The sequence below is a fragment of the Methylobacterium sp. D54C genome, assembly GCF_053345595.1.
The window spans coordinates 1-41315 of the sequence record NZ_JBKFAK010000033.1 but is presented as its reverse complement, the minus strand read 5'-3'; the positions used below and the strand labels follow the sequence as shown (position 1 = coordinate 41315).

Below are 41315 nucleotides of genomic sequence, written 5' to 3'. Positions count from 1 at the left end.
ACACGGGCGCCGCGGCCTCGGCGGCCTTCGGGGGCGGCGCGGCCGGCGCCGGCCGGGTGGCCGGGACCGCGCCCCGGACCGCGTCGCGCAGGAAGTCGCCGGTGCTGGCCTCCCGGGGCGCCGGAGCCGGAGTCGCGGCCGGAGTCGCCCGCTCGGCCGGAGCGGCGCGCGCCGCCGGGGCCGGCCGCGCGAGGCCCGCGTCGCGGGGGGCAGGTGCCTGGGACACTGCCGGCGCCCGCCGGCCCTCGCCCTCGGGCACCGTGATCCTGTAGGTGTAGGTGGCCTCCTCGCCGGTGACGAACGTGACGATCACCGACACCGTGTCGTGGCCGGCGAAGTCGGGTCGGGCCGTGTAGTAGAGCGTCCGCGCGTCCCGCTCGACGTCCTGGCAGCCGTCCCGCGACGGGGTGCCGTCGATGTTCTGGCCGAGGACCAGGAACTCGCGCCGCTGCTCGATGCGGCCGCCGCGCGGGGGCGTGACCAGCTCGATCGCGGCCGCCGGAACGGACGGGCAGCCCGGTCGGATCTCGTGGGTGGCGTAGCCGTCGAGGCGGACCCGCTCCCCGGGCCGCGCGGTCACGCTCGTGGATCCCGCGAGCGCCGGTCCCGCGAGGCAGAGCCCCAGGAGGCCGACGAGGATCCCGGTGCCGCCGGCCCCTCCCGTCGTAACGCGTCGTGCCATGGCATCCTCCTCGGGTTCGCGGGTCGGGCGATTCCGGTCCGCGGCGAGAGCCTCACTTCGCGTCGCCGCGCGTCAGGACCGGCTTGCCGCCGTCGGTGCGGAACCGGACCGCGTAGGTGCTGTTCGCCGACTGGGCATTGCAGGTGATGACCACCGGGCCGCCCATCGGGTTGGGCATCTCGCAGGTGCCCTTGACCTTGAAGGTCGACTGGTCGCGCTCGGCGTACATCAGCTCGTCGACGGGCTGGTGCAGGGTGCCGCCCTCGACGAAGCCCTTGGCCGAGGCCATGAACGCCATGGCCTTGCCGTCGGTGGTGCCGAAGATGAACCCGGCCTTCGGGCTGCCGACGACGGAGGTGTTCACCGCCTCCGGGGCGCAGGTCGCGGTGAGGTCCTCCCCGTCCATCATCAGGGACTCGCAGCGGCCCTTGAAGGACAGCTTCAGGAACGTGCCCGGCGGCGGATCGCGCCCCTCCGCGCCGTCGCGCGGCGGAGGCGGCGCCTGTGACGGCGCCTGTGCCGGTGGCGGCGACGGTGGCGGCGAGGGCGGCGTCTCGGGCGGGGCCGGAGCCCGGGCCTCGACCCGCCGGTCCCAGCCGCCGCGGGGCTGGCCGGGCTGCCAGACGCAGAGACGGGCGCCGTCATTGTCCCAGCAGGGGCCGCTCGGCGACAGGGCGCCGAGGGCCTCGGCGGCGCGCAGGCCCCCGGACGACCCGTTCCAGAAGGCCGTGGCCTTCAGCGGGTTCTGCGGGTCGCGGACGAGCTGCGCCACGACGTCGAGCTTGCCCGCGGCGTAGGAGCGGATCTCGAAGCCGCGGGCGCCGGTCTGCCCGGTCTCCGACCGGAACTGGCAGGCCCCGTCGAGGCGGACATCGCCCGCGACCTCGAGGTAGCAGTCGGCGGCCCGCGGAGCGCCGGCCTCGGGCGCCGCCGCGGGGGCGCCGCCGAAGCCGGGGCGGCCCTCGCCGACCTTCCAGGCGCAGATCCGGCTCCGGGACCCGGTCCAGCAGGCGCCCTCCGCGGTGACGCTGTCGGCGGGGCCGTCCTCGGGCTTGCCGCCCGGCTCTCGGTTCCAGGTCGCCGTGCCCTGGCCGGGCGCCGTCACCGACACGACCACGCCGTCGCGCAGGTAGCCGTTGGTGTAGGTGGCGAGGCGGAACCCGCCCACGCCGTAGCTGCGCGCGTCGGTCAGGAACTCGCAGACCCCGTCGATGACGGTCCTGCCGTCGGCCGCGAAGAAGCAGTCGGCCTTGCGGACCTTGATCTGCGCCTGCGCGGCGGCGGGCAGGAGGAGGCCGGCCAGCAGGCCAGCCATCAGGGCGGCGGTGCGATGGCCGATGCGGCGTCCGGCCCTGGGGGCCGGGAACCGCGCGGGATCCTTGCGGCGGGGACCCATGATGGCCGTCTCCTATGGATTGCCGAGGAGGCGGCGCGCCGCCTGGATGGTCCGGTCGTTGCGCTGGTCGACGACGCGGCCCTGGTAGAGATTCCGGTCGGCGAGGCGCTGCTGGAGGGCGGCCCAGAAGCCGGCGCCCCACTGGTCCTGCTCGAGATTCTGCAGGATCTCGGTGGACTTGAGCTCGAGGGCGCGGATCGTCAGGTCGGCCGCCTTCGCGGGATCCCGCTGCAGGCCGGCGCCGCCGAGGTCGTACAGGAAGGCCGCCGAGGCCGCCGCGGGGGCGAAGGAGCGCTCGACCGCGAGGCGCTCGAGATACCGGGCCGCCAGGGGGCCGTCCGGCGCGGTGACCCGCTGCTCCCGGTTGGCCGGGGACAGGTGCATCGCGGCGTAGAGGTACTGCGCCACCGGGACGCCGCTCTCCGCCAGGCCCCGGAGCTTCGCCGCGTCGGCGGCGTTGGAGACCGCGCTCTTGGACAGCGCGATGAGCTCCTCGACGCTCGGCGTCGCCGCGGGTGGTGCCGGAGGCGGCGGGCCGGCGGGCTTCGCGGCGCCGGGGTTGCCGGCTCCGGGGTTGCCGGCTCCGGTGTTGCCCGCCCCCGCACTGCCAGCTCCCGCGTTGCCCTGCGGGCCGGCACCCCGGCCGGCCAGGGCCTGCACGGCCGCGCGCGTCTGCGGCGTCGCCGTCCCGTCGGCCGGCCCGGTGTAGAAGCCGCGCTTGGCGAGGTCGCGCTGGATCGCCGCCACGAGGTCGGGGGGCTGCCGGCCGAGCTCGTCCGTGAAGGTGGTGACCGCCCGCGGCAGCTTGGCCGCCACCGTGTTCATGTAGAGGTCGGCGGCCTTCTGCGGATCCCGCGGGACGCCGCTCCCGGCATCGGTGTAGCAGCCGGCGATCCAGTAGAGCGTCGACCAGGAATCGAGGTAGTTGTTCCGGACCGCGACCGGGTTCGCCTGGAAGGCCAGCCCGTAGCGGCAGCCCCGCTTGAGATCGTGCTGGCCGCGGGCGGGGTCGAGCAGGAGCTCGGTCATGCCGCGCTGGGCCCCGGGGAAGCCGAGGTCGGCGGGCTTCTGGTAGTAGGTCAGCGCCTTGGCGGCGTCGGGCTTGACCGGGTTCTTGGCGTAGACCGCGGCCCATTCGGGATTGTAGAGGGCGCCCATGAACGAGCGGGCGCTGACGTCGCCGGCCTCGGCGGCCGTCCGCAGCTTCTCGAAGGCGGCCCGGTCGCCGTCCTTGCCGGCCTTGTCGAGCAGGTCGAGATAGAGCTTCTCGTTCTCCTTGCTGTCGGCGGGCTTGCCCCACTCGCCCGCGGGCTTCAGCAGCGCCAGGGCGAGGCCGGCCAGGAGCGCGACCGCGGCCTGGGGCAGGACCAGCCAGGCGAGGCGGTAGCGCGCGTCCGCGTACCAGAGCGTCGCGTGCGCCCGGAGCCGGTCGGTCCCGATCGTGGCGCCGCTCATGACTTGGCTTTCATGTAGGCGCGCAGGGCCGTGATGACCGCGGCATTGCGCTTGTTCTCGACCGGGAGCGTGTAGAAGCCGCGGGCGGTCAGCGCGGCCTGGATCGCGCCCCAGAACCCGTCGCTCCAGTTGCCCGCCTCCGGGAACAGCAGCCAGAAGGTGATCTGGTCGTCCTTGAGGTCGACGCCCCGCAGGGCGAGGGCCGCCGCCTTCCCGGGATCCTTGGCGACGTTGCCGTAGCCGGAATCGTACAGCACCGCCGCCTCGCCGGCCGCCATGCCGTTGCCGGCGGCCGCGGCGCGCTCGTAGGCGGCGACGGCGACCTGCGCGTCCGGCGCGAAGACGTCGCCCTTGTTCATCACCGGGTTGAACAGGCGCGCGTAGGCGGTGAGCGCGTCCGCGTCCCCGGCCTCGGCGCGGCTCTTCAGGTCGGCCATCTTCCGCCGGTCGCCGGTCCGGGCGGCGGCCTGGAGGGCCAGCACCTCCGGATCCGGGCCCTTGGGCGTCACCCGCCGCGGCTCGGGCCGCGGGGTCGCGACCGTGTTGGTGATCCCCGCCTCCACTTGGAGGGCCGTGATGATCCCGGGATTGGGCCGCCCGTCCACCGGGCCGATGTACCGGCGCTGCTCGGCCAGGTGCCGCTGGATGCCCGACACCAGAGCGGGGTTCTGCTGCCCGAGATTGTTGATGAAGGCGTCCATCGTCGGCCGGTGGCGGCGCCACAGCACCGCGGTCACCAGCCCCCCGGCCCGCACCGGGTCCTGCGGCAGGCCGCTCTCGGGCTCGACGTAGCAGGTGGCGAGCTTGACGGTCAGCCGCTCCTCGCCGGTGATCGTGCGCTCGAGCGTCTCGGGGGCGTCGATCCAGGTCTGGGCCAGGCGGCAGCCGCGCCGGAGGTCGCGGTTGGGGTTGGCCGGGTCGAGCAGCACGTCCGCGAGGCGCGTGACCGCCAGGAGATCGCCGATCGCGGCGCCCGGTCCGTAGAGGGCGGCCGCCCGGACGAAATCGTTCGGCGCGGGCTTGTTCGGGAAGTAGGCGGCGGTCAGGGGGTCGTAGAGCGTCCCGAGCTTGGTCGCGGCGTCGATCTGGCCCTGGGTGGCCGCGGCGGTCAGCGCGTCGAACGCCTCGCGGTCGCCGTCCTTGCCGGCCCGGTCGCGCAGGGCGCTCAGCTCGGCGAGCCGCGCCTTCGAGGCGGTGGCCGGCTGACCCCAGACACCCTGCGCGGCCAGCGCCATGCACAGGCCCGCCACCGCGCAGGTCACGGCCTGCGGCAGGGCGAGCCAGGCCAGGCGGTAGCGGCGATCGTCGTACCAGAGGGCCGCGTGCGCGCGCAGCCAGTCCTCGCGGGCGATGCTCATGGCTGCGACGGCTCCCGGGCCGTCACGACAGGGCGGCGGGGCGCGGGGCCCCGCCGCCGAGCGCCCGCTCGACATCCACGAGCTCGAACTGGCCGTAATCGCCCAGGGGATCGCTGGCGAGGCGCATCGCCTGGGCCTCGCGCAGGCGCTCTAGGAGCGTGCGCATCTCGCGGGCATTCGCCCAGTCGTGCCGCTGCGCGCGCTGCTCGACCCACGGGATCAGCAGGGTCTCGAAGCGCGGCGGCAGCCGGAACGATTGCCGCGACGCCATCAGGCGCAGGATCTCGACGAGGTCGTACGGGTCGTAGGCCGGGAATTCCACGGTCTTGGTGAAACGGCCGGCGAGGCCGGGATTCGTGTCGATGAACCGGGCCATGTCGCCGGTGTAGCCGGCGACGATCACGATGATCCGGTCGCGGTTGTCCTCCATGAACTTGAGGAGGGTGTCGATCGCCTCCTTGCCGAAGTCGCTGCCGCCCCCGCCGCCCTCGGCCAGCGTGTAGGCCTCGTCGATGAACAGGATGCCGTCGAGGGCCTCGCGGCAGCGCTCCTGGGTCTTGGCCGCGGTCTGGCCGACATAGCCTGCCACCAGCCCGGCCCGGTCGACCTCGACCACGTGCCCCTTCCGCAGGACGCCGAGCGTCCGGAAGATGTCGCCCATGATGCGCGCCACCTCGGTCTTGCCGACGCCGGGGGGCCCGGTGAACACCATGTGCTGGCTCACCGCGCCGACCTCGATGCCCTCGGCGCGGCGCCGGGCATCGACCAGCACCCGCGCCGCCACGGTCTTCACCTGCTCCTTGACCGGCGCGAGCCCGATCATCGCGTCGAGGCGGGCCATGACCTTCCGGGCCGCGTCCATGTCGACCGCGCCGCCGGCCTGGCGGCCGAGGGCCGCGGCGATGTCGGCGGGTTCGAGCCGGTTGATGTCGCCGCCGGGGCTGGCGGCGAGGCGCAGCGCCTGCGCCTGGCGGGCCTTCTCCAGGACCGTGCGCATCTCGCGGGCGTTGGCCCAGTCCTCGGCCTTCGACCGGGCCCCGACATAGGCGGCGAGGTCCTTCTTGAACCCCTCCGGCATGACGAAGCCCTGGCCCGCGGCCATGCGCTTCAGGATCTCGGCGAGCTCCGGCGGGCTGTAGGGCGGGAACTCGACGGTCTTGGTGAACCGGCTGGCGAGGCCGGGATTCGCGTCGATGAACCGGCGCATGTCGTTGGTGTAGCCGGCGACGATCACGATGATCCGGTCGCGATTGTCCTCCATGAACTTGAGGAGGGTGTCGATCGCCTCCTTGCCGAACTCGCCGCCGCTCCCGCCGCCGGGAGCCAGCGCGTAGGCCTCGTCGATGAACAGGATGCCGTCGAGGGCCTCCTTGCAGCGCTCCAGGGTCTTGATCGCGGTCTGGCCGGCGTAGCCCGCCACCAAGCCGGCCCGGTCGACCTCCACGAGGTGGCCCTTGCGCAGCACCTTGAGCGCCTTGAAGACGCTGCCGAGGACCCGCGCCACCTCGGTCTTGCCGACGCCGGGGGGGCCGGTGAACACCATGTGCTGGCTCATGGCCGCCACCGGCAGGTTCTGGGCGCGGCGCTGCTGCTCCACCTGCATCCGGGCGATGACGCCCTTCACCTCCAGCTTCACGGGGTCGAGCCCGACCATGCCGTCGAGGGTCGCGAGCGCGGTGGCCAGGAGGTCCTTCTTCTCCGCGGCCGCGCCGTCGTCGACGAAGCGGATCGGGCGGATCTTGCGGCTCGCCCGGGCCCGGTCCAGGGCGCGCCGCGTCGCCTCGATCCGCGCCGGGATGTAGCTCGCCGCGAGCAGGCCGCCGACGAGGCCGCCGAGGATCAGGCCGTTGCGCAGCAGCGCCGACGGCGTCGCGGCGAGCGACCCGAGCACGTCCGGCCGCAGGGCGACCAGCAGGCCGGTGGCACCCAGCACGATGACCGCGAAGAGCGCGACCGGATGCTTGTCGAGGCGTTCCATGGACGTGGTGAACCTTGGTGCTGGCCCTGGTGATGGCCTGGGTGCTGGCCTGGGTGCTGGGCGCGCGTGGCCCCTCGGGCCGCCCTCAGGCGTCCTCGCCGGTGGCGCGGAGCAGATCGACGATCTCCAGGCGGCGCAGGTCGCCGCCCTGGAGGGCGACCCGGGCGGCCTGGGCCTCGCGGGCCTTCTCCAGGAGGGTGCGCATCTCGCGGGCGTTCGACCAGTCGTCGGCGCGGGACCGCTGCGCGAGCCAGGGGGTCAGCGCCGCCTCGAACCCCTCGGGGAGCGCGAATTGCTGCCGGGCCGCCATGCGCTTCAGGATCTCGCAGAGATCCTTCGGGCTGTAGGGCGGGAACTCGATAATCTTGGTGAACCGGCCGGCGAGGCCGGGATTCGTGTCGATGAACCGGCGCATGTCGTTGGTGTAGCCGGCGACGATCACGATGATCCGGTCGCGGTTGTCCTCCATGAACTTGAGGAGGGTGTCGATCGCCTCCTTGCCGAAGTCGCCGCCGCCCCCGCCGCCGGCGGCCAGGGTGTAGGCCTCGTCGATGAACAGGATGCCGTCGAGGGCCTCGTGGCACTTCTCGAGGGTCCTGGCCGCGGTCTGGCCGACATAACCGGCCACCAGGGCCGCGCGGTCGACCTCCACGAGATGCCCGCGGCGCAGCACCTCGAGGGACCGGTAGATCTCGCCGATCGCCCGCGCCACCTCGGTCTTGCCGACGCCGGGCGGCCCGGTGAACACCATGTGCTGGCTGATCGCCGCCACCGGCAGGCCCTCGGCGCGCCGCCGCTGCTCCAGCTCCAGCCGCGCGATCAGGGCGTTGACCTCGCGCTTGACCGGCGCGAGCCCGACCATGGCCTCGAGATTCGCGATCACGGCCTCGGGGGACCGGGCCTCCACGACCCGGCGCGGCGCCACGATCAGGCGCGGCAGGGCCAGCAGGCCGCCGGCCGGCTGCCCGAGGCCGGCCTCCGCCTTCCGCGCGGCCGTCGCGGTCGCGGCGAGGCCCAGAGCCGCCAGCAGGGCGACGGCGATCCCGATCGCCGCCTTCCAGCGCAGCTCCGGCCCGGCGGCGTTCCACCAGGCGATCGGGCCGTAATCGGTGCTCAGCAGGAGCGGGGTGAGGACCGCGACCACCAGCCCGGAGACGACGAAGGGGAGGATGGCGGATTTCGACATCCGTCAGCCTCCGCAGGGCTTGCTGGTATTCCAGATCACGGGGATCCGCTGGACGCCGCCGGTCGTGTCGATCTTCAGGCCCGGCGTCAGCTCGACGAAGACGTCCTTGGCGGCGCCCTCGATGGTGATCTCGCCCTTGCCGGTCTCGTAGGGCGCCGGGAACGGGACCGCGATGTTGATCGGGCCGTCGGCGACGTTGAAGGCGGGGGACAGGTAGTTCCCGGCCCGGATGCGCACCACGCCGCCGGCATCGGCCGCCATCTTCGACAGGCGCATCTGGCCCAGGGGGGCTCGGCAGGCCTTGGCCTCCGCGACGATCTTGTCCTTCTCGTCGGAGGGCAGGGTCTCGGCGGCCTTGTCGATCTCGCCCGCCTTGACCAGCGTCAGGGCCGGGCGCGCGGCCGTCCCGGCGGTCTCGCCGCCGCCCGAGAGCAGCACGCCCGCGACGGCGCCCGCCGCCACCAGGCCGCCCACGATCGCGATGAGGCTCGGCGAGAGGCCCGGCTTGGCGGCGGGCGGGGCGCTCGGGGCCGCGCGAGGCTCGGAAAGCCTATCCTGAGCCTGCCGCTCAGCATTCTGGTGTTCGACTTCCGACATCCAGCGGGCCCCCGAACATGGAACGACGTAATTCGTGCGTCGCGTCGGCGCGCACGACATGGCCTGCAGCCTCGCTCTTTTTGGAAAGATTCGAAGAAATTAGCGGGCCGATGCCTGTCACCATGACCGGCCGACTTCTAGGCAGGCGGAAAAAACCGGTCTACTAGTGTATATGACCTATCGTCGCAGCCTTGACACGCCGGGGATTTTCCTCGGCATGGCTCCGCGCCGCGACGTCATGGGGATAGATTCCGATGCTGCGACCGGGAGTGGCATGAACGGCTCCGCGCGAGAGACCCTGATCGTTGCCGACGATCACCCGCTGTTCCGCGAGGGCATGCGGCGCATCGCGGAGCGGCTCTACCCGCAGGCCCTGGTCCGGGAGGCCGCCACCATGGAGCAGGTCCTGGCGATGGCCCGCGCCGGGGCGCCCCCGCGGGCGTTCCTCCTCGACCTCCTGTTCCCCGGCCTCGATCCCCGCCACTCCATCGGCGCGCTGCGCGTCGAGTTCGAGCGGGCCTCGATCATCGTCGTGTCGATGATCGAGGACGAGGGCCTGATCCGGACCGTCATGGCCGAGGGTGCCGACGGCTTCATCGGCAAGGCGCTGCCCGCCGCGGAGATCGCCCAGGCGATCGCGGCGATCCGCGACGGCGAGTTCGTGATCCGGCGCAGCCCGGTCTCGGGTCTCGCCGCACCGCGCGGCCCGCTCCCGCCCCTGACGCAGCGCCAGCGCGACGTGCTGCGCCTCGTCGCCCTGGGACGCACCAACAAGGAGATCGCCCGGGAACTGGAGATCTCCCCCTTCACCGTCCGCATCCACGTCTCGGCGCTGCTGCGCGCCCTCGACGTCACCTCCCGGTCCGCCGCGGCCGCGAAGGCCGCCACGGCCGGCGTCGGGGATTGAGGGGGCGGGCCGTGCGGCGGGGCCGATCGTACACCTGTCCGAATGGCCCGGTGCCGGGCTCCGTGGCAGAGCCCGGCGCATGAGACGGGCGGGACGGGGAGACGGGCGCGCGGCCCGCGGGCGTTTTCCGACGGGCCCGGCCCTGGCGGTGCTGCCGGTGCTGGCGGTCGGACTGGCGGTCGGACTGGCTGCCGGGCTCGCTGCCGCGCCCGCCGCGGCCGATCCCGATCTCGCCATGCTGCCCCACGCCACGGTGCTGGCGGCGATCTGCGGGCGGCCCGCCGACAAGGAGGCCGAGACCTGCCGGATGAAGGACGGCCGCACGGCGGAATTCTGGACCGCCGCGATGTTCTCCACCGAGACCGGGAGCCGGTTCACCGGCTTCGTCACGATGCCGGCCCCGGGCGCGGACGCCGCGGCGCCCGACCGGCTGAGCGTCGCGGCCGCCACCTACGTCCTCAAGGATATGCGCTGGCGCCTCGAAGACGTGCAGGTCCTGTCCGGCCGGATCGGGACCGGGAACCGCAACGGCGGCGCCCCGGAGGTGGACGAGCGGCTCGGCGCCGTGTTCAGGCCGCTGAGCCGGGGCCGCCTCCTGATGGGCCTGCGCCTCACGGTCTACGGGACGGCCGGATCGCAGGGCTTCTCGTTCCTCCTCCTCCAGTTCCGCGACGCGCCGGCGCACTGGACGCTCGCGGGCGAGGTCGCGGCGGGCGCCGACGAGACGGCCGGCTGCGCGGAGGATCCCTGCCGGCTGGGATCGAGCACGGGACGGCTGGAGATCCTGCCGGAGGATCCGCGCGACCCTGCCGCGTGGCCCCCGGTCCGAGTCGCTCTGAGCGGCACCGTTCTGGGCGCGGACGGGGCGCTGCGTCCGGCCACGGACCGGGATGCCCGGGTCTATCGATTCGATCCGGGCGCCGGCACCTACCGCTGACGGCGCCCGCGACCGTGCGTGCGGCCGGTCGACGAGATCAGACCTGCAGTGAAGTAAAAAATAATCTGCCGCATATTTTCCGCAGGAACGTCTCGCTGCAGCACGGGGACCATTGTAGCGGAGACTGAATAAGCGGTTCTAGCACCGAAGACTCGTCCGCGCCGCCACATCGCGGGCTCCCGCCGCGTCTGGTGGCGTCGATCACCTTCAGGTAGACTTGTCAGATCTGTCCGCGATCGGCGACGGCGGCGCGCCGCTGCCCGGATCCCGGGCGGCGACGCGGCAGGGCGACTGCACGATGAAGCGACAGCGGGAGACCGGGGCCGGCACGGCGCGATTCAGGGCGGAAGCCGCGGGGTCCGCTCCGGCGGAGCGGGTGCCTGGCCTCGGTCTCGGTCTCGGCGTCGCTGCCGGCCGGGCCTGAGCCGCCGATGTTCGGGTCGCGGCGCCGGCGGGACGAGGCGTACGACAACGAGAAGGCGCAGGCGCTGATCCGGGCCGTCGTCATCGGCCTCGCCTGCCTGTATCTCCTGCCCCAGATCTACGGCGGGATCGCCCCACCGGAGGCCCGGTTCGTCGCCTATCTGGTGACGTGCCACTGGGTCTTCGCCGTGGCGCTGTACGGCTGGATCAGCCGCAATCCCGGCAGCAACACGCCGCGCCGTGTCGTCACCTTCCTCCTCGACCTCGGCGGGATGACCTACACGATGGCGGTGGGCGGCGCGCCGTTCCTGCCGCTCTACGCGATCGTCATCCGGCTGATCGTCGGCAACGGCCTGCGCTACGGCGTCACCGCCCTGAAGGCGTCCACGGCGGCGGCCCTGGTCTCGATCGCGGTCACCACGTACTTCAACGCGTACTGGCGCGCGAACCCGTTCCTCGTCCTGACGCTGACGGCCATCACCGTCCTCGTGCCGACCTACATCTACAGCCTGCTGGAGCGCCTGCGCGGCGCCTACGAGCGCGAGCAGGAGGCGAGCCTGTCCAAGTCGCGCTTCCTGGCGCAGGCGAGCCACGATCTGCGCCAGCCGATCCACGCCATCAGCCTGTTCACCGCCTGCCTGCGCGGCGCCCGGCTGGGGCCGGAGGAGCTGCAGATGGTCGAGAACATCGACCGGTCGCTGCAGAGCGTCTCGCGCCTGTTCAAGTCGCTCCTGGACATCTCGACCCTCGACAGCGGACGGGTGGAGCCCCGGCCCGAGCCCGTCGCGATCAACGACATCCTCGAGGATGTCCGGCGCCAGAACTCCGAGGCCGCCCAGATCGCCGGGACGGCCCTGCGCAGCCGCGCCTGCGCGGTCGTGGTGCGCACCGACCGGGCCCTGCTCACGACCATGGTCCAGAACATCGTCAACAACGCGATCAAGTACGCGCCCGGCCGGCCGATCCTGATCGCCTGCCGCCGGCGGGGCGACCGGCTCGCCATCCAGGTCTACGATCGCGGCCCCGGGATCCCGGTCGCGCATCAGGAGCGGGTCTTCGACGAGTTCTACCAAGTCCGCCGCCGCGGCGACCGGGACGTCGAGGGGGTGGGCCTCGGCCTGCCGATCGTCCGGCGGCTCGGCGCGCTCCTGGACCTGACGGTGACGCTGCGCTCGGTGCCGGGGCGCGGGACCTGCGTGACGATCGGTGACCTGCCCCTCGCCCGGGCCCTGCAGCCCGCGGCCCTCCCCGCCCGGCTCGACCCGCCGGCGACGATCGGCGGCCTGCGCGTGCTGCTGGTGGAGGACGACGCTGCCGTGCTGCGGGCGACCGCCAGCCTGCTGGAGAAATGGGGCTGCCGCGTCCGGCCCGAGACCGGGATCCCCGACGCCGTGCCGGAGATCGACCTCCTCATCACCGATTTCGAGCTCGGGAACGGCGTCACGGGGACGGACTGCATCGCGGCGGTCCGGAGGCTCGCCGGCCGCCCGCTGCCGGCGGTGGTGATGAGCGGCCACGACGAGGCGCGCGTGCGCGAGGATCTGGGGGCGCCGGACATCCCGATCCTCTCGAAACCGGTCCGGCCGGCCGAGCTGCGCTCCGTGCTCACCGCCGCGAGCCTCCGGCTGCGCCCCCGGCCGGCGCCGGCCGCGTGAGGCGCGGTCGGCGCCCTACCGGGCCGGTTCGTCCGGGGCCCTGCCCGGCTCCCTGCCCGGCTCCTCGCCGGGACGCGCGGTCCCCGTCCGGCCGCCCTGCTGGTCGAGCATCGCCCGGAGCAACGCGTCCCGCGCGAGGCCGTGCTCGGTCGCGATGCGGTCCACGATCCGGAGCGCCTGCGCGGCGGGGGAGCGGTCCGTCACCGGCAATTGCGCGAAGGCTTGGCTGAGCCGCGTTCCCGCGACGTATCCGATGACGATCCCGACGAGGACGCCGCAGGCGCCGGCCAGGATCAGGACGCCGAACTTCATGACTCACCCGCCGGCTGCCGCGAGACTGCCGGCCTTCTGACCATCCCGCGCGGGTGATCTCAAGAGGCGGGCGGCCGGCTCGGCGGCCCCGGTCGCCGCGTCAGCCCTGCTCCGCGCGGTCCGCGCCGTCGCGGGCCTCGGCCTCCCGCCGGGCCGCGCGGGCCTGGGCGATCAGGTCGACGGCCGTCAGCGGGGCGTTCGCCCCCACGCCGCCGGCCAGCAGCAGGCCCGGCGGCACCGTCCGGACCTGGGCACGGCCGCCGCGGACGCCGCGGCGGCCGGCCCTTCGATCGGTCGCGTTCGTCATGACAGCGCGCCGCCCGTCAGCGCGGGCCGGCCTGCGGCCGCGGCCGCGGAACGGCGATGGTGACCAGCTCGCCGGTGATCGGATCCAGGATCGTCATGGGCCCCCCCGTGGTTGTGCCCCATGGCGGACCTGAATTGTGTTTTAACATTGGCCAACCGGGGCCGTGTGCACAGATTTGGCGGTCGATGTCGGCCCCGGCCGCGCTCCGATTGTTGATTATCCGTCCCGATATCCGGATCGAAGTGCGGTATTCCCGGGCCCGGCGCCGGCGGGACGTGCGGCGGGACGTGCGGCGGGCGCGCTAGACGGACATCCAGCGGAGCACGTCGGCCTCGACCATCCCGGCCCGGGGGCCGGCCAGCACCACCTGCCCGCGATCCATCACCGCGTAGGAGTCGCAGAGGTCCCGGGCCCACTCGAAATACTGCTCGACCAGCACGATCCCCATCTCGCCCTTGCCGCGCAGGTAGGTGATCGCCCGGCCGATATCCTTGATGATTGAGGGCTGGATCCCCTCGGTGGGCTCGTCGAGCACGAGGAGCTTCGGCCGCGTCACCAGCGCCCGGCCGATGGCGAGCTGCTGCTGCTGGCCGCCCGAGAGGTCGCCGCCGCGCCGGTGCAGCATGTCCCTGAGCACCGGGAACAGGTCGTAGATCTCCCCCGGGATATGGCGGTCGCGGCGCCTGAGCGGCGCGAAGCCGGTCTCCAGGTTCTCCTTGACGGTGAGCAGCGGGAAGATCTCGCGGCCCTGGGGCACGAAGGCGATCCCGGCGCGCGCCCGGTCGTAGGGCGCGAGGCCCTGGATCGGGCGGCCGTCGAGACGGATCGCGCCGGAGCGCACCGGCTGCTGGCCGACGATCGCCCGCAGCAGCGAGGTCTTGCCGACGCCGTTGCGGCCCAGGACCGTGGTGACCCGCCCGGCCTCGGCCGTCAGCGAGACGCCGCGGAGCGCCTGCGCGGCGCCGTAATAGAGGTCGATGCCGTCGACGGAGAGCATGGTCATCGTCCCAGATACACCTCGACGACCCGCGGGTCGGCCGAGACGGCGTCGATCGAGCCCTCGGCCAGCACCGCGCCCTCGTGCAGGCAGGTGACCCGGCAGCCGAGGTCCCGGACGAAGTGCATGTCGTGCTCGACCACCAGCACGGCGTGCTCGCCGGCGATGCGGCGCAGCAGGCGGGCGGTCTCGGCGGTCTCGGCGTCGGTCATGCCGGCCACCGGCTCGTCGACCAGCAGGAGCTTGGGGTCCTGCGCGAGCAGCATGCCGATCTCCAGCCACTGCTTCTGGCCGTGGCTGAGATCGGCCGCCGGGCGGCCCCGGTGGGCCAGCAGGCCGACGGTCTCCAGCAGGGAATCGATCCGCGCGGCCTCCACCCGGTTGCGCCAGCCGAACAGGGACGCGAAGGCGGCGCGCGGACCTTTGAGGGCGAGCAGGATGTTGTCGGCGACCGTGTGGCTCTCGAACACGGTGGGCTTCTGGAACTTGCGGCCGATGCCGAGGTCGGCGATCGCCGGCTCGTCGCTCCTGAGCAGGTCGTGGGTGCCGTCGAACAGCGCGATGCCGCTGTCCGGCCGCGTCTTGCCGGTAATGCAGTCCATCATGGTGGTCTTGCCGGCGCCGTTCGGGCCGATGATCGCCCGCAACTCGCCGCGGGCCAGCGTCAGCGACAGGCCGCGCAGGGCCTTATAGCCGTCGAAGGTCACCCGCAGGTCGTCGAGGTAGAGGAGCGCGTCCGTCTCGCGCTTCCGGTTGGCAGGGCCGCGGGCAGCGGCATCCGGCGGTTCGAGGAGGTCGGTGCTCACGAGCCCTGCCCTTCTTCGGCGAGTTTCGGGGCGATGGCGGGCTCCGGCGGCAGCTTGGCGGCGGCGCGCCGGGAGCCGAACCGCTCGATCGCGGTGCCGACGAGGCCGCGCGGCAGGAACAGCGTCACGAACACGAACAGGCCGCCGAGCGCGAACAGCCACGCGTCCGGCATCGCGCCGGTGAGCACGGTCTTGGCGTAGTTGACCAGCACGGCGCCGAGCGCCGCGCCGACCAGCGTGCCGCGACCGCCCACCGCCACCCAGATGACCGTCTCGATGGAGTTGGTGGGCGCGAACTCCCCCGGGTTGATGATGCCGACCTGCGGCACGTAGAGGGCGCCGGCGACGCCCGCCATCATGGCCGAGACCGTGAAGGCCAGCGTCTTGAAGTGCTCCGGCCGGTAGCCGAGGAAGCGCGTGCGGCTCTCGGCGTCGCGCACGGCGATCAGGATCTTGCCGTAGGCCGAGACCGTCATGACCCGGGCGATCAGGTAGCCCAAAGCCAGCGCGATTCCGGTGGCCACGAAGATGCCGACGCGGAAATTCTGTGCCTGAACCGAGAGTCCCAGAAAATCCTTGAAGTCGGTCAGCCCGTTGTTGCCGCCCAGCCCCATGTCGTTGCGGAAGAAGGCGAGCATCAGCGCGTAGGTCAGCGCCTGGGTGATGATCGACAGGTAGACGCCGGTCACCCGCGACCGGAAGGCGAGCCAGCCGAACACGAAGGCCAGCAGGCCCGGCACCAGCAGCACCATCAGGGCCGCGAAGGCGAAGTGGTCGAAGCCGTACCAGTACCAGGGCAGCGCCTTGTAGTTCAGGAACACCATGAAGTCGGGCAGGACCGGGTTGCCGTAGACGCCCCGGGCGCCGATCTGGCGCATCAGGTACATGCCCATCGCGTAGCCGCCGAGGGCGAAGAACGCGCCGTGGCCGAGCGAGAGGATGCCGCAATAGCCCCAGACGAGGTCGAGGCTGACCGCGAGCAGCGCGTAGGCGAGGTATTTTCCGAAGAGCGAGACGAGGTAGGTCGGCAGGTGCAGGCCGGAGCCCTCCGGCACCGCGAGATTCAGCACCGGCACGGCGAGGCAGAAGGCGGCCAGGACGGCGAGGAAGATCCAGCCCTTCAGGTCGATGAGGGGGGTGCGAGGCGGCATGGGGCTCACGATTCCACCGCCCGGCCCTTGAGCGCGAACAGGCCGCGCGGGCGCTTCTGGATGAACAGGATGATGAAGATCAGGAGGCCGATCTTGGCCAGCACCGCGCCGATATACGGCTCGGCGAGCTTGTTCACGACGCCGAGCGTCAGCGCCGCCACCAGCGTCCCCCAGAGGTTGCCGACGCCGCCGAACACCACCACGAGGAACGAGTCGATGATGTAGCCCTGGCCGAGATTGGGCGACACGTTGTCGATCTGCGAGAGGGCGACGCCCGCGATCCCCGCGATGCCGGAGCCGAGCCCGAAGGTCAGGGCGTCGACGTAGGGGGTGCGGATGCCCATCGCGGCGGCCATGCGGCGGTTCTGGGTGACCGCCCGGGTCTTCAGGCCGAAGGACGTCTTCCGCAGCACGAACAGGAGGCCCAGGAACACGGCGAACGCGAACACGATGATCCACATCCGGCCCCAGGTGATCGACAGGCCGTAGAAGTCGAAGGCGCCGCTCATGAAGGCGGGGGCGCCGACCTCGCGGTTGGTCGGGCCGAAGATCGAGCGCACGCCCTGCTGCAGCGCGAGGCTGACCCCGAAGGTGGCGAGCAGCGTCTCCAGCGGGCGCCCGTACAGGAAGCGGATGATGAACCGCTCGATCAGCACCCCGACGAGGCCGGCGACCAGGAACGCGCAGGGGATGCTGATCGCCAGCGACCAGCCGAACAGGACGGGCGCCTTGGTGCGGATCAGCTCCTGCACGAGGTAGGTCGTGTAGGCGCCGAGCATCACCATCTCGCCGTGGGCCATGTTGATCACGCCCATCACCCCGAAGGTGATGGCGAGCCCGATGGCGGCGAGCAGCAGGACCGAGCCGAGCGAGATGCCGTACCAGACGTTCTGGAGGGCGCCGATTATCGCGAGCCGCGTCTCGATCGCCGCGATGCCGCGGGCGGCGGCGGCGCGCACGGCCTCACTCGGATCCGCCGCGAGACCGCGCAGGATGCCCATCGCGTCGCCATCGCCCCGGGCCTGGATGGCGGGAATCGCGGCAATCCGGTCGGGTTCCGCGGTGCCGGGCCTCGCGAGCAGCACGGCGGCGCGGGCCTCGGTGAGCGCCTGCCGGACGCCCGGACTGGTCTCGCGGGCGAGCGCCGCGTCGAGGGCCGGCAGCGCGGCCGCGTCCCGCGCCTTGAACACCGCGTCGGCGGCGGCCCGGCGCCGGGCCGGGTCGGGGCTCGCGAGGTCGAGCTGCCCGCGGGCGGCCTCGATCGCCCGGCGGACGCGGTTGTTGGCCCGCACCGGCTTGAGGTCGGGGCTGTCGGCGGCCGGGGCGCCGGTCCTCGCGTCCACGACGGCGCCGCCCTGCCGGATGAGCAGGGTCTTGTCCGGGCCCACCAGCAGGCGGCCGTCCGACAGGGCCGAGAGGATCGCGTCGGCGCGCGAGTCGCCAGAGGCGGCGAGGCCGGAGACGCCGGCCTCGATCTCGGCGTAGCCGTCGCCGGCGAGCTGGCCGTAGGGGTCGGGCGCCTGCGCGAGCGCCGGGGCGGCCAGCATCAGGAACAGGAGGGTCAGGAGACGGAGCATCGGGGCCGTTCTGCGAGCCGGGAGCGGTGCGCCCCACACGGGTGAGGCGCGTGTCCCCTCTCCCCGCTCGCGGGGAGAGGAGGTGCAGGGCTTACGCGCCGCCGCAGGACTTGGTCTTGGTGTTGTAGTTGCCGCACTTGAGCTTGACCCAGTCGGCCTCGAGGTCCTTCGAGCCCTCGAGCTGCTTCGACCACGCCTCGCCGGGGATCAGGCCCTCGGTCTTCCAGACCACGTCGAACTGGCCGTTCGCCTCGATCTCGCCGATGAAGACCGGCTTGGTGATGTGGTGGTTCGGCAGCATCTTCGCGGTGCCGCCGGTGAGGTTCTTCTGCTCGATGCCCGGCAGCGCGTCGATCACCTTGTCGGGATCGGTGGTGCCGGCCTTCTCGACCGCCTTCACCCACATGTTGAAGCCGATATAGTGGGCCTCCATCGGGTCGTTGGTGACGGCCTTGGGGTTCTTCTTGAACGCCTGCCACTGCTTGATGAAGGCCTCGTTCTCCGGCGTCTTGATCGACTCGAAGTAGTTCCAGGCGGCGAGGTGGCCGACCAGCGGCTTGGCGTCGATGCCGGCGAGCTCCTCCTCGCCCACCGAGAAGGCGACGACCGGGATGTCGGTGGCCTTGATGCCCTGGTTGCCGAGCTCCTTGTAGAACGGCACGTTGGCGTCGCCGTTGATGGTCGAGACCACGGCGGTCTTCTTGCCGGCCGAGCCGAATGCCTTGATCTTCGACACCTCCGTCTGCCAGTCCGAGAAGCCGAACGGCGTGTAGTTGATCATGATGTCCTCGTCCTTGACCCCCTTGGACTTGAGGTAGGCTTCGAGGATCTTGTTGGTGGTGCGCGGGTAGACGTAGTCGGTCCCCTCGAGCACCCAGCGCTTGGCGCCGCCGCCATCCTCCGACATCAGGTAGTCGACCGCCGGGATCGCCTGCTGGTTCGGGGCGGCGCCGGTGTAGAACACGTTCCGCTCGCTCTCCTCGCCCTCGTACTGGACGGGGTAGAACAGGATGTTGTCGAGCTCCTTGAAGACCGGCAGCACGGACTTGCGCGACACACTGGTCCAGCAGCCGAACACGGCCGCGACCTTGTCCTTGCTGATCAGCTCGCGGGCCTTCTCGGCGAAGAGCGGCCAGTTCGAGGCCGGATCGACCACCACCGGCTCCAGCTTCTTGCCGAGCACGCCGCCCTTGGCGTTCTGCTCGGCGATGAGCATCAGCATCGCGTCCTTGAGGGTGGTCTCCGAGATCGCCATCGTGCCCGACAGCGAGTGCAGGATCCCGACCTTGATGGTCTCCTGCGCCCGGGCGGCGCCCGCTCCCAGCGTGCCCATCGCCAGCCCGGCGGCCAGCGCGGCGGCCGAGGCCCAAGTTCCAAATGCCTTCATGGCGGTCCCCTGCGTCGTCTTCCTCGCGACGGGGCAGGCTTCGCAAATCGTGTGCCAATTATTTAGGCATGGCGCGCCGGGAGGCTGCACGGGGTGCGCCGGCGCCCAGAAGGACGGCGTTTCGCCCGCCGGAGCGGCAGCGCCGTGCCGCGTCCTGCGGCGTCGGGGGGCGCGTCGGGGGGCGGGCGGACCAAGCGGTGGGCACCGGCGACCGCAATCTCGCCAGCACGTTGAACGGATGCGGATCGATGCCACTTACCTCAGCCCGCGGGGCGGGCGGCGCCCGTCCGCCGGGGCGGGAGGGGGTCCTGGGCTGAAGGCTGTCATGGCAGAGCGCTACTATTTCCGCCTGAGGAGCGACGGCGAGACGATCGAGGACGAGACCGGCGTCCTCGCCGCGTCGGTCGCGCACGCCGAGGCGGAGGCGCTGGTGCTGATCGAGGAGTTCCGGAAGGCCGGCGAGCTGCCGGACGCCGCGGCGGGCTGGCGGATGGAGATCCACGACGCGAACGGCATCGTCCTGCGCACGCTGCCGCTCTCCTGATACGCCGACCCGGCCCCATGCCCCGACGGGCACGACGCGGCGCGACCCCAGCGCGACCCCAGCGCGACCCCAGCGCGACTTGTCGCGACCTTCGCGGCCGATGCCGGGAGGCGGCCCCGGTCCGATCGCGCCGAGAGCCGCATCCGGGCGTGGCGATCATTTGATGCGTTCGCGGAGTAAGGATAAGCCGTCGCGCGTTTACGCAGAGGCAGCTCCGCGCGCGGGGCAGGATGTCCGGGAGATCCCTTGAACCCCTTCCTTCGGAAGCTGGCCCTGCGCGCGAACCTGGACGAGGGCGACGTGGCCGCTCTGGCAGCGGCCACCAGCGATGTCGCGCAGGTCGAGGCGGGCCGCGACCTGGTCTCGGAAGGCGTGCGGCCCGACGCCGCCTACGTGATCCTCGACGGGTTCGCCTGCCGCTACAAGCTGGTGCCCGACGGGGGGCGCTCGATCCTCGCCTACCTCGTGCCCGGCGACGGCTGCGACCTGCACGCGTCCCTGCTCAACCGGGCGATCCACTCCGTGGCGACGCTGACGCCCTGCACCGTCGCCTCGGTCCCCTACCGGACGATCAAGGAACTCGCCGCCCTCCGGCCCAACATCTACCGCGCCCTCTGGTGGTCGATCCTGGTCGACGAGGCCGTCCTGCAGGAATGGCTCGTCGGGGTGGGGCGCCGGTCCGCCGACAGGCAGGTCGCCCACATCATCTGCGAGCTCTTCGCGCGCCTGAACGCCGTCGGCCTCGGCCTGGAGCCCGATTACCGCCTGCCGCTGGCGCAGTCCGAACTGGCCGACACGGCGGGGCTCTCGAACGTCCACCTCTCGCGCGTCCTCTCCGATCTGCGCAGGGCCGGCCTGATCGAGAGCGGGCGCAAGAGCGTGCGCGTGCCGAATCTCGAGCGTCTGCGGGAGTTTTCCGGGTTCACGCCCGACTACCTGCTCCTGCCCGGCCCGAACCCGGCCGTGGAGGCGCTCGGCGCGCTGCCGCAGATGACCGGGCAGGTGCGGGCGGCCTCGAGATCGTGAGCCTCACCGGCCGTCGCCGTCCCAGTCCGTCTCGGGATCCTCGGCCACGCGGCGCCCGATCTGGGCCGTGAGCGGCACGCGGATCGCGCAGCGCAGCCCGTCCGGCTCGTAGCGCAGGTCGACCGCCGCGCCGAGATCGTAGGCCAGCATCTCCGTCAGCACGTCCGTGCCGAAGCCGCGCCGTCCGGAGGCCTGGACACCGCTGCCGCCGGTCTCGGCCCAGTCGAGGCTGAGGACGGGCGGTCCGGCCTCCGCGTCCGTCACCCGCCACGCGGCGCGGATCCGGCCCTGGGGGAGCGCCAGGGATCCGTGCTCCACCGCGTTGCTGGCCAGTTCGTGCAGGGCCAGCGCGACGACCTGGGCGGCCTTGGGGCGGAGGCGCACCCGCGGGCCCGCGAGGCTGGCCTGCTCGCCCTCGCGGGCGAGGTGGAACATCAGCTCGTCCGAGATCAGCGTGTGCAGGTCCGCGTCGCCGAACGCGTCCGTGGCGGCCTGCACGCGCATGATCGCCCCGAACCGGCCGTCGAGATGCGCCACGTAGCTCTCGACATCCGCGGCGCTCTCGGCGGAGCGGTGCATGACGGTGCGCATCATCGCCATCGTGTTGCGCATGCCGTGGCGCAGGCCGTCCGGGAGCCCCGCCGCGTCGAGCAGCCGGCGCAAGCGCGCGTTGTCGGCCTCAAGGGCCGCGAGTCGCTCCGCCGGATCGCGAGGGTCTGTCATGCCGGGCCACTCCGGATGTGTTCAACCTGGCTCAATCACCGCGGGGCGGGCAGGGTTCAGCGCGCGGCGGCGTGGCCGGCCTCGGTGAGATGGAGGTACGCGGTGTCGAAATGCGCGAGCCGGGCGAGCGCGGTCGGATCGTGGATCGTCAGGCGCCGGCTGCGCAGGGTGATCAGCCCCATGCCGCGCAGTTCCTGGAGCGTGCGGTTGATGTGCACGCTGGTCTGCCCCATCGCGTCGCCGAGATCGTTCTGCGTCATCGGCATCGCGCAGGTATTCCCGTCGCTCAGGCCGATGGCCGCCAGGCGCGCGTGCACCTCGCAGAACAGGTGGGCGAGGCGCTCGATCCCGGTGCGGCTGCCGAGGCTGACCGTCCACTCGCGCTGGATCGCCGCGGTGGCCAGGGCCTCGCGATGGAAGGCCATGTCGAGCCGCGGGCTGCGGGCGGTCACGTCCCGCATCGCGGGGCCGGAGATCTGGCCGAGGAGCACGGGCGTGATCGCGCCGATCGCGTGATCCATCTCGTCGAGGAGGAAGATGTGCGGGTCGCACGGGTCGCCCGGGAGCAGGAGCGAGACGATCTGGCGGCGCCCGTTGGCGAACTGCCGGTACCGGCAGGCCCAGCCCTCGAGGATCACGTTGATCGCGCGCGGATCGTCGCCCTCGTGGATGATGTCGGTGCGCGCGGCGACCATGCGGCTCGGGCTCATGGCGTCGGCCAAGCACATCCGGTCGTCTTCGGAGAGCCCGACATAGCAATTTAGCTTGTGCACGAGCGGGTTTGGCATGGCGGCGTCTCCACGACGGCGTGGGGGCGCGAACCTACATTTTGTTTCAAGCCATGAATACTTACGCAGATTAGTTTGTGCTACCGTAAGGTGTCTTTCCGCCCGCCGCACCCGGCCGAATCGCCCGGATCCGGGCCCGTCACCGTCGCGAGGCGGCAAGATATCGGCGGTTCGGGCGGCCCGTCGTCAGGACTAGAGCAGTGATCCCGCGCCGACCTCTCCCTGAGGGAGAATGTTCGCGCGTCGTGTCGAAATTGAAAAGACTGTGCTTTTGACTTCGTGGACCCGGCGGAGCACGATTTGACGGGCGGGAATGTCGGAATATCGGCTCGGGACACGTCGTCGTCCTGTTCCTCGCCTTCTCTCAACGGGTTCCGCCGGTTCGCGCCGCAGCGGACGGCCTATCGTGGACGGATTCCTGCCCATGCAGCCTGCGCTGCGCCTCGTCCGCCCGGCCCGGGACGGGCGAGGCCCCCTCCCCCGGCCCGCCGCCCGCCCGGCGGCAGGCCCCGGCGGCGGCCCGCACCGGGACCGGGCGGACGCGGTCCTGTCGGTCGAGGGGCTGTCCCTCGCCTTCGGCGGCACCGTCGCCTTCGCGGAGATCGACCTCGCGGTCGGGGCCGGCGAGATCCACGCCGTGATCGGGCCGAACGGCGCCGGCAAATCCTCGCTGATCAACGCGATCACCGGCCTCTACGCGCCGCGGGCCGGGCGGGTGCGGCTCGGCGCGGAGAGCTTCGCCCGGGTGCCGGCCGGGCGGCTCGCCGCGCTGGGCGTCGCCCGGACCTTCCAGAACCTCGCCCTGTTCGCGGGCCTGAGCGTGCGCGACAACGTCCTCGCGGGGCTCTCGGCCGCGCGGCGCGCCGGGCCCGCGGCCCAGATCCTGGGCCTGCCCTCCGCCCGGCGGGAGGCGCGCGCGCACCGCGCCGCCGCCGAGGCGGTGATCGGACGCCTCGGCCTCGCGGCGGTGGCCGACCGCCCCGCCGGCAGCCTCCCCTACGGGCTCCAGAAGCGGGTCGAGCTCGGCCGGGCCCTGGTGGCCGGGCCGCGGCTCCTGCTCCTCGACGAGCCGATGGCCGGCATGACGGCGACCGAGAAGGCCGAGATGACCGGCTTCATCCGGGCGGCGCGGGATCGGTCCGGGGCCGCGATCGTCCTGATCGAGCACGATATCGGCGTCGTCATGCGCCTCTCCGACCGGGTGACCGTGCTCGACCACGGCCGCCGCATCGCCACCGGCACGCCCGCGGAGGTGCGGGCGGACCCGGCGGTCATCGCGGCCTATCTGGGGCTCGCGGACGGGGAGGCGGAGGCCGCCGCTGGTCCCGCCGCTGATCCCGCCGCGGATGGAGACGCGGATGGAGACGCGGCCGAAGACGGGGACGCGGCCGCCGCATGAGCCCGGATCTCGCCTTCCTGATCGAGGTCGTCGTCGGCGGCCTCCTGTCGGGCGTCATGTACGCCCTCGTGGCGATCGGCTTCGTGCTGATCTACAAGACCTCGGGCGTGCTCAACTTCGCGCAGGGCGCGATGGTGCTGTTCGCCGCCCTCACCTTCGTGAGCCTGACCGAGCGCGGCCTGCCCGTCCCGGCGGCCCTGGCCGCGACGCTCGCCGCGATGGTGGTGGTCGGTCTCGGCGTGGAGCGCCTGGTGCTGCGGCCGCTCGTCAACCAGCCGCCCATCACCTTGTTCATGGCGACGCTGGGCGTCGCCTACGTGATCGAGGGCGCGGCCCAGCTCGCCTGGGGCACCCAGGTCCACGGGCTCGACCTCGGCATCGACGACACGCCGATCGATCTCGGCGGCGTGCTGGTCAGCCGGTTCGACCTGTTCGCCGCCGCGGTGGCGGGCCTGATGGTGGCGGTCCTCGCCGCCTTCTTCCGCTACACCCGCACCGGCCTCGCCTTCCGGGCGGTGGCGGACGATCCGCTCGCCGCCCTCAACACCGGCCTGCGCCTGCCCCGAATCTGGTCGGCGGTCTGGATCGCCGCCGGGATCGTCGCGCTGGTGGCGGGGCTGCTCTGGGGGGCGCGGCTCGGCGTGCAGTTCTCCCTGTCGCTGGTGGTGCTGAAGGCGCTGCCGGTGCTCGTGCTCGGCGGCTTCGACTCCGTCGCCGGGGCGATCGTGGCCGGGCTGATCGTCGGCGCGGCGGAGAAGCTGTCCGAGGTCTATCTCGGGCCGGTCATCGGCGGCGGCATCGAGGGCTGGATCGCCTACGTGGCGGCCCTGGGCTTCCTGCTGGTCCGGCCGTCGGGCCTGCTCGGCCTGCGCGCCGTCGAGCGGGTCTGAGCCGCCGTGGTGGCCCTCCCCCGCGCCGTGCCGCGCCTGCACCTGCCCGCCGGGACCCTCGGCCTCGGCGCCCTGCTGGTCCTCGCCTACGGGATCGTACCGCTCACCGGAACGAGCTACCTGTTCGAGGCGCTGCTGACGCCGTTCCTGGCCCTGGCGCTGGCCGGCCTCGGGCTCAACCTGCTCACCGGCTATGCCGGGCTGCTCTCCCTGGGCTCGGCCGCCTTCATGGCGGTCGGGGCCTACGCGGCCTTCAACCTGTCGCTGCGCCTGCCCGGCCTGCCGCTCCCGGCAGCGCTCCTGCTCGCCGGCCTCGTGGCGGCACTCGCCGGGCTGGTGGCGGGGCTGCCGGCCCTGCGCCTGCGGGGCTTCTACCTCGCGGTCTCGACGCTCGCCGTGCAGTTCTTCGTGGCCTGGGCGCTGAACCGGATCGGCTGGATCTCCGACGACAGCCCCTCGGGCATCGTCACCGCCCCCCGGCTGGTGGTGGCCGGCCTGTCCTTCGACGACCCGTGCGGCCGCTACCTGGTCACGCTCACGGTGGTCACGCTGCTGACTTTCGTCGCGTGGAGGCTCGTGACCTCGCCCACGGGCCGGAACCTCGTGGCGATCCGCGACAACGAGACCGCCGCCCGCCTCGTGGGCGTGCGGGTCGCCCGGACCAAGCTCCTGGCCTTCGCGGCCTCGTCCTTCGTGATCGGGATCGCCGGGGCGCTGTGGGCCTTCGCGTATCTGCGCACCGTCGAGCCGGCGGGGTTCAACCTCGACCGCTCCTTCCAGATCCTGTTCATCGTCATCATCGGCGGCCTCGGCACCCTGCGCGGCGCCTTCCTGGGCGCGGGCTTCATCGTGGTGCTGCCCCTGCTCCTGTCGCGCCTCGGCGCGGCGCTGCTCGGTGACGGGTTCGATTCCGGCACCCTGGAGATGGTCCAGCGCGTCGTGCTCGGCGCCCTGATCGTCGCCGTGCTGATCCGCGAGCCCGCCGGCCTCGCCGTCCTCCTCGACCGGGCGGGCCGCCGCCTCGGCCGCCGCGCTGCCTGATCCCCTCCCCGCCCGACCAACCCCAGGACGACCATGCCCCTGACGACCCGTCTCCGCGCCGCGCTCCTCGCCGGCACCGTCGCGCTCGCCGGCGCGGCCCCCCGGGCCGCTTGGGCCGACGAGCAGTATTTCCCGCTCCAGAGCTACCGGGTCGGCCCCTACGCGGCCGGTGGGACCGGCTTCTTCGGGGGCTTCATCGACTATCTCAACCTGATCAACGCCCGCGACGGCGGGGTGAACGGCGTCAAGCTCACCTGGAGCGAGGGCGAGACCCAGTACGAGGTCGAGCGCGGCGTCGAGGTCTACGAGCGGCTGAAGTCCCGGCCCGGCATCGCCGCCTGGAACCCGCTCTCGGTGGGCATCGCCTACGCGATGATCGACCGCATCACCGCCGACAAGGTGCCGCTGATCACGATCAACCACGGCCGCACCGACTCCACCGACGGGCGCGTCTTCCCCTACGTGTTCCCGCTGCTGCTCAACCCCTACAGCGAGACGAGCGGCATCATCCAGTATCTCGGCACCCGCGCGGGCGGCCTCGACAAGCTGAAGGGCAAGACCGTCGCGGTGCTCTACCACGGCTCGCCCTACGGCAAGGAGACGATCCCGATCTACGCGCGGCTCGCCGAGCGCTACGGCTTCACCGTCGCGCAGATCGAGGTGCCCCATCCCGGCAACGAGCAGCAGTCGCAGTGGCTCACGATCCGGCGCCTGCGGCCCGACTTCGTGGTGCTGCGCGGCTGGGGCGTGATGAACCCGGTGGCCCTGAAGACCGCCCAGAAGACCGGCTTCCCGGCCGACCGCATCGTCGGCAATGTCTGGTCGAACTCGGAGGAGGACGTGATCCCGGCGGGCGATGCCGCCAAGGGCTACGTCGCCATCACGACCCAGGCCTCGGGCACCGCCTACCCGGTGATCCAGGAGGTCGTCGGCAGGGTCTACGGGGCCGGCAACGGCAACCTCGCCGACCGGAAGCGGATCGGCAGCGTCTACCACAATCTCGGGGTGCTGAACGGCATCCTCAACGTCGAGGCGGTGCGGATCGCGCAAGCGCGGTTCGGCCAGCGGACGCTCACCGGCGACGAGGTGCGCTGGGGCTTCGAGCACCTGCGCCTCGACGAGGCCCGGGTGGCGGCGCTCGGCGCCAAGGGCCTGTTCCACTCGATCAACGTCACCTGCGCCAACCACGAGGGCGAGGGCCGCGTCACCTTCCAGCAATGGGACGGGGCGAAGTGGACCGTGGTGTCCGACTGGATCGCCCCCGACTGGGCGAGCCTGCGCCCGCTCATCGAGGCGTCCGCGACCGCCTACGCCAAGGAGCGCGGCATCACCCCGCGCGACTGCGCGGCGGAGGAGGCCGCGGACGCGGCCGGCAAGCAGGCCGCCGCGGCGGCCCGGTGAGCGCCCGGTGAGCACCGCGCCGCCCCTCCTGCAGGTCGAGGCCCTGGAGGTCGTCTACGGCGGGGCGGTGCACGCCCTGCACGGCGTCGACCTCGCGGTCCGGGCGGGGGAGATCGTCGCCCTGGTCGGCGCCAACGGCGCCGGCAAGACGACCCTGCTGCGGGCGGTGTCGAACCTGCTGCCGGCCCTGCGCGGCCGGGTCACGGCCGGGCGCCTCGCCTATGACGGGCGCGACGTGACGCGGACCCGGACCAACGTCCTCGTCCGCGCCGGGCTCGTGGGCGTGCTGGAGGGGCGCCACTGCTTCCGGAGCCTGAGCGTCCAGGAGAACCTCGTGGCGGGCGGCCTCGGGCGCGGTACGGGCCGCGGCGGCGTGCGCGCCGATCTGGACCGGGTCTACGGCCTGTTCCCGCGGCTCGCCGCGAAGCGGGGCGTAGCCGCCGGCCTGCTCTCGGGCGGCGAGCAGCAGATGGCGGCGATCGGCCGGGCGCTGATGGGGCGGCCCCGGCTGCTCGTCCTCGACGAGCCGTCCATGGGGCTCGCCCCCCGCGTGGTCGAGGAGATCTACCGGGTGCTCGCCGGCCTGAACCGCGCCGAGGGTCTGACCCTGCTGGTGGCCGAGCAGAACGTCCGCCTCGCCCTGCGCCACGCCCACCACGCCGTGGTGCTGGAGAACGGGCGCAGCGCGCTGGCCGGCACCGCCGCGTCCCTGCGGGCGCGGGACGACGTCCGGTCCCTGTATCTCGGGGGCGCCGACGATGCCGGGGCCGCCGCGCTGCCGGAGACGGGCCGCCGCGCATCGGGCTGACGGTGCCGGCCCGCGTCAGGCCTCGCGTCAGGAGTCCCGGTCGGCCCGGCGCAGGGACCAGAGCAGGGTACCGTGGGCGTCGACCAGCCACAGGGCGTTCACCGCGTCGTCCTCGATCGTCAGCGAGCGGCTGTTGGCGAGGCGCACCGCCTCCTTCGCGTCCGCGGCCGTGAGCACCTCGTCGACGCGCGGCGCGCCGATCTCGCCATCCTCGCCACGGACCGCCCCGCGCAGGCGATAATCCGGCATCCGTCGAACCCCCGTCTCCCCGCGGCCGGCGCCCGTCCGGGGCGTGCCGCGGGTGCGAAGATAGGCGCCGGCGCGGCGTGTCGAGGGTCAGCGGGCCACTACGGCCCGTCGCGGCTCGCCAGGATCCGCTGCGGCTCCGCGAGGAACAGGGCCCGCAGCGCGGCGGCCGATTCGCGGGCCGGAAGGTCGAGGGCGCGCCGCGTCGCGGCGATCCGGGCGGCGCAGTCGCCCGAGGGGGCCGCCGCTGCGGCCATCGACCGCGCGGTGCCCGGATCCGCGGCGGGCGCGGCCGCCCCGTCCGGCCGCGCGGCCCGTGTCCGGGCGAGGAGCGGGGCGAGCCCGTGCGACGCGGGCCGCTCGGCCCGCAGCCGCGCGTCGAGCGCCACGAGGTCGCCGGCCGCGAGGAGGCCGCAGGCCGCCGCGTCCCCCGCGCCGGCCCGCTCCAGCGTCGCCAGGATCCGCTGGCCCAGGGCGCGGACGACGGCGTCGTCGGCCGCCCGGAAGCGCCGCTGCAGGTAGCCGGCGGCCATCCGCCTCAACCCGGCGGCGGCCTCCGCCTCCGGCCGGCCGGCGGCGTAGCCGTCCCGGTACCACCGGGCGATCGGGTCGAGCCCCGCTGCCTCGGCCTGGCGCAGGATCGGCAGGTTCCGCAGGATCGCGGCCCGCGCCCCGGCCGCGCTCGGATCCGCGTCCAGGGTGGAATCGGGGAAGCGGTCCGGTCCGACGACCTCGGTTACGATGCCGGCCGCGCGCAGCTCCCCGTCCGTCGGGATCCAGATCCCGGCCGGGGGCACCGCCAGCGCCCGCGTCACGAAGGCCGCCGGCAGGCCGGCGGCCCGGTAGGCCGCCCGCTCCGGCGCGGAATCCACCGGGCGCATCCGGCCCCGCGCCCCGATCTCGTAGGGGGCGTGGAAGCCGAGCCGGCCGCCGGTCGCGAGGTAGCGCGTCCGGCCGCGGACGAAGATCAGCGTGCAGGCCGAGGCGCAGGCGTCGGGGACGTAGGTGGCGAGGCCGCGGGCCGCCACGAGCGCCCCGATCGCCGCCCCCTCCTCCACGAGGCCGCCGTCGCTCGTGAGATGGATCCGGGCGACCCGCGGGTGCGCGGCGAGGATGGCCCGGACCCGCGCGGCGACCCCGGCCGCGAGATCGCCCGCGAGCCTCAGGTCCCGTCCGCCCGGCCCGACCGTGAGCCGGGCCGGGACGTCCGGCACGCCGGCTGCGGCAGCGGCCGCGCCGCGGCCCTTCGGCGGGTGTCCGGCCGCGGCCGGGCCGGCGGCAGCGAGCGCCAGGGCGAGCGCGCAGGCGGCCGTCCCCGTCCGGCGCCTCCACCCGCGGGGGAAGACCGACATGGCAGGTTTCCATCGTTCGTGGTCGGAGAGGCCGGCGCGGCCGGCAGCGACGCGCCTACTGGAGGTAGGCGACGAACATCTCGGACACGGCCCGGGACGCGTAGGCTTCCGGGCTCTCGCCCCAGCGGATCGGGAAGGCCTCGGCCACCGGGCGGCCGGCGAGGATCTGCGCGACCTCGTCGGGCATCAGGCCGTCGTCGAGGGCGCTCGCGAGGGCGGCGCGTTCGTGGGAGGGATGGGAGCGGACGCTCCGGGACAGGGCCCGGCCGAGGGCGGCGGCCGGTTCGGGGCTCAGGTCGGGACGGGTGTTCCGGGTCGTGTCATAGGTCAGCATCGGTGGTCGCCTCGCGTGTCTGATGTCGTGCGCTCTCCTCCTCTTGGACGCGGCAACACGGCAGACACGGCGCAGTCATCCGGGCGAACCGTTCCTTGCTGGTGATCACGGCAAACCTCCGTTGGGCTCCGCATCGACTGTATGTCGACACCGTCAATGTAGACGCTGGGCCCGAGAATGTGCTGCCAAATTGGCGAGGACTTGCAGCGCAGGTTGTTCGTCGAAGCCGCGAGCCGGAGCAGAAGCACGGGGTCGGCGGAGATATGCCCGGATCGCGGCCGCGATCGATCGCCGATGCCGGTCGGCGACGGCCGGCTCCCGGGACTTGCCAAAGCCGGCGCGATGCCTGAATATCATGCTTTAACAATGACTTAGCGAAACAATGCTCCGACAACGCGCTCGTGCGGTCGAAACCTTCTCCGCCGGACCGGGGCATCCGGAAGAGACTTCTCGCCGGCGCCGCCGGCGGCGGAATCGGGCCGCCACCGCGACCGATTCGAGGGAGACGACACCATGGCCTCGGGGACGATGATGCGGGGCGACGCCCCGGCCAATGTGGGCGTGACGGTCCAGGGGCACGACGCCCTGGAGCGCGGCCGGCCCGACCCGTTCCGCCCCCTGCCGTGATTGGCGACGACCGATGCATCACGCTGCCCTGCCCGCCGCGGGCGCCACGATGGCCGTGGTCCAGCCGCCCCTGCGCATCACGAGCCGCAGCACCGCGGAGGCCGAAGTCTGGGCCGCCCTGCGCGCCGAGGCCGAGGCGGCCCTGATCGAGGAGCCCCTCTATGCGGGGATCATCCAGGCGACGATCCTCGACCAGCGCTCGCTGGCCCAGGCCCTCGCCTACCGCCTCGCCCACCGGCTCGGGGACGGCGACCTCGCACGCCTGTCGATGCGCGACCTGTGCCTCTCGGCCTTCGAGGCCGACCCGCAGGCCGGCGCCCACGCGGTGCGCGACCTCGTGGCGATCCGCGAGCGCGACCCGACCTGCCGCCGCTACCTCGACCCGTTCCTGTTCTACAAGGGACTCGCCGCGCTCGAGGCGTACCGGGTCGGCCACTGGCTCTGGCACCGGGGCCGGGCGACCCTGGCGCTGCACGTCCAGAGCCGGATCTCCGAGGTGTTCGGCTGCGACATCCACCCGGCGGCCAGGATCGGCTCGGGGGTGTTCATCGACCACGCCACCGGCGTGGTGATCGGCGAGACCACGGTGATCGCCGACGACGTCTCGATCCTCCAGTCGGTGACGCTCGGGGGCAACGGAAAGGAGAGCGGCGACCGGCATCCCAAGATCGAGCGCGGAGTGCTGCTCAGCGTCGGCGCCAAGGTGCTGGGCAACATCCGCGTCGGGGCGGGCGCCAAGGTCGCGGCCGCCGCGGTGGTGCTGCAGGACGTGCCGCCCCACACGACCGTGGCGGGCGTGCCGGCCCGGGTCGTCTCGCGCCTGCCCGTCGACGAGGAGCCGGCGCTCAGCATGGACCAGTCCTTCGGCTACGGGGACGGCATCTGAGACGCGCGAAAGATTTTTCCTGACAACAAAGTCGTCCGGGCGCCGCCGCCGGGCGCGAATCTGTAGAATTAAGTTCTCTGACCTGCCTGTCTGAGGACGGTCGTGTCCTGTTCGTCGTGCATACCACGGGATCCATTTCTACGAATCGACGAAAAATGGGGACATCATTCCGTTGACCCTTGGGCGAATCAGACTTTATCCAGACATCACCGGAACAACGATGAAGTCGGCCCGGCCGAGCGTTCGACGATGGCTGTCGGACTGCTAGAGAATACATGATTTGATTGACGGTGCGGCCGCTCAAGTCGCGATCGTCGTCGCGTTCTGATCGGAACGACTTGCGTCCGCCCCGCACAGGCTGCGGGGCGCACCGCCGCCGCGCGGATCGGCGCGGCGCGCCTGAAATCCTGGATGGAGTGAGGACGAACGATGAGCGGACCGGGTCTGAGCGTGAGCGCCACGGCGGCACGCAATCTTGCGACGGCGACCGTCACCGCGGTCCAGAACGCGGCCAACACGCCGCGCTGGCTGCTCCGGCTCCTGCCCTTCGTGGACGTGGCGGGCGGGGTCTACCGCGTCAACCGCCGCGCCGTCGTACTGGCCCGCCCCGGCCGGATCGATCTCGTCGCCGAGGACAAGGGGGACGGCAAGGTGATCCGTCCCGCCTCCCTGCGGGCCGTGCCGCTGTTCAGCCGGCTGGGCGATGCCGAGCTGGCGGCGCTGGCGGCCAAGTTCACCGAGAGCCGGCACAAGGCCGGAACGGTGATCCACGAGGAGGGCTCCGCCGGCCGCAGCCTCACGGTGGTGGCCGACGGCACCGTCGAGCTGACCCTGTCGGGCCCCTACAAGGGTCGCCTGCGCCAGGGGCTCGCCACGAAGGGCGACTATTTCGGCGATGCGGGCCTCGCCGGTGAGCGCGCGCCCGCCCCGGCCGTGAAGGCCCTGTCGGCCGTGACCCTCCTGACCCTCGACGCCGCCGCGGTGGAGAGCGAGGAGATCCGCGCCAAGATCGCGCAGTACCGCGAGGAGCGCGACCGCCTCAAAGGTCACACCAACTCCTACGGCGAGCAGGGGATCGAGCTGCTGGCGGTCCATACCGGCGAGCCGCGCCTGCCGACGACCTTCGTGGACTACGAGGTCGATCCGCGCGAGTACCACCTCTCGACCATCCAGACGATCCTCAACACCCATACCCGCGTCACCGATCTCTACTCCAACGAGATCGACCAGCTCCGCGAGCAGATCCGCCTCACGGTCGACGCCGTGAAGGAGCGCGAGGAGTGGGAGCTCCTGAACAACGCGCAGTTCGGCCTTCTCGGCGAGGTCGGCCCGCGCCAGCGCATCCCCACCCGCGGCGGCCCGCCCACCCCGGACGACCTCGACGAGCTGCTGACCCTGGTCTGGAAGAAGCCCGCCTTCTTCGTGGCCCATCCCCGCGCCATCGCGGCCTTCGGCCGGGAGGCGACCCGCCGCGGCGTGCCGCCGGTCGTCGTCCACCTGTTCGGCGCGCCGTTCATCACGTGGCGCGGCGTGCCGCTGGTGCCGAGCGACAAGCTGCCGATCGACCTCGACCCGGTGACCGGGGCCGAGACCACCTCGATCCTGCTGCTGCGCGTCGGCGAGGGCGAGCAGGGCGTGGTCGGCCTGCAGAAATCGGGCGTGACCGGCGAGATCGAGCCCGGCCTGTCGGTGCGCTACATGGGCACCAACGACCACTCGATCGCCTCGCACCTCGTGACCCGCTACTTCTCGGCCGCCGTGCTGGTCGAGGACGCGATTGCCCGCCTCGATAACGTGCTGCTGGGCAACTACCATGACTACGCCTGAGGCTGTCGCCCTCGGGCTGCCCGGGGCGAGCCCGGGCGAGCTGGCCCACGCGGATCTCGTCGGACGCCTCGCCCGGGAGATCTACGGCCAGGGTCAGGCCGCGAGCCGGCCCTTCGCGCCGGCGCTCCCCGCCGGCCCCCAGGTCCCGCAGGCCCTTGAGAGCCTGCCCCAGGGCCCGGGCGGCGCGCCGCTGCCGAGTGCGCCCCTGGGCGTCCCTTCCGCCCCAGCGGGCGGCCAGCCCGCCGGCCTGCCGCCCGACGCCTCCGCGCTGGCGGCGCGCTCCTTCGGGGCGCCGCCGGTCGGCCTGCCGAGCCTCTCCGGCCCGACCGTGCCGAACCTCGCACCCGCGAGCCCGGCCCTCGCCGATGTCGGGGCGATCCCGCCGGTCCACCCGGCGAGCCCGCGCCCCGTGCTGCCCGATTTCTCCTTCGCCAGCGCCCCGGCGCTGGCGGCCGCCCTGCCCGGCGGTCCGGAGCTGCACCGGCAGATCGCCGCGGACCATCCCCGCGCCCACGCCTTCGCCCAAGCGCTCGTCCCGCACCGTGTGCCGGCCGACCCGTCGAAGGCCGGCGGTGACGCGGCGCAGGAGCGCTTCGCGCGGACCGGCCCTCTGTCCCGGGCCCCCGAGGCGACGGCCTCCGACTACTACTTCCTGAACCTCGGACCCGGCCCGGCCCGCAGGGCGTCGGCGAGCCCACGGGTGGAGCCGGCCCGCGATCCCGGCCCGGCGCCGCGCCTGGTCGCGCAGGGCTCGAGCCCGGTGGCGGCGCCCTTCGACGTGGAGCATGTCCGCCGGGATTTCCCGGCCCTGCACCAGAGCGTCAACGGCCACCCGCTGGTCTGGCTCGACAACGCCGCGACGACCCACAAGCCGCAGGCCGTGATCGACGCGACCGCGGACTTCTACGCCCGGCACAACTCGAACATCCACCGGGCCGCCCACACCCTGGCGGCGCGCGCCACGGACCTGTTCGAGGGCGGCCGCGAGGCGGTGCGCCGCTTCCTCAACGCGCCCACGAAGGACGACATCGTCTTCCTGCGGGGCACCACGGAGGCGATCAACCTCGTGGCGAACTCGTACGGCCGGGCCAATGTCGGCCCGGGCGACGAGATCATCGTCTCGACCATCGAGCACCACGCCAACATCGTGCCCTGGCAGCTGCTGGCGCAGCAGACCGGGGCGACGCTCCGGGTGATCCCGGTCAACGATCGGGGCGAGATCATCTTCGAGCAGTACGCGGCGTTGCTCTCCGGCCGGACCAAGATCGTCTCGGTGACGCAGGTGGCCAACGCGCTCGGCACCGTGAACCCGGTGCGGGAGATCATCCAGCTCGCCCACGCCTACGGGGTGCCGGTGCTGGTCGACGCGGCGCAATCCGCGCCGCACATGCCGCTGGACGTGCAGTCCCTCGACGCGGACTTCCTGGTCTTCTCCGGCCACAAGGTGTTCGGGCCGACGGGCATCGGCGCGCTCTACGGCAAGACCCACCTTCTGGAGGCGATGCCGCCCTGGCAGGGCGGCGGCCACATGATCGAGGACGTCACCTTCGCGAGGACCGTCTACAAGGGCGCGCCCGAGAAGTTCGAGGCGGGCACACCCGACATCGCCGGGGCGGTCGGTCTCGGGGCGGCGCTCGACTACCTCGCGGGCATCGGCATGCCGGCGATCGCCGCCTACGAGCACGACCTCCTGGACTACGCGCAGGGCGGGCTCGCCGACGTGAAGGGCCTGCGCCTGATCGGCACGGCCCGGGAGAAGGCGAGCGTGATGTCCTTCGTGATCGAGGGGCAGACGAACGCGGCGGTCGCCCACCACCTCGACGGTCACGGCATCGCGGTGCGCTCGGGCCACCACTGCGCCCTGCCGGCCCTGCGCCGGTTCGGGGTCGACCAGTCGGTGCGGGCCTCGCTGGCCTTCTACAACACCCGCGCGGAGGTCGACGCCTTCCTGAGGGCGCTGCACACCCTGCCGCGACCGTGACCGGCGCGTCGCCGGCCGGCGGACGCGGGGCGTCGTGTCCGCGCTGAACCCTTACCTGCGGGCGTGACGATCCGCGCGTCCAGGATCGCGCGCCGGCCCCCTCTCCTGTGCAGGAGAGGGGGCCGGTCGCGTCCTGCCGCCGACGTCCGGCGCGGCGCGGAACCCCTACGCCGCCGGCCGGAGATGCCGCGTCCGCATTGTGCCGTCGATGGCCCGCAGCGCGCGGAGCACCGCGTCCGCCTCGCCCGGCGGCACGGACGCGTCCACCACGACGTAGCCGAACTCGCCGTCCGTCTGCAGGTACTGCGCGTCGATGTTGAGCGACCGGCCCGAGAAGATCGCGTTGATCTGCCCGAGCACGCCGGGCACGTTCCGGTGCACGTGGAGGAACCGCGCGCCTGACAGGCGCGGCGGCAGCTGCACCTGCGGGAAGTTCACGGCGCCGAGCGTCGAGCCGGTCTGGACGTAGTCGACCAGCTTGCGGGCCACCTCCGCGCCGATGCGGTCCTGGGCCTCCTCGGTCGAGCCGCCGACATGGGGGGTGAGGATCACGTTCGGCAGCCCCTGCAGGGGCGAGACGAAGCGCTCCGCGTTGGAGGTCGGCTCCACCGGGAAGACGTCGATCGCGGCCCCGGCGAGGTGACCGTCGCGCAGAGCCGCCGCCAGGGCGTCCAGGTCCACGACCGTGCCGCGGCTGTTGTTGATCAGGTAGGCGCCCGGCTTCATCGCGCGGATCCGCTCCGCGCCCATCAGCCCGTGGGTCAGCGGCGTCTCCGGGACGTGCAGGCTGACCACGTCGCTCACGGCGAGCAGGGCCTCGAAGCTCTCGGCCGGCTCGGTGTTCCCGTGGCGCAGCTTGTCGGTGAGGTCGTAGAAGATCACGCGCATGCCCATCGCCTCGGCGAGGTTCGAGAGCTGCGCGCCGATATTGCCGTAGCCGACGATGCCGAGCGTCTTGCCGCGCACCTCGAAGGCGCCGGTGGCCGACTTGTCCCAGCCGCCTTCATGGGCCGCGACCGAGCGCGGCACGATGCGCCGGAGCAGCATCACGATCTCGCCGATCGTCAGTTCGGCGACGCTGCGCGTGTTCGAGAACGGCGCGTTGAACACGGGCAGGCCGCGGGCGCGCGCCGTCTCGAGGTCGACCTGGTTGGTCCCGACGCTGAAGCAGCCGATGGCGGCGAGGTCGGGCAGGGCGTCGAGAAGCGCGGCGGTGACCTGCGTGCGCGAGCGGATGCCGAGGACGGTGATGTCGGCCAGTTCGCCGGCGTCCCCGGGGCTGACCGCGCGCGACAGCTGCCGGATGGCGCCGATCCCGGCCTGGGTGAAGATCCTGGACGCTGTCGGCGCTATGCTTTCGGTCAGAACGACGCGCTCGGTCGACACGGTCTGTCCTCCCTCCACGGACGGGCTGCGATCCGCGACCTTGGCGCCGGCGCGGCGCAGCGGCAAGGGCGGCGCGGGAAGGAAGGGGTTGCGGGCGCGCGGCGCGGGCCGCCCTCCCCGCCCCGCGGCGGACGGCCCGGCCCCGTCGTCTCGACGCGGCGCGCGGGGCCTGCCAGTGTCCGCCTCCCGGCGGCCGAGGCCGCGGAGCGACAGGTGCGTCATGACCGGATCGACAGCCCGGGCCGTCATCGTCCAGCCCGGCGGCGGCTTCGACAAGGTGACCTTCGGCGAGCGGCCCGTGCCGGAGCCCGGGCCCGGCGCGATCACCGTCCGCCTGCGGGCGAGCTCCCTCAACTACCACGACTACGCGGTCGTCAGCGGGATGTGGGGCCCGAGCGAGCCGCGCATCCCGATGTCCGACGGGGCCGGAGAGGTCGAGGCCGTGGGGCCGGGCGTGACCGAGTTCGCCGTGGGCGACCGGGTGGTCAGCACGTTCTTCCCGACCTGGCTGGAGGGCGCGCCGCGCGTCGAGGGCTTCGCCACCGTGCCGGGCGACGGGGTCGACGGCTACGCCCGCGGGGGCGTCACCGCGCCCGCCACCGCCTTCACCCGCGCCCCGCGGGGCTGGGACCACGCCGAGGCGGCGACGCTCACCACCGCCGCGCTCACCGCGTGGCGGGCGCTGCACGCCGATGCCGGCCTGAAGAGCGGCGACGTGGTGCTGGTGCAGGGCACCGGCGGCGTGTCGCTGTTCGGCCTGCAATTCGCCAAGGCGGCCGGCGCCACGGTGATCGCCACCTCCTCCAGCGACGCCAAGCTGGAGCGCCTGCGCGGTCTCGGCGCCGACCACGTCATCAACTATTGCACCGACCCGGCCTGGGGCGAGACCGCCCGGCGCCTGACCGACGGGCGCGGCGTCGACCACGTCCTCGACGTCGGCGGCCCGGCGACGCTGGAGCAGTCCATGGCCGCCGCGCGGGTCGCCGGCCACGTCTCGGTGATCGGAATCCTCTCGGGGGTCGCGGGCGAGCTGCCGCTGGTGCCGGCGCTCCTGAAGCAGATCCGGCTGCAGGGCGTGCTGGTCGGCAGCCGGCGCCACCAGATCGAGATGATCCGCGGCATCGACGCCTGCGGGCTGCGGCCGGTCATCGACCGCCGCTTCCCCCTCGACGACCTCGTCGCGGCGTTCCGCCACCAGGAGAGCAACCGCCACTTCGGCAAGATCTGCGTCGAGATCTGAGCGGTCCGGCCGGGCCCGAGGCGGTGCGGCGGGCGGTGCGGCGGGCGTTCAGCGGAAGGCGATCCCGAGCCCGCCGGGTATCATCAGGGCCCGGGGCGTCTCGGCCTGGCTCGGCGGCGGCGGCACGTGCGCGCAGCCGTTCTCGCAGAACGTGCGGAGTGTGCGCCGGTCGAGGCCGATGTCGCTCAGCATCCTGTCGTCGAGGGCCGAGAGAATGCGAAGATTTCGCGCCGCGATGCGGCTCTTCCGGGCAGATTTCAGGAACGAGAGGATCATGATTCAGCCTCCGTTGCGCCGAAAGATCCGTGGTTTGTCCACGATCGGCCGGATCAGCCTCGCTTCAATGCAAAGTATGCGCATCCTCCGTTCGGATTAAGGGTGGCGCGCGGCGCGAATATTTTTGCCGGAGCGCGCTAGGCGTCCGCGATCGGCTGCGGGCAGAGCAGGAGCAGGCGCACCAGCTCGGCCTGGCGGCGCGTCCCCGTCTTCTCGAACAGGTGGCGCAGGTGCACGCGCGCCGTGTTCCGGGTGATCCGGCGGCGCGTCGCGCTCGCCGCGAGGTCGTTCCCGGCCAGGATGTCGACGGCCAGGGCCGCCTCCGCGGGCGTGAAGCCGAACTGGTCCTGGAGAATGCCGGGATCCGGCAGGCGCGGGGTCCCAGGGTCGGTGAGACGCAGGAGAACCGCGCCCTCGCCGATCGGGCCGAGCGTCCCGGGAATCGCCGAGGCGGCGACCAGGAGCGTCCCGCCCGCGCCCTCCAATCGCACCGAGCCGCCGCGATGGCCCGCGGCGCAGCGGGCGATGACCCGGCGCAGCGCCGCGCTGTCCTCGGGCGTCGCGCCGCGCAGGCCGCCGTGCTCCAGGCACAGGAGGCCGCGCGCGACGAAGGCCTGCGCCGCGCGGTTCAGGAAATGGGCCCGCCCGTACCGGTCGGTCACCGCCAGCCCCTGCTCGAGATGCTCAGCCAGGAGATGGAGCGCCGCCTCCACGAGGGTCGGGTCCGGGAAGGCCGGGGTGCCGCCGGCCTGAACCCACCGCTCCTGGGCGGAGCCGATCCCGGATATCGTTTCGGCTCTGCGGGTGTGCAGGTGGGATTGACTGATCACGCTGGGATCCTCGCCGGATCGACATCACGATATCAGTAATAACCCGAAACTGGCGTCCCTTATTCCCGCCTTATCCCGGCGGGCCCCCGGTCCGGGACTGGAACAGGTCGGCGAAGGCGCGCAGGTCGCGCCGGTTGAGGTCCGAGACCGCCCAGTAGGTGAGGTCGCCGAGGTGCCAGCGCTCGATCGTGGACCCGTCGCGCCGCTCCTCGCCGGCGCCGGGGCCGTCGGCGGCGGGGACCACCGTGACGCTGATGACGTGCCTGTCGCGGCGATAGACCAGGGTCGGCACGGGGGTTCCGCCGACGATGTCGACCCGGCCGCCGACCAGCGGGAAGCCCTTGTCGGACAGGTCGGGGGCCTCGGGCGCGAGGGTGGTCCGGCCGTTGAACCAGGGCTTCACCACGTGCCGGTCCGAGGAGGCGACGTCGAACGGCTGGGGCGCCGCGAGGCCGCGGAGATGGCCGGCGAGCACGGCCGCGCCGGTATCCGGGGCGCCGTCGGGGCGGTCGAGATAGACGATCCCGCTGCCGAGCGCGGCCCCGCCGACGAGGCCGACGAGCAGCGTCGCGGCCAGCGCCTGCCGGGATCTGCGCCAGGATTCGAGCCAGGCCTCGACCCAGGTCCCGACCCAGGACCCCAGCCGGGTCCCGAGCGGGCCTCCGAGGCGGCCGCGCGACGGGGGCGGGTCGGTGAAGCCGATCTGCTCGATCACGCGCGCCCGCAGGGATTCCGGGGCGGGCGGCCCCGCGAGGGGCCCGCGCAGGGTGGCCGAGAGGTCGCGGAGGCGTTCCGCCAGGGCCCACGCGTCGGGATCCGCCGCGAGACGGCGCTCCATGGCCAGGACTTCGCCGGGCGACAGCTCGCCGTCCGCGTAGGCGCTGAGGAGCAGGAGGGTCTCGTCGTCGGTCATCGCCCGTCCTTCGCGAGCCGTGCAAGCAGGTGCTGCCGCGCGCGGCCGAGGCGCGACATCACGGTCCCGATCGGGACCCCCGTCACCGTGGCGATCTCCCGGTAGCTGAGGCCGTGGTACTCGCGCAGGACCAGCGCCTCGCGGAAGGCCACCGGCAGGGCCTCGACCGCCCGGGCGAGCTGCCCCGCGTCGTCGCGGGCGATGAGGGTCGCCTCGGGCGTCTCCGGGACCTCGGTCAGGGCGCCCCCGATCTCCAACTCGGCGCGGGCCTCGGGGGCGAGGTCGTCGGCGAAGACCACCGCCCGCGGCCGGTGCCGCTGCAGCCAGGAATAGCCGGTGTTGCGGACGATGGTCAGGAACCACGCCCGGGCATTGCCCTCGGCGAACCCCTCGATCGCCCGGTAGGCGCGCAGACACGCCTCCTGCATCACGTCCTCGGCGTCGGTGGCGTTGCCGGTCAGCCAGTGCGCGAGCCGGTAGCCCTCGTCCAGGCGCGGGAGAACGAGCTGACTGAAGCGCGCGCGCGCCAGGGTCGTCATGTCGGCGGCCGGGCCGGGCCCGCCCCGTCGAGAGCCTGCGAAGCCATGGGGTCCCTGCCCTCGTGCTCCTGCCTGCAGCCTTGTGCCACACAATCGGGAACCGGGCGGCGGCGGGCTTTATTCCCGCGTCCGGGCACGCGAATGTTCGGGGCGCTACTCGGGGCGCTACTCGGGGCGCTACTCGGGAAGCCTCTCGAGCCGGTGGCGCGTCGCGACCGGCCGCCCCGGAGGCGCCCGGCGGTCCGGCGCCGCGGCCTCGCTCCGGCGGGCCTGTCCGGACGGCGATCGCCGGTCGGGTGCCGGTTCCGGGCAGCCGTCCGGACCGAGGCGCTTGCGGGCGACGCGCTCGGCCGCCGCCCGTTCCGCCGCCGAGGGGTTCGCGCCGCCGCTCTGATCCTGGGCCATGGCCATGTCCAACCGGAGCGGGACCGTCCGCGGTCCCGGTCGTGGCATCCCCGGCGCTGCCGGCCCGCATCACCGCCAACGGGAAAGGGGCAGGCCCCGCCTCCTCGGAGACGGGACCTGCCCCTGGATCAACCCGCGGGTCGGGCCACGGTTCGGCGCCGGACCCGCGCGTCGGGACGCGTGCCTGCGCGACCTTAGCGGCAGACGCGCCGCGGTCCCCACGGGGTCGGACGGAAGAAGCAGCGCGGGCCGTAGAAGCGCGGCCGCCGGTACATCGGCCGGCAGCGCCCGTACGGGCCGGGCGCCCAGCCGGGGCCGCAGCCGAACGCCACGGTGCTGACCGCGGCGGGGCCGGTGAGCGTGTCGGCGCCGGCGGGCGCCAGGGGCGCCGCGCCGGCGGAGGCCAGGCCGAGGCCGCCGACGACAGCCGCGGCGGCCGCGATCATCTTCACGTGCATCATCATCAGACCTTCTGTTCGGTTCCGCGCCGGTCGGCCCGGCGCAAGACCCGGACGCCCTTCTGTGTGTCAAGCCGCGATGCGGGTCTGGTTGATCGCCTGCCGCCTCCGGGTAATGAGCGTGAACACCTCACGGGCGATGTAGCGCTTCAGGCAACGGATCGCTTCCAGCTTGGAGTGGCCTTCTGCGATGCGGCGGGCCACATACGTCTTGGTCCGCTCATCGGTTCGCAGTCGCCCGATGGCGATGATGTGCAGCGCGCTGTTGGCCGCGCGATCACCGC

The 41315-nt window shown here is 73.0% G+C and carries 40 protein-coding genes and 1 pseudogene; 14 read left to right on the top strand and 27 right to left on the bottom strand.

Translation table 11 applies throughout. The features are described 5' to 3' along the window. From ACLBYB_RS30015 to ACLBYB_RS29985, 7 genes are all read right to left on the bottom strand, one after another. A partial coding sequence (locus ACLBYB_RS30015) for a hypothetical protein (RefSeq protein WP_447700983.1) occupies window positions 1-682 on the bottom strand: 682 nt, incomplete at its 3' end. A 52-nt stretch (window positions 683-734) separates the two neighbouring features. Beyond that, window positions 735-2078, bottom strand: coding sequence for a hypothetical protein (locus tag ACLBYB_RS30010; RefSeq protein ID WP_447700982.1), 1344 nt, complete (start codon window positions 2076-2078; stop codon window positions 735-737). Window positions 2079-2090: 12 nt separating this feature from the next. Then, on the bottom strand, window positions 2091-3533 hold the full coding sequence (locus tag ACLBYB_RS30005; protein ID WP_447700981.1) for a peptidoglycan-binding protein: 1443 nt from the start codon (window positions 3531-3533) through the stop codon (window positions 2091-2093). After that, the gene (locus ACLBYB_RS30000) at window positions 3530-4891 is read right to left on the bottom strand and encodes a hypothetical protein (protein WP_447700980.1); all 1362 of its coding nucleotides are present in this window, start codon (window positions 4889-4891) and stop codon (window positions 3530-3532) included. The genes ACLBYB_RS30005 and ACLBYB_RS30000 overlap by 4 nt, the downstream gene beginning before the upstream one ends. A gap of 22 nt (window positions 4892-4913) precedes the next feature. Beyond that, entirely contained in the window at window positions 4914-6869 is a 1956-nt protein-coding gene (locus tag ACLBYB_RS29995; protein WP_447700979.1) for an AAA family ATPase, read from the bottom strand. Window positions 6870-6954: 85 nt separating this feature from the next. Continuing rightward, a complete protein-coding gene (locus tag ACLBYB_RS29990) occupies window positions 6955-8055 on the bottom strand; it encodes an AAA family ATPase (protein WP_020095155.1) in 1101 nt (366 codons plus the stop codon). A 3-nt stretch (window positions 8056-8058) separates the two neighbouring features. Further along, window positions 8059-8652 carry a hypothetical protein gene (locus ACLBYB_RS29985; protein ID WP_042671987.1) on the bottom strand — a complete coding sequence of 198 codons (594 nt, stop codon included), beginning with the start codon at window positions 8650-8652 and terminating at the stop codon, window positions 8059-8061. A gap of 274 nt (window positions 8653-8926) precedes the next feature. Between ACLBYB_RS29985 and ACLBYB_RS29980 the strand changes: the two genes are divergently transcribed. From ACLBYB_RS29980 to ACLBYB_RS29970, 3 genes are all read left to right on the top strand, one after another. Continuing rightward, complete coding sequence (locus ACLBYB_RS29980; RefSeq protein ID WP_042671988.1) at window positions 8927-9559, top strand: LuxR C-terminal-related transcriptional regulator; 633 nt, start codon at window positions 8927-8929, stop codon at window positions 9557-9559. A gap of 79 nt (window positions 9560-9638) precedes the next feature. Then, complete coding sequence (locus tag ACLBYB_RS29975) at window positions 9639-10496, top strand: hypothetical protein (RefSeq protein ID WP_447700978.1); 858 nt, start codon at window positions 9639-9641, stop codon at window positions 10494-10496. Between the two features lie 431 nt (window positions 10497-10927). Further along, window positions 10928-12574 carry a hybrid sensor histidine kinase/response regulator gene (locus tag ACLBYB_RS29970; protein WP_447700977.1) on the top strand — a complete coding sequence of 549 codons (1647 nt, stop codon included), beginning with the start codon at window positions 10928-10930 and terminating at the stop codon, window positions 12572-12574. Window positions 12575-12589: 15 nt separating this feature from the next. On the opposite strand, the gene ACLBYB_RS29965 is transcribed toward ACLBYB_RS29970, so the two are convergent. The 7 genes from ACLBYB_RS29965 to urtA all read right to left on the bottom strand — a co-directional run bounded on the left by ACLBYB_RS29965 (window position 12590) and on the right by urtA (window position 19111). After that, window positions 12590-12886 (bottom strand): hypothetical protein, encoded by a 297-nt coding sequence (locus ACLBYB_RS29965; RefSeq protein ID WP_447700976.1) that lies wholly within the window; start codon window positions 12884-12886, stop codon window positions 12590-12592. Between the two features lie 100 nt (window positions 12887-12986). Next, complete coding sequence (locus ACLBYB_RS29960) at window positions 12987-13193, bottom strand: hypothetical protein (RefSeq protein WP_020095148.1); 207 nt, start codon at window positions 13191-13193, stop codon at window positions 12987-12989. Between the two features lie 301 nt (window positions 13194-13494). Beyond that, window positions 13495-14190, bottom strand: coding sequence for an urea ABC transporter ATP-binding subunit UrtE (gene urtE, locus ACLBYB_RS29955; protein ID WP_447700984.1), 696 nt, complete (start codon window positions 14188-14190; stop codon window positions 13495-13497). Window positions 14191-14192: 2 nt separating this feature from the next. Then, window positions 14193-14996 carry an urea ABC transporter ATP-binding protein UrtD gene (gene urtD, locus ACLBYB_RS29950; protein ID WP_020095146.1) on the bottom strand — a complete coding sequence of 268 codons (804 nt, stop codon included), beginning with the start codon at window positions 14994-14996 and terminating at the stop codon, window positions 14193-14195. Then, window positions 14993-16147, bottom strand: coding sequence for an urea ABC transporter permease subunit UrtC (gene urtC, locus ACLBYB_RS29945; RefSeq protein WP_132367901.1), 1155 nt, complete (start codon window positions 16145-16147; stop codon window positions 14993-14995). Before urtC ends, urtD begins: the two co-directional genes overlap by 4 nt. A 5-nt stretch (window positions 16148-16152) precedes the next feature. After that, a complete protein-coding gene (gene urtB, locus ACLBYB_RS29940) occupies window positions 16153-17724 on the bottom strand; it encodes an urea ABC transporter permease subunit UrtB (protein ID WP_447700975.1) in 1572 nt (523 codons plus the stop codon). Between the two features lie 91 nt (window positions 17725-17815). Continuing rightward, the gene (gene urtA, locus ACLBYB_RS29935) at window positions 17816-19111 is read right to left on the bottom strand and encodes an urea ABC transporter substrate-binding protein (RefSeq protein ID WP_447700974.1); all 1296 of its coding nucleotides are present in this window, start codon (window positions 19109-19111) and stop codon (window positions 17816-17818) included. A gap of 325 nt (window positions 19112-19436) precedes the next feature. Here urtA and ACLBYB_RS29930 point away from each other — a divergent pair, with 325 nt between their 5' ends. Both ACLBYB_RS29930 and ACLBYB_RS29925 read left to right on the top strand, forming a co-directional pair. Beyond that, complete coding sequence (locus ACLBYB_RS29930) at window positions 19437-19655, top strand: DUF6894 family protein (RefSeq protein WP_447700973.1); 219 nt, start codon at window positions 19437-19439, stop codon at window positions 19653-19655. A gap of 246 nt (window positions 19656-19901) precedes the next feature. Continuing rightward, window positions 19902-20681, top strand: coding sequence for a Crp/Fnr family transcriptional regulator (locus ACLBYB_RS29925; protein WP_056530746.1), 780 nt, complete (start codon window positions 19902-19904; stop codon window positions 20679-20681). Window positions 20682-20684: 3 nt separating this feature from the next. Here the strand turns inward: ACLBYB_RS29925 and ACLBYB_RS29920 are convergent, their stop codons facing one another. Both ACLBYB_RS29920 and ACLBYB_RS29915 read right to left on the bottom strand, forming a co-directional pair. Beyond that, window positions 20685-21404, bottom strand: coding sequence for an HWE histidine kinase domain-containing protein (locus ACLBYB_RS29920; RefSeq protein WP_042675139.1), 720 nt, complete (start codon window positions 21402-21404; stop codon window positions 20685-20687). Between the two features lie 56 nt (window positions 21405-21460). Further along, entirely contained in the window at window positions 21461-22192 is a 732-nt protein-coding gene (locus tag ACLBYB_RS29915; RefSeq protein WP_100252609.1) for a Crp/Fnr family transcriptional regulator, read from the bottom strand. Between the two features lie 424 nt (window positions 22193-22616). On the opposite strand from ACLBYB_RS29915, the gene ACLBYB_RS29910 reads away from it, so the two are divergent. The 5 genes from ACLBYB_RS29910 to ACLBYB_RS29890 are packed head-to-tail and all read left to right on the top strand — an operon-like array spanning window position 22617 to window position 27731. Continuing rightward, window positions 22617-23591 (top strand): ABC transporter ATP-binding protein, encoded by a 975-nt coding sequence (locus ACLBYB_RS29910; RefSeq protein ID WP_447700972.1) that lies wholly within the window; start codon window positions 22617-22619, stop codon window positions 23589-23591. Continuing rightward, the gene (locus ACLBYB_RS29905) at window positions 23588-24481 is read left to right on the top strand and encodes a branched-chain amino acid ABC transporter permease (protein WP_042675144.1); all 894 of its coding nucleotides are present in this window, start codon (window positions 23588-23590) and stop codon (window positions 24479-24481) included. The genes ACLBYB_RS29910 and ACLBYB_RS29905 overlap by 4 nt, the downstream gene beginning before the upstream one ends. A gap of 27 nt (window positions 24482-24508) precedes the next feature. Further along, a complete protein-coding gene (locus tag ACLBYB_RS29900) occupies window positions 24509-25522 on the top strand; it encodes a branched-chain amino acid ABC transporter permease (RefSeq protein WP_244539875.1) in 1014 nt (337 codons plus the stop codon). 33 nt (window positions 25523-25555) lie between these two features. Next, entirely contained in the window at window positions 25556-26923 is a 1368-nt protein-coding gene (locus tag ACLBYB_RS29895) for an ABC transporter substrate-binding protein (RefSeq protein WP_447700971.1), read from the top strand. 7 nt (window positions 26924-26930) lie between these two features. Further along, window positions 26931-27731 (top strand): ABC transporter ATP-binding protein, encoded by an 801-nt coding sequence (locus ACLBYB_RS29890; RefSeq protein ID WP_447700970.1) that lies wholly within the window; start codon window positions 26931-26933, stop codon window positions 27729-27731. A 27-nt stretch (window positions 27732-27758) separates the two neighbouring features. Here ACLBYB_RS29890 and ACLBYB_RS29885 read toward each other — a convergent pair whose 3' ends face one another. The 3 genes from ACLBYB_RS29885 to ACLBYB_RS29875 all read right to left on the bottom strand — a co-directional run bounded on the left by ACLBYB_RS29885 (window position 27759) and on the right by ACLBYB_RS29875 (window position 29663). Continuing rightward, window positions 27759-27980: a hypothetical protein gene (locus ACLBYB_RS29885; protein WP_091681463.1), complete on the bottom strand. Its 222-nt coding sequence runs from the start codon at window positions 27978-27980 to the stop codon at window positions 27759-27761. Window positions 27981-28078: 98 nt separating this feature from the next. After that, window positions 28079-29329, bottom strand: coding sequence for a hypothetical protein (locus tag ACLBYB_RS29880; protein ID WP_447700969.1), 1251 nt, complete (start codon window positions 29327-29329; stop codon window positions 28079-28081). A 55-nt stretch (window positions 29330-29384) separates the two neighbouring features. Beyond that, window positions 29385-29663 carry a hypothetical protein gene (locus tag ACLBYB_RS29875; RefSeq protein WP_020095131.1) on the bottom strand — a complete coding sequence of 93 codons (279 nt, stop codon included), beginning with the start codon at window positions 29661-29663 and terminating at the stop codon, window positions 29385-29387. A 640-nt stretch (window positions 29664-30303) separates the two neighbouring features. Here ACLBYB_RS29875 and cysE point away from each other — a divergent pair. From cysE to ACLBYB_RS29860, 3 genes are all read left to right on the top strand, one after another. Beyond that, a complete protein-coding gene (gene cysE, locus ACLBYB_RS29870) occupies window positions 30304-31176 on the top strand; it encodes a serine O-acetyltransferase (RefSeq protein ID WP_020095129.1) in 873 nt (290 codons plus the stop codon). 429 nt (window positions 31177-31605) lie between these two features. Continuing rightward, window positions 31606-33003 (top strand): family 2B encapsulin nanocompartment shell protein, encoded by a 1398-nt coding sequence (locus tag ACLBYB_RS29865; RefSeq protein WP_091977424.1) that lies wholly within the window; start codon window positions 31606-31608, stop codon window positions 33001-33003. Next, window positions 32990-34984, top strand: coding sequence for a family 2A encapsulin nanocompartment cargo protein cysteine desulfurase (locus ACLBYB_RS29860; protein WP_447700968.1), 1995 nt, complete (start codon window positions 32990-32992; stop codon window positions 34982-34984). Before ACLBYB_RS29865 ends, ACLBYB_RS29860 begins: the two co-directional genes overlap by 14 nt. 165 nt (window positions 34985-35149) lie before the next feature. Here ACLBYB_RS29860 and serA read toward each other — a convergent pair whose 3' ends face one another. After that, window positions 35150-36370 (bottom strand): phosphoglycerate dehydrogenase, encoded by a 1221-nt coding sequence (serA, locus tag ACLBYB_RS29855; RefSeq protein WP_447700967.1) that lies wholly within the window; start codon window positions 36368-36370, stop codon window positions 35150-35152. 220 nt (window positions 36371-36590) lie between these two features. Between serA and ACLBYB_RS29850 the strand changes: the two genes are divergently transcribed. Then, window positions 36591-37610, top strand: a complete 1020-nt coding sequence (locus ACLBYB_RS29850; RefSeq protein ID WP_447700966.1) for a zinc-dependent alcohol dehydrogenase family protein — start codon at window positions 36591-36593, stop codon at window positions 37608-37610. Between the two features lie 48 nt (window positions 37611-37658). On the opposite strand, the gene ACLBYB_RS29845 is transcribed toward ACLBYB_RS29850, so the two are convergent. The 7 genes and pseudogenes from ACLBYB_RS29845 to ACLBYB_RS29815 all read right to left on the bottom strand — a co-directional run. Beyond that, on the bottom strand, window positions 37659-37886 hold the full coding sequence (locus ACLBYB_RS29845; RefSeq protein WP_447700965.1) for a DUF1127 domain-containing protein: 228 nt from the start codon (window positions 37884-37886) through the stop codon (window positions 37659-37661). 137 nt (window positions 37887-38023) lie between these two features. After that, window positions 38024-38716: a helix-turn-helix transcriptional regulator gene (locus tag ACLBYB_RS29840; protein ID WP_447700964.1), complete on the bottom strand. Its 693-nt coding sequence runs from the start codon at window positions 38714-38716 to the stop codon at window positions 38024-38026. Window positions 38717-38786: 70 nt separating this feature from the next. Next, window positions 38787-39629: an anti-sigma factor family protein gene (locus ACLBYB_RS29835; protein ID WP_020095121.1), complete on the bottom strand. Its 843-nt coding sequence runs from the start codon at window positions 39627-39629 to the stop codon at window positions 38787-38789. Continuing rightward, window positions 39626-40168 (bottom strand): sigma-70 family RNA polymerase sigma factor, encoded by a 543-nt coding sequence (locus tag ACLBYB_RS29830; protein WP_020095120.1) that lies wholly within the window; start codon window positions 40166-40168, stop codon window positions 39626-39628. Before ACLBYB_RS29830 ends, ACLBYB_RS29835 begins: the two co-directional genes overlap by 4 nt. A 177-nt stretch (window positions 40169-40345) precedes the next feature. Beyond that, on the bottom strand, window positions 40346-40573 hold the full coding sequence (locus tag ACLBYB_RS29825; RefSeq protein ID WP_447700963.1) for a hypothetical protein: 228 nt from the start codon (window positions 40571-40573) through the stop codon (window positions 40346-40348). Window positions 40574-40767: 194 nt separating this feature from the next. Continuing rightward, window positions 40768-41034, bottom strand: a complete 267-nt coding sequence (locus ACLBYB_RS29820) for a GCG_CRPN prefix-to-repeats domain-containing protein (protein ID WP_042675167.1) — start codon at window positions 41032-41034, stop codon at window positions 40768-40770. A 66-nt stretch (window positions 41035-41100) separates the two neighbouring features. Next, a pseudogene (locus ACLBYB_RS29815) lies at window positions 41101-41315 on the bottom strand (IS110 family transposase); the annotation flags it as partial.

Bases quoted from the DNA above. Each gene is read 5' to 3' on its own strand.
- ACLBYB_RS29970 (WP_447700977.1), top strand. From the start codon at position 10,928: ATGTTCGGGTCGCGGCGCCGGCGGGACGAGGCGTACGACAACGAGAAG.
- ACLBYB_RS29985 (WP_042671987.1), bottom strand. From the start codon at position 8,652: ATGTCGGAAGTCGAACACCAGAATGCTGAGCGGCAGGCTCAGGATAGG.
- ACLBYB_RS29895 (WP_447700971.1), top strand. From the start codon at position 25,556: ATGCCCCTGACGACCCGTCTCCGCGCCGCGCTCCTCGCCGGCACCGTC.
- ACLBYB_RS29850 (WP_447700966.1), top strand. From the start codon at position 36,591: ATGACCGGATCGACAGCCCGGGCCGTCATCGTCCAGCCCGGCGGCGGC.
- urtB (WP_447700975.1), bottom strand. From the start codon at position 17,724: ATGCTCCGTCTCCTGACCCTCCTGTTCCTGATGCTGGCCGCCCCGGCG.
- ACLBYB_RS29865 (WP_091977424.1), top strand. From the start codon at position 31,606: ATGAGCGGACCGGGTCTGAGCGTGAGCGCCACGGCGGCACGCAATCTT.
- ACLBYB_RS30000 (WP_447700980.1), bottom strand. From the start codon at position 4,891: ATGAGCATCGCCCGCGAGGACTGGCTGCGCGCGCACGCGGCCCTCTGG.
- ACLBYB_RS29820 (WP_042675167.1), bottom strand. From the start codon at position 41,034: ATGATGCACGTGAAGATGATCGCGGCCGCCGCGGCTGTCGTCGGCGGC.
- ACLBYB_RS29980 (WP_042671988.1), top strand. From the start codon at position 8,927: ATGAACGGCTCCGCGCGAGAGACCCTGATCGTTGCCGACGATCACCCG.
- ACLBYB_RS29990 (WP_020095155.1), bottom strand. From the start codon at position 8,055: ATGTCGAAATCCGCCATCCTCCCCTTCGTCGTCTCCGGGCTGGTGGTC.
- ACLBYB_RS29920 (WP_042675139.1), bottom strand. From the start codon at position 21,404: ATGACAGACCCTCGCGATCCGGCGGAGCGACTCGCGGCCCTTGAGGCC.
- ACLBYB_RS29905 (WP_042675144.1), top strand. From the start codon at position 23,588: ATGAGCCCGGATCTCGCCTTCCTGATCGAGGTCGTCGTCGGCGGCCTC.
- ACLBYB_RS29915 (WP_100252609.1), bottom strand. From the start codon at position 22,192: ATGCCAAACCCGCTCGTGCACAAGCTAAATTGCTATGTCGGGCTCTCC.
- cysE (WP_020095129.1), top strand. From the start codon at position 30,304: ATGCATCACGCTGCCCTGCCCGCCGCGGGCGCCACGATGGCCGTGGTC.
- ACLBYB_RS29930 (WP_447700973.1), top strand. From the start codon at position 19,437: ATGGCAGAGCGCTACTATTTCCGCCTGAGGAGCGACGGCGAGACGATC.
- urtA (WP_447700974.1), bottom strand. From the start codon at position 19,111: ATGAAGGCATTTGGAACTTGGGCCTCGGCCGCCGCGCTGGCCGCCGGG.
- ACLBYB_RS29975 (WP_447700978.1), top strand. From the start codon at position 9,639: ATGAGACGGGCGGGACGGGGAGACGGGCGCGCGGCCCGCGGGCGTTTT.
- ACLBYB_RS29835 (WP_020095121.1), bottom strand. From the start codon at position 39,629: ATGACCGACGACGAGACCCTCCTGCTCCTCAGCGCCTACGCGGACGGC.
- ACLBYB_RS29960 (WP_020095148.1), bottom strand. From the start codon at position 13,193: ATGACGAACGCGACCGATCGAAGGGCCGGCCGCCGCGGCGTCCGCGGC.
- ACLBYB_RS29860 (WP_447700968.1), top strand. From the start codon at position 32,990: ATGACTACGCCTGAGGCTGTCGCCCTCGGGCTGCCCGGGGCGAGCCCG.
- ACLBYB_RS29830 (WP_020095120.1), bottom strand. From the start codon at position 40,168: ATGACGACCCTGGCGCGCGCGCGCTTCAGTCAGCTCGTTCTCCCGCGC.
- ACLBYB_RS29910 (WP_447700972.1), top strand. From the start codon at position 22,617: ATGCAGCCTGCGCTGCGCCTCGTCCGCCCGGCCCGGGACGGGCGAGGC.
- ACLBYB_RS30005 (WP_447700981.1), bottom strand. From the start codon at position 3,533: ATGAGCGGCGCCACGATCGGGACCGACCGGCTCCGGGCGCACGCGACG.
- urtC (WP_132367901.1), bottom strand. From the start codon at position 16,147: ATGCCGCCTCGCACCCCCCTCATCGACCTGAAGGGCTGGATCTTCCTC.
- ACLBYB_RS29995 (WP_447700979.1), bottom strand. From the start codon at position 6,869: ATGGAACGCCTCGACAAGCATCCGGTCGCGCTCTTCGCGGTCATCGTG.
- urtE (WP_447700984.1), bottom strand. From the start codon at position 14,190: ATGCTCTCCGTCGACGGCATCGACCTCTATTACGGCGCCGCGCAGGCG.
- ACLBYB_RS29885 (WP_091681463.1), bottom strand. From the start codon at position 27,980: ATGCCGGATTATCGCCTGCGCGGGGCGGTCCGTGGCGAGGATGGCGAG.
- ACLBYB_RS29845 (WP_447700965.1), bottom strand. From the start codon at position 37,886: ATGATCCTCTCGTTCCTGAAATCTGCCCGGAAGAGCCGCATCGCGGCG.
- ACLBYB_RS29880 (WP_447700969.1), bottom strand. From the start codon at position 29,329: ATGTCGGTCTTCCCCCGCGGGTGGAGGCGCCGGACGGGGACGGCCGCC.
- ACLBYB_RS30010 (WP_447700982.1), bottom strand. From the start codon at position 2,078: ATGGGTCCCCGCCGCAAGGATCCCGCGCGGTTCCCGGCCCCCAGGGCC.
- ACLBYB_RS29875 (WP_020095131.1), bottom strand. From the start codon at position 29,663: ATGCTGACCTATGACACGACCCGGAACACCCGTCCCGACCTGAGCCCC.
- ACLBYB_RS29965 (WP_447700976.1), bottom strand. From the start codon at position 12,886: ATGAAGTTCGGCGTCCTGATCCTGGCCGGCGCCTGCGGCGTCCTCGTC.
- ACLBYB_RS29825 (WP_447700963.1), bottom strand. From the start codon at position 40,573: ATGGCCCAGGATCAGAGCGGCGGCGCGAACCCCTCGGCGGCGGAACGG.